The organism is Oxynema mangrovii CENA135 (genome assembly GCF_016632315.1).
In the GTDB taxonomy this organism is placed as follows: domain Bacteria; phylum Cyanobacteriota; class Cyanobacteriia; order Cyanobacteriales; family Laspinemataceae; genus Oxynema; species Oxynema aestuarii.
Window position 1 is genome coordinate 1,412,768 of the sequence record NZ_JAEOXH010000001.1, and the last position, 57,671, is coordinate 1,470,438.

Here is a 57,671-nt window from a genome sequence, read left to right on the forward strand (position 1 = left end):
ATTGTTTGTAAACCTGGTCATACTGTCAATTAGAAAAGATGTGTCAGGCAGTCAGTAAGGACAGTTCATGATGCTTCCCTCAACGCTTCATCATTCTCTATGATGCAACGCCCCTATTTTTCCATTCGAGTCGATCGCCCCTACCAGGGATTGCCAATCGTTGTAAACGCCGACCAATAATAAGGATGGGATAAAGTGCGATCGCCCCGGTTGGCAATTTCTTCCGGTAACGGTAACTGACCCGACTCCCCGGTCCCGACTAACCGACCGTTTTCGATGCGAACTTCGCCGCGAAGCATCGCCAACTGGGCGCGGCGCAACGCCTCCGCCTTAATCGGCGCCCGATCTAACTGACGGTAAAACTCGGTCATTAAACTTAACGTCCCTTCGTCGCTGACGTACCAGAGGGACGCTACGGCGGTTTTAACCCCCGCTTGGAACGCTAAGCCCGCAAAACCCAATTCTGCTTGTTCGTCGCCGAGAGCGGTGCGACAGGCGCTGAGGACGAGCAGTTCGACTGGGGGATCGTTCCATCCCAATTCGCGCAATTGGTCTAATCCCAATTTGGTATCCCACAGTTGAATGTAAGAATTCCCCGGTTCGCCGGAGAGGAACTGACCGTGAGTAGACAGGTGAATGGCGCCGTAGCGTCCTTGTTCCCGTTTTTTCTTGAGATTTTCTAAGGTAAACTGTTCGTTGAGATAATATTGGCCGGACCATAACTCGGTGGCGATCGCCCGAATCTCGGTCGGAACTGCCGGGAGGTCGCTAAGTTCCGAGAACTCCGACGCCCCCATCGCCAGCACTTGAGTCCCTTTCACGGTTCCGTAACGGGTATCGGTCAGACTCAAACTCGGCATCAGTCCGACGCTGTAGCGTTCGATGACAAATCCTTCGCCGTCGTGCAACGCCGCCATCGGCAGCGATCGCAACCCCGTATCCATAATAAACACTAAATTATCGATCTCGCGCGCTTCGAGATCGGTTTGCAACGGTGCGATAATCCAATCGTATAATTGGCGGGAAGCTTGTAAATAACTGTCGGTGTTGCGCTTGCGAGCATTAGTGATTTCCCCTTGAAATTGGCGCGCTTGTTCCATCACTTCCCCTCGGGTGACGCCGACGCGCGATCGCACCGCTTTCCCGTCCGTGGTCACTAAGACTAAATCTAACTCGTCGCTGTCCGCATCGGCGCCACTATAGGACGGGACGAAATTGACGTAAATCAAGGCAGGTTTGACCCCGGTCGCCTCCTCGACCCGATGCAAAATATTGCGCGCCTCACTCAAGCTGACCACCTCGCCAGAGGACGAACTCGTCTCCCCTTGTTGGCTGAAATATTGCGCCACTTCTTGGGTGTAGGCGCGATCGATCTCTTCCATTCCCGGATCGACTTCCACCCTCGAAACATCTTCGGTGACGTTGCGATACTCCATATCCTCCGCCGGAATCTCCTCTTCTTCTAAGGTTTCCCCTTGTAAGGCGGCGCTGACTTCTCCCTCTTGAGGGAAAGAATTCGAGGGTTCCGAACCTGTAGCACTCTCGGAAAGCGTGGGATTCTCTGTGTCGATGTCTACCGAGTCGATCGCCTCGGCAGATTCTACCTCGGCGGGATCGATCGCGATCGGAGGGGCGATCGCCTCATTCACACTATCGGTCACATTATCTGTCGCCGCTTCCGTATCTGTCGCCGTTTCCTCGACAACCGCATCCTCCGGCGCCGCTTGTGGCGCTTCCGTCTCGCTGACTCCCGGTTGTGGCGCTTCCGGACTCTGGGGTTCGGCGATCGTCGGTTCCCCGAATTGCGCCGCGACTTCCTCCACTGTAGGACTTTCCGGCGAGGTAATCTCCCCGGCGGGTTCGAGTTCTGTCGGTGTTCCCGGAGGAACGATCGGATCTTCTACGGGTTCGATAACAGGCGGTTCTGGCGCCGTCGTCCGAACCGTGATATTCCCTTGAGTAAAGGTTTGAGGCGGGAAGGGAATCGCAAATGTCGGTAAAATCGTGTCTTCGGGTCCAAATCCGGCGGTAATCGCCCCTGCAGTCCCGTTTAGGGTCGGATCGCCCACAGTAAATAACATATTTTCATCGCCGCCGTGTTGCAGGGCGATCGCCCCACTGCCCGCACCCCCTTGAGATGAAATACTCGAAACGGTGCCATCTTGCGCCGTAAAACTATCGGTAATTCGGATCGACTCCGACGCCACCACGTCGATCTCGCCACCGCGACCGGAGACACTTTCGGCGCGAATGGACGCAATATTAATCGTTTCCGGGTCAACTTTGACCGAACCCGCATCCCCATCGACCGAACTCGTATCGATATTGCCCGTAGTAATATCAATGGGCGCCGTCAGCGACACCGGACCGCCATCGCCACTATTGGCGCTACTGAGTAAGTCTCCAGTCAGCAAGCTACCATTGTTTCCCGTACTGTTGAGGGTAATCGGTCCGCCATCGCCGATCGCCGATCGCGTATCGATATTGCCCGTGGTAATATTTCCCGACGCACTCAGGGAGACGCCCCCGCTACTGGCACTGTTCGCGGAGGTTAAAATATCTCCGGTGACGATCTCCGTCGCCGCTAAAACAGAAACTGCACCCCCCGGGGTTCCCGCCTCTGTCGTACGGGTATCGATTTCTCCGAGAACCGTCACTGCGTCGCGATTACTCGTCAACCCCACATCGCCGCCATTGCTGACGATCCGATCGATCGCGATCGCCCCATCTACATTCAGATCCACCGTTCCCGTCGTCGTCAGCGCGTTTAAAGTGGTCGTCGAGGTTCCTTGTTCTTGAATGAAACTGCTGGCGGCGATCGCTCCCAAGGCGTCTACATTATTCGCACTTTCAATCGTTAAAATTCCCAACGCTTCCGTCGCGCCAACCTCCCCGGCAAATAAAATATTCCCCAGTCCGGCATTGAGGGTTAAATCCGCATTTCCGTCGAGACGGTCTCCAAACTCAATATCGGCGCCATTACTTTCTAAGCGGGTCTCCCCAATTAAGCTGACCGGATCGTTGTAAACTTGTCCCTCACCTCCCGTAGTGGTCACCGTCCCCGAAAGTTCGGTAGTTCCGTCAGTATCCGTTAAAATCCCCAACGCTTGCAGGTTCCCGGCGAACTCGGTGACGCCGCTACTGTTGGCGCGTAAAATCCCCAAGGGACTGTTACCGAGAAACCCTAAGACGAAGATATTGCCGATCCCACTGTCTAGGGTCAGATCCCGCGCCCCCTGCAACTGACCGAGTAAGCGAATGTCTCCCAAACCCGTCCCGGTGGAAATGAGCAGATTGTTCCCCAGGGTAATCGCGCTATTCTCTCCTCCCAAAGTGATATTTTGATTGTTACTGAGCAGATCGGCGTTGAGGGCGATATTGGGCGCACTGAGGGTTAAGGTGGCGTCTCCTGTCCCTTGGAGGATCCCGTTGACGGCGATCGCCCCGAACGGGGATTGTAAGACCACCGGATCGGAGAAAGTCGCACCATTGGGGGCGATCGCGATCGCCCCACTGCCATCGCCGCGACCGATGACGATCTCACTAAATCCATCTTGCAACGCGACCAGATCGGTAGCGGTCAAGTCCAAACCACTGGTCTGTTGGGTTCCTCCGATCGCGATCGGTTGGCTACTGGTAAACGGTTGCAACTGCACTCGTCCCGTTCCCGAAACCAAGCCATCAAAGGTTAATTCATCTCCCGTTAAAACAATATTTCCCGAGAGAGAAACATTTCCCTCATACGTCTGTCCCGCGCTTCCGGTGGTGGTTACGTCGCCGTTGAGTTCGCTGCTTCCGGCGCCGGAAACGGTCAAACTGCTGGCGGTGACCGTACTCCCGAACCGTACCGTCCCCCCGGAATTGACCGTGAAGTTGCCGACGGGGATATTATTCCCGATCGCGCGATCGAAGTTGACGGCGGCGGTTCCAGAATCGACAGTTAACCCATTATTGCCATCGACTGTACCGCTAAATGTAATGACTTGGTTGTTACTGTTCAGGCTGGAATTACCCGTCAGCTCCACCCCATCGTTATAGGTTTGTCCTGTCGTCCCATTTGTAATGATATTGCCGGAAATTTCGGTGCTGCCTTCGGCATCGGTTTCGACGCTGGCGGCTTGGACGTTGCCGAGTTGAGTCACCCCACTGCTATTGACTTGTAGGTTGCCGAGGGGTTCGCCATTACCGAGGTCGCCGTTCAAGCTTACGTCACCCGTTCCGGCGCTGACGGTTAAATCTTGGCTGCCGTTGACTGTACTGTCAAACGTAATGTCGGCATCTTGACTGGTGAGGGCGATCGCCCCGAGTAATTGCACCGCATCGCCATAGTTTTGTCCCGTCGCTCCAGTTGTCGTGACATTCTGGCTCAGTTCCGTCGTCCCTCCGGCATCGGTTGACACGCCAGTAGCATTGACCGTGCCAGCGATCGCCGTCGTACCGCTACTGTTGATTTGGACTTGTCCCAGGGGAGTTGTATTACCGAGATTGCTGTTAAACGTAACATTCCCCGTTCCGGCGGTAACGGTTAAATTTTGGCTACCATCGACGCTATTGTTAAAAGTAATATCGGCATTATTACTGCTCAAAACCGCATTGTCCGTGAGTTGGACGGGTTCGTTATACGTCTGTCCCGTAACTCCACTTGTCGCCACAGTGGCGCCGAGTTCGATGCTGCCTGCGCCGTCAGTTTGCAAGCCTCCCGCATTGATATTGGCGTTGATGCGCGTGACGCCACTGCTGTTCGCGGTCAGGGTTTGTAGGGGAAAACCACTACCGATATCACTATTAAAAATAATATCGCCCGTTCCAGCCGTTAAGGTGAGATTTTGGTTGGTGTCGATAATTGTCGTATCGATGAAGCTGTTAAACGTAATGGTTCCGCCCGCGCCTTCGATCGCGATCGCGCTATCCGAGGCCAGTTGAATCGGCATATCGAAGGTCAGATCGCGATCGTTGGTGGCGATATTGCCCAAAATTAAGGTGTTGGCAGTGTCGAATACGATTTCGCCGCCGACTCCGTTCGTAGAACGAGTATCGATCGTGGCCGTACTAAAATCAATCGTACCCTCGGCACTCGATAGGCTGACTTCCCGTCCGGGATTGGCGATGTTTCCGGTCGTGAGATTATTATTGGCTTCGAGGGCGATCGTGGCGTCGTCTTCTCCCGTGAGGGTGACCCCGGAGATATCGATCGCCCCGGCTTGGATCGAGGTCGGATCGCTCAACGTGACATCGCTGACGGCGGTGAGGGTACCGTTACTGTCGTTACGTCCGATCGTCACGCTGCTGAATCCGTCGGCGATCGCCTCTAAATCCGTCGTCGTCAGGCTCAAACTGCCCGCCACATTCGCCGCCCCCCCGAGTTCGATATTGCGGTTCGGGTCGCGGGGTTGCAAGCTTAAGGTACCCCCCGTACTTCGTATAGTATCGAGGCCGCCGTCGAGGTCGATTTCGTCTCCAGTCAGGGCGATCGTGCTGTTATTGCTAGCATCCACCCCCCCAGCAATCGTCAACGTGGTGGCAGCGTCGAGGGCGATCGCCTCTCCCGTTCCCCCAGTCGAGGTTGTTTTGACCTCCAGCGTGGAAATCGCCCCGTTATCGCTGGTTACGCTCACCGAACCGCCACCCGTGGTTCCCGTCGTGTCGATGGTTTCATTGATGGTCACTCCGTTAGCAGCATCGATCGTGATGTCACCTCCGGGTCCGTTGTTGGAGAAGGTTGCGAAAAATACATCGGGGACCGCACCACCGACGGCGATCGCCCCTTCGTTACTGGTCAGCGTCACTGTAGCCCCCGGCCCGACTTCACTGCTGCCGAAGAGCTCCCCGATCGTCACGTCGCCCAATCCCGTCACCGTTATATTTCCGGCGGTTCCCGATTCGGAATCTGCATATACATCAGTAACGCTTACGCTGCCGTTGGTACTGATAATCTCGATAAAGCCACTGGCGGTTAAGTCGCCACTGCTAATGATGTCCCCCAATACGGAAATATTATTATTCGCCTGTAAGCTAACGTTACCTCCCGTATCTCCGTTAGCTACTCCAGCAAAAATACGTCCGTCGATCGCGATCGCGCCATTATTACTGGTAATTTCGACATTCCCATTGAGAGTCCCCGTGGTATTAATGGAAGTCCCTGCTACTTCGGCAATATTAATATCTCCATCGCCAATCACCGTTACCGAACCGCCATCCCCACCCAAAGCATTCGTTTGTACCGTACCTAAGTCGATCGCCCCATTCGGTGCATTAACAGCGATCGGACCGCCATCTCCTTCGTTGGAAGTGTCTAGACTTCCCTGGGTTCCATCGATATTGCCGTTATTACTCGTTATCTCAATCGTTCCACTGGGACTCCAGAGAGTGGCGATCGTGATATCCTGGTTAGCCAATAATTCGATCGAACGACCAAAGATCGTTCCCCCAGTCGTGGCGATCGTTCCCGTCCCGACAGGAACTTGCAGGGTTACTGGCGAGAAAAAAGAGGCATCGCCACCAAGGGTTAGGGTTCCACTCCCATCCGCCCGTCCGATCGTAATCGAGGCAAAATCTCCCCAAATATTGTCTACCTCAGTTTCGGTCAGATAGACAAGCGCCGAATCTCCAGCCCCTCCCACTTGGAAATTGAGGGCGGGTGTTTCCGGTTGAATGATTAAATTGCCCGTTCCCAACAATTCAGGGGTGCCAAAACCCGGATCTAAATTAATCTCATCCGCCGTCAGGGTTAGATTACCCGTTCCCGCATCCACCGTATCCGCAATGGAAAGATCTTCTGCAGTGGAACTCGTTGCGGACATATTGATATTTCCATTCTGAGATTGAATTAAACCCAAGGTGGATATGCCTGGAAAGGTATCACTCGTCCCTGTTAAGTTAATTTCGCCACCTTCGGAATCGATCGATCCAGTCGCTAATAGTCCGGGATTGGTAATTGCAATCCCCGTAAGGTTAATGCTTCCGCCGCCGGAAAGAATCGTCCCGTCGATCCGAAGTCCCTCAAAAGAGGTACTTGTTCCTACCATCGAAATCGCACCGCCTTGAGAATCGACGATCGCATCGATCCAAATTCCCTGACTCTGGATCGTTCCGCTTCCTTCTCCCAGAAAATCGATCGCTCCCCCACCGGAATCGAGATCGCCGTTAATTTGGATCCCTATTCCCGTCAAACTGTCCCCCTCAATCGTCAGGTCTCCGCCTCCAGTCGCAATGGTATTGTTCACGATTACTTGACCCTCACCATCGCCGTCGGTATCGCCAATTAAAAATAAGTTGAGTAAATCTCCCCCCGGGGTACTATCTTCGATCGCGCCATCAATGGTAATCGTATTCGCCGCTTCCAAGCGGAGGGTATTATTTCCCGTCCCGTCAAAATCCAGAATGGTTCCATTGACTAGAGTAATATTCCCGTCTTGGGTTCCCCCGGTTCCCGTAGAAACGATCACGGTCGCGCCATCGGTCAATGCAGCAATCAGATCGTTGACATCTAAGTTGGCATTGTCCCCGGTTGCAGTAAACGGGTCGATGACCGTATCTATATTGAATGTAGTGGTGGCGGCGATCGTGATATTGTACGGGTCGATCAGCCAGGTTCCCCCTTGTCCCGTCGGCGAACTCACATCCGGCGGATTGGCCACGTCGAGAAAACCCGCACTACTGGTTTCGACAAAGCCGCCATCCCCCGAGGTCGCGCCGCCACGGGCGCTGATGTTGCCGTAAATGCGCGTGGTGCGATCGGACCAAACGATCGCCTCTCCTCCGCTTCCCGAGGCGATCGCGTCGGCGCGAACCTGACTCCCTGCATCGATAAACGTGAGGTCGGCATTCGGTAAAGTTCCCAATCCTTTATACTCGCCGCCGATCCAAACCGTCCCGCCGCCGAAGCTTCCAGAAGCATCGATCTCACTGGCGATCGTCCCGATTTGGGTTCCTAAAATTGTGATTTGTCCCCCGGTCGTTCCGGAAGCGTCCACGGTTCCGGAAATCAGGGTCGTTCCCTCCCGAGTCGGCGCGTCTACCGTGGAACCGGAAAGGCGAATGCTGCCATTTTCATTGACCGTAATTTGGTTAGCATGGTGCAATCCGCCCCCAGTCAGCAGTTGGGGTAAATTGGTCGGGTCGGTACCCGGTAAGTCCGGGCGATCGAGTTCCAAACTGAGCAAGTGTCCCGGTTGTGAGAGGCGAACCCTACTCTGTCCGGGAACGGAGGCGATCGTAATTTCCCCACCCGGGGCGGATAAGGTACCCAGATTGAGGACGCTACCCCCGAGTAAGCCGAGTTGCTGTCCTTCGGGTACGCTTAAGATGCCAAAATTGGCGATCGCCCGGGGCAATCCTTCAAAGGAAAAGGCGTTAGGATTGCCGACTAAACTGCTGTAATTTGGGTCGCCAATTTGGTTAAACCAACCCTTTTCAAATCCGATTCCCGTGGCGGTGGTGGCGGTAAAGTCTCCCGGAACATTGAGGCGCGCGTCCGTTCCGAAAACGATTCCCGCCGGGTTCATTAAAAATAAGTTAGACGAACCCCCAGTAATTTGAATTAAGCCGTTAATTATGGAAGGATTGCCGCCATTAATCCGACCTAAAATGTTTAAAATCTCGGGATGGGATTGAAAGTTAGCAATTTGGTCGGTATCGAGTCCAAATTCGCTAAAACTGTGGAAGAGATTGCTCCCGTCTGGCGATCGCCGTCCGCCGTCAATGGTGAAGGTTTGACTGTCTCGATCGACCGTGGTTCCGGTTCCGTCATCATTTGGGGTAATTTGAGCGTTTCCGGCTTGTGGTAGGAGTAAAGCGAGGAATAACACCGAAAGTCCCATGGATTTAGAAGTATGAGGGGCTTTAACTTCTAAAGCTTTCAATATTTTTAAAGAAATTGAGCGATCGATGTTATTCATGATTGATACCCCTTCCTATCTTTTTCTCCAATTGAAGATAATTGCTCGATCGGAGTTCCCTAAGAATTGTCCGGTTGCTGTAGGCAAGCTACGCAGATTCTACTGCCATTATATAAACCCATTCCTCAAATGCACAGATTGGCAGGCGAGATCCCTGTCCCACAGGAATGAGAATTGCCTATTGAAGCTCTTTATCTCAATCCTGCTCCCCCCACTATAGTGCGGGCATCTTGCCCGACATCTCACTTTCTATCTCTTATAAAGACAACAAAATAACCAGAGAGATGTACATCCCTCTGGTTAAAAATCTGGAAGATCTCACGTAAAACTACATAAGTTACAATTTCGTGCCACACTCCGGACAGAAACTGTTCGTCGAGACATTTTTCGCCCCGCAATGGCTGCAGTAGACTAATTCCGTAGCTCGCTCGAGGTTCTGCCGTTCCGGCAATCCCAACATCTGGGAATTGCTCTTACCCGGCGCCACCATCGGATAGCAATTTTCGTTCCGAGTCACGCGCACGTCGAGAATCATCGGACCTTTGTGAGCGAGCAATTCGGCGATCGCCCCCGGCAGTTCCTCCCGTTGGGTCACGACCTTACCTTTCATCCCGTATGCCTGACAGAACAACGGAATATCCGGCATCCCCACTTCCATGTTGGACGCAGAATAGCGCTCGCCGTAGAACGTTTCCTGCCACTGGCGAACCATCCCCTGCCAACCGTTATTGAGGATCATCACCTTAATATCGATCCCGTATTGGGCGATCGTGCCGAGTTCTTGCAAGTTCATCTGGAAACTGGCATCGCCACTAATACAAATCACCTGCTCGTCCGGTAGCGCCACCTTGGCACCCATCGCCGCAGGTACTCCGAAGCCCATCGTTCCCAATCCCGCACTGGAAATCCAGCGACGGGGCTTATTCTTCAAGAACTGAGCCGCCCACATCTGGTGTTGGCCGACATCGGTGGTGTAATAGGCATCCGGCGCCTGCCGTCCGATTTCGACGATCGCCTCTTGCGGCGACAAACTATCCGCATGTTGCGGTACGCTCAACGGATAATCTTCACTCCAGCGCTTAATCCGCGCCAACCAATCCGCCGTGCGCGTGCGATCGACCGCATCGCCCAATTCGTGGCAGCGTCGCAACAAATCCACCAACACCTGGCGCACGTCGCCGACAATCGGCACGTCTGGCGCCCGGTTCTTGCCGACTTCTGCCGGGTCGATGTCGATATGGATCACTTTCGCCCGCGAAGCGAATTCGTCCAGTTTTCCGGTGACGCGATCGTCAAACCGCGCCCCCACCGCGATCAGCAAGTCGCACTCGCTCACCGCAAAGTTCGCATAGGCAGTGCCGTGCATTCCCAACATGCCCACGGAGAGGGGATGTTGTTCGTCAAACGCTCCCAACCCCATCAATGTCGTCGTTACGGGGATATTGAAATGCTCGGCCAGTTCTTGAATTTCCGCATGGGCGCCGGAAGAAATCGCCCCACCGCCGACGTACATGAGCGGGCGTTCGGCTTGGGTGAGGAGGTGAACTGCTTGGTTGATCTGGCGCGGGTTACCTTTCACCGTCGGGCGATATCCGGGCAACCGAATGCTTCCCGGTTCCACGGGAATGTAGTCGAACTCTTCCAAGCCCACATCTTTCGGCACGTCGATCAACACCGGACCCGGTCTTCCCGTACTGGCGATGTGGAACGCTTCCGCAACCACCCGCGCCATATCCCGAGGATCGCGCACCACGTAGGAATGTTTGACAATTGGCAGGGTAATCCCGAAAATATCCGTTTCTTGGAAGGCATCGGTTCCGATCGCGTCGCGCGGGACTTGCCCGGTAATCACGACTAACGGAATCGAATCCATATGCGCGGTGGCAATTCCCGTCACCAGGTTGGTCGCCCCCGGTCCGGACGTGCCGAAGCAAACTCCGACTTTCCCCGTGGCGCGGGCGTAACCGTCCGCCGCGTGGGCGGCACCTTGCTCGTGCCGCACGAGGATGTGTTGCATCTCCCCTGCGGCTTCAAAGCGATATAACTCGTCGTAAATCGGCAGGATCGCCCCACCGGGATAACCAAAGATATGTTTGACCCCGTGGCGCTTCAAGCTGTCAATCAATGCATACCCACCCGTGCGGCGAGTGGGTTGTAAGGATGTTGTTTGTGCTCTTTCGGCTGGGCTTTGCGAAATCACGTCAAACCTCTCGATCGATTCGTCAAGCGTCTTCTCTAATCATGCCGTAAGAACTAGGGGCTTTGTCGTTTTTGTTGGCTCGATTTTATATTTCCGGCGATCGCCGATCGGCGCGATCGCCGATCCCCATTCCCTCGAACTTGAGATTTCCTGGGTTTTAAGCAGATAATCATTCTTATTATCTAAATTACAAAAGATTACGAATGTCTCTCTCAACTCCGGCTCGGCTCGACATTGCCACGATTGGAGCCGGGACCGACGCCCTGGATTTAAACATTTCCCCCCTACGACCTGCCGGAAATCGCATGATTTCGAGAGTTTTGTCAAGCCCCGATCGCCTGCTGGGACATCGCGCCCGTCATCGTCGCCCGGGTTCGACGGATCCAACCGCTCCGAGTCAACAATCGATCGCACTTTCGCTTGCACGTCGAGGGGCGCGGAAGTGCCTTCCCGATCGGTCCGGCGGCTCCCAACCTGGCCGGAGCCAGAATAGCCTGAGATCGCATCGTTCCCGCCTTAGTCAATCCCGCTTTAGCGCTAACGTAAGGTTTAGATCTGTTGCCGACTTTTGACGCCCATGCTGCTCATTTTTCTCGCCCTGCTTGCCTTTTACGTCGCCTGGAACCTCGGGGCCAACGACGTCGCGAACTCGATGGGAACCTCCGTCGGCTCCAAAGCAATTACCTTGCGCCAAGCCCTGGCGATCGCCGGAATCTTAGAACTGAGCGGCGCGGTCTTATTCGGCGGGCGCGTCTCCGAAACCCTCGCCACCAGCATCGTCGAGGGCGATCGCTTCGCCGAAACGCCCTATCTCCTGCTCGCGGGCATGGTCTCGGTCATGCTCGCTTGCGGCATTTGGCTGCAAATCGCCACCAGTCGCGGCTGGCCCGTCGCTTCCTCTCATGCCGTCGTCGGAGCTCTAGCCGGATTTAGTGCGGTTGCCGCAGGCTGGGGCGCCGTAGACTGGACGACGATCGCCACGATCTCGATCGGCTGGATCCTCACCCCGGCCATCAGCGCCGCGATCGCCGCCTGCTTCTACACCCTCATCAAGCGCTGGATTTTAGACCATCCCCATCCCCTCCAACAACTGCAAGAATGGATTCCCTGGCTCAGTGCCGCCCTGTTGGGGATTTTCGGGGCGATCGTCTTGCCCGAGATCGTCGAACCCCTGCGCCAGTGGCTCCAAGTTCGTTTCGCCATTGCCATTCCAGCCCACAACTTGCCCGTCGTCGTCGGCAGCGTGGCCGCCGTCTCCCTGTGTTGGGTAAGCTGGCGACAACTCGATCGCCTGCCCGAGACCCCCGCCGACGTTGCCCCGGACGGCGAATCGCGCTTCGACTCCCGGATCGAACGACAACTCGCCCGGTTTCAAGTCCTCAGCGCCTGTTTTGTCGCCTTCGCCCACGGCTCCAACGACGTCGGTAACGCCGTAGCGCCCCTAGCGGCGATCGCCTATATCCGGCGCACCGGATTAGTTCCCCAAGGAGATTTTCACGTTCCGGTGTGGGTGTTACTCGTCGGCGGAATCGGCATCGTCGCGGGATTGGCCGTTTGGGGCAAAAAGGTGATCGGTACCGTCGGCGAGCGGATCGTCGCCTTACAGCCGAGTAGCGGCTTTTGTGCCGAACTCGCCACCGCCACCACCGTATCGATCGCCTCGCGCTTGGGCTTGCCCGTCTCCACCTCTCACGCCCTCGTCGGCGGCGTCATCGGTATCGGCTTGGCGTCCGACTGGCGATCGATTCAATGGGCGACCTTGCGAGGAATTTTCCTCGCGTGGCTGATTACGGTTCCCATTGCTGCTATTCTAGGAGCCAGCATTTTTTCAATCGTGCATCTTCTGTAAGTTGTCCGGGAGCCTTTCGCAACAGACTCTCCGGGAACTAGAGAAGACTTGAGGCTTTTCTCCGCGATTCAGGGTTAGTTATCTGCAAAAACCCTCACCTCGTCGCGATCGTCGCGACTGCCCGACCTGCAAATCGGGTGCGACGGCGATCGCCGTGTTCGTGGCGCCGTCCATTTGGGCAGTCTGAAAAACGAGGAACTCCCATCGGCGATCGCCGAATCCGGGATGGGAAACCCCCGAGAGGGGTCTCGAAACCTAGCCATCTGGGTCTAGCTTGGATAAAATGACCGCAAAATTCTCTCGAATTCAAGGGAGCCGAGCCAGACGATCGCCGTCGAGACCATTCACGGATTACCCGTTTCTCTAGAATAAGTTTCTCTAGAATTAGAGCCAAAATTCAAGTTAACGTAAGACCAATGCCGATCCAGCCTGAATTATGTTTTTTGACCACCGATAAGCAAGAGGTTAGACAATAATGGGGCAACTGGACAATCGACCGGAAAACTCAGAAACACCCGACCGTCAGGACATGGATCGTCTCGTGTCCGCGATGACCCAAGAGATTAGAGAAATCCAGCACAATCTGCTCGTTCAGTTGACTCAGGACATGGCTCGACTGGAGGCGGAGAAAAACCGTCTGCGCAGTGAAATCGACCAGTTACAAGGCCAACAGCAACGGTTGCGATCCCAGCAATATCAAGCTGTCGGTCGCCAGCAAATCGTCCAACAGCAGCAGTGGACTAAGCATCTGGCTCAAGTCATGGCTTCTCAACTGCAAGAGGAATTGAGCGATCGCCTCAAACACCTGGCCGCGAGTCCCACTCCCCAACCCTTGCCGGGGACTGCCGGCACCACGAGTACCCATGCGCCTTCGCCTCCCCCGAGCAGCTATAACGACAATGCTTATCGGTTGCTGGCTTCCCTGGATACCACCCTCAACACGACCTTTAAGACCTTACAGCAAGAACTCAGTAGCTATCAAAGCTCTCTGTCCCAACAGCTCAATCGGATGCACTCCTTGCAACAACAGGGAGAAGCGGTTTTAGAAACCCTGGTCGAGCGTTTGATCGCTCAACTGCAAGAAGATGCGGGTCAAGTCCATACCACGGCTGAGATTATTTCTCAGGGTCAACGTGCGATTCCCGGTGAGTCGGCCCCTTCAACGGGAGAGCGCCGCGAGGGCGATCGCCCCTCACCAGCTCAAACCGCCCAACGGGCCACGGACAGACCCGCCCCTCAACCTGCCCCGCCCCCAGCTCCATCCGCCGATGGCGGCAAGTTCTTAACCGGGATTATTTTGATTTCGATTTCTTCCCTGGTCATTTCGATTCAAAATATCATCACCCGGGTGATTTTGAGCGTGCAACCCGTGATCTTTTTCGGAGAAATGGGCGGGATTATCGGACCGGGTCCGGGGAATTCCCTGTTGATTTTGGCAATGCGGATGCTGTTGGTGGTGCCCGGAATGGCGATCGTCGGCTCGATCCTGTATCCGAATACGTTTCGCGACTTGCGTCAACTCTCCAATCCCGAAAAACGCGGCTCGGTCTGGATTCCGGTATTGAGTGGGGTTTGTCTGTTTTTATCCCAGTTTTTCATCTATTTTGCCCTCGGCAATATCGCAACTGGGGTGGCGATCGCCATTTTCTTCGTCTTTCCAACGGTCACGATTCTTTTGTCCTGGCTGATTTTCGGCTCGCGCCCGAGTTTTATTCTCGCCCTCGCCGCCGCCACCATTTATATCGGCTGTTTCTTGACCTTACCCCCCGCCGCCTTCCAGGGAGGCGGTAGCAACAACATCTTGCTCGGTGCTTCTACTGCCTTGGCCTCCGGGATCACCTTTGCCGGATACGTGATTTTGACGCAATTGAGTGCCAAGAAACTCAAATTGCACCCGGCTCCCTTTAGCGTCCTCAATTTTTCGGTCATTTTAGTCTTTTCTGTCGTCTTCTTGCGCTTGTTCCCCGCTCAAACTGATGGCGTCAACTGGTTTCATCTCTGGTTCGGCACCGTCCTGTTAGCCCTGACCACCTTGGTCGGTTACGCGCTCAATAATTTCGGCATTCCCATGATTGGTGCTGCCTTTGCTTCGGTGATTTCTGCCTCCGGTCCGGCTCTGACCAGTTTGCTTGCCGTCAGCATTATTAGCGAAAGCTTGGCCCTCAATCAATGGCTCGGCGTCATTATCGTCACCTTGTGGGTGATCGGGATTAGCGTCGATAACCTCACTCGCCAAAAACAAGCGCGGATGGCGGCAGCCAATCAAAATTCCCGCAACTGAATTTTGCCCTCTGTTGGCAGGCGATCGCCGGATTTCAAGGACGCGCGATCGCCTCATCTGCTAAATTTCCCTTTAAGAAAACCCGGCGATTATTCTATAAAATCGCCGGGTTTGATTTTTGCCTTTGATTGAAACGGAGAGGGAGGGATTCGAACCCTCGTTAGAGTTGCCCCTAAACAGCATTTCCAGTGCTGCGCCTTCAACCACTCGGCCACCTCTCCACGAGACAAGTTATTTGATTTTTGCTCACAGGTTCATCATTGTAGCAGACCGATCCGGTCGAAGCAAGGGAGTTGCCAATTTTTTCTGCAAAGTCTTTTGGCCAAAACTCCCCAATCCCTGGGGCAGACTACAGAAACGCCAGCCCGTCAGAAGTTAGGCAGCCAGAATTGAGTCCGCCAGCGTTCCCTGCTCAATCTAAAATCTAAACTCTAAAGTCTAAAATTTGTCGTACTCTAGGCGAAAGACTGTTTGCTTCTCTGAACTGAATCGATTGAACCCATGACTCGTTCTTACACCGTCACCGTGCGCGATCGCCACACCGGGGAAACCTACACCCGGCAAGTGCCAGAAGACCGCTACATTTTGCAAAATCTCGAAAATCAAGGGGTCGAACTGCCCTTTTCCTGCCGTAATGGCGCCTGTACGACCTGTGCGGTCCGCATTCTCTCCGGGGAAGTAGACCAACCGGAAGCGATGGGACTGTCGCCGGAACTGAGGGCGCGCGGTTACGCCCTCTTATGCGTGAGTTATCCGCGATCGGATTTGGAAGTCGAAACTCAAGACGAAGATGAGGTCTACGAACTGCAATTCGGGCGTTATTTCGGCAAGGGCAAAGTGCGGGTCGGGTTGCCCCTGGATGAAGATTAGCCCGATCGCGATCGCCGTCGGGGTGGGGTTGGCGCTGGCAAGCTGTCAAGCCAGCGAAACCCCCTCGGATCCTGTCGTCCAAGTCGATCGCGTCACGAGCGGACAGAGTGCTACCTTAGTCCAGACGATCGGCGATCGCGGCTTCAATCCGGACGTGCGCGCGATCGGGATCGAAGCACCGGATCTCGACCAAGAACCTTGGGGGCCAGCCGCCCAAGAACGACTCGCCGAACTGGTCGGCGATCGCCCGGTGGTGCTTGAATTCGATGTCGAACGGGAGTATTGTTACCGCGATCGCTGTCGCCAACTGGTTTATCTTTGGCAAGATGGCACCCTGATCAACGAACGACTGGTCAAAGAAGGTTACGTCTTAGCCAGCGCGCGATCGCCCAATACCAAATACGCCGATCGCCTCGAACGCGCCCAACAGTGGGCTCGCCTCATGGGTTTGGGCATTTGGAACCCCAAAAACCCCATGCGGCAAACCCCGAGAGAATTTCGCGCCAGCCAGCGCGAGGGGCGATCGCAATGGTAAGACTTGTAGGGGGGTAGCGTAAAGATGCTGTCCCCAGTCGCGATCGACTCGTAAGCATGAACCAAAAACAACTGCAAATCTTCCTCGACATCGCCACGGAAGCCGCCCTCGCCGGAGGCGCCGTCCTCCAATCCTATTGGGGCAATCTCGACAGCATCCAGGAAAAAGGACGACCCGGAGATCTCGTCACCGCCGCCGACAAGGAATCGGAACGGGTCGTCGTCGAGCTGTTGACCCGTCATTTCCCCGATTGTGCGATTCTCGCCGAAGAAAGCGGCGCGATCGGGGGTAGCGATACCCCCTACCTCTGGGCGATCGACCCCCTCGACGGCACCACCAACTTCGCCCATCAATATCCCGATTTTGCCGTTTCGATCGGCCTACTCGTCGAAGGAGTGCCGCACGTCGGCGTCATTTACGACCCCTTACACGACAAGCTGTTTCGCGCCGCGACCGGATTGGGCGCCACCTGCAACCGCCGCCCGATTCGAGTGTCTCAAACTGCCGAACTCGCTCATTCTCTCCTCGTCACCGGGTTCGCCTACGATCGCCGCGAAACCGCCGATAACAACTATGCGGAATTTTGCCATCTCACCCATTTAACCCAAGGGGTACGCCGTTCCGGATCCGCCTCGATCGATCTCTCCCGCGTCGCCTGCGGTCAACTGGACGGCTATTGGGAACGGGGGTTATCCCCGTGGGATCTGGCGGCGGGGATCGTCCTGGTGCGCGAAGCGGGCGGGCGCGTCACCGCTTACGACGGCAGTCCCTTCGCGATCGAGTCCGGGCGGATTTTAGCCACCAACGGTCACTTACACGAGCCGTTATCTCGGGAACTGCAACGGATACGCCCTCTGGAGGGCTGGGCGAATCCCGTGGCGGAGGCGATCGGTTAAGGGGGCGATCGCCCACCGTCTCTCGATTCCGCGTTTCTCGCGAGGACAGTGTTCTCGCCAGAACAGTACACTAGAAATCAAGTCAATGCCAGGGGATTGGGATGGCGAACTATGTCTTTTAAAATCGAACACGGTCTGTTTAAATTTGATTTTACCGACCACCACGCGATTTTGGGCGTTCCATTAGACGCCGAGTTTAACGACATCCGCAAGCGCTACATGAAAATCGCCCGGAGTTTGCATCCGGATAGTTTCCAGACGGATAACCCTTCGGACAAGCAAATGGCCAGTCAAATTTTTTCCAAACTGGTCAATCCGGCTTATGCCAAGTTGTCGAGCGATCGCAACCGCGCCGAACACGATGTCTTACTCGGGATGATGGGCAAACGCCTCGTTCAAGAACGGGATAAAATCCAGGTCAAAAGCCAAGCGGCGACGGAGTTAATGAAAAGCCGCAATCTCGATGAGGATTACAAAAAGGCGATCGCCCAAATTGCCAAAGACCTCTATCACTCCCTCTCGGGAAGTAAAAAGCAAATCGCCCAACTGAGCGAACTCAATCTCGTTTACTTGCTTCGCAAAGAAAGCGAAGGCGGCGGACTCGGGAAGAAAAAACGGGCGAAAGCACAACCCCAACCCAAACCCGACCAGCCCGATTCGCCGTCTTCCGGAGAAAGCGAAGAAGACACGAACACCTCGCAAACTTCTCCAAAATCCGCGAAAATCGCCGACTATTGCCGTCGGGCCGAGGAATTCATGGAAGCCGGGAATCTGACTCAAACGGTCGTCGAATTGAAAGAAGCCCTCAAACTCGACCCGAAAAACAGTCAAATTCATGGTTTATTAGGGATGGCTTATGTGAAGCAAAACCAGATCACGATGGCGAAGGTTCACATCAATCAAGCCCTGAAACTCAATCCTCAAGAGTCAATGGCCAACGAGGCTAAAAAAGAGTTGGTCAAGCAGTCGAAGAAATCGGCGAAAAAACAAGAAAAAGGCTCTGCTCTTGCCGGATTTTTGAATAATCTGTTTGGTGGGAAGAAAAAATAATGGTTCATCAACCCCCGGCAGGGGCGCGGGATCTTCTGCCCCTGGATGTCGCCCAAAAACGCTGGATTGAAAATCGTCTGCGCTCGGTGTTTCACGCCCACGGCTATCACCGGATCGTAACTTCGACCCTGGAACGGCTCGATACCCTGATGGCTGGGGGGGCGATCGATGCCTCTACCCTGATTCAGTTGCAGGAAACCGACGAAGAGATCCCCTTGGCCCTGCGCCCGGAAATTACGGCCTCGATCGCCCGCGCGGCGGTTACGCGCATGGCGGGGGTCACCTATCCCCAGCGCCTTTACTACAATGCCAATGTCTTTCGGCGCGAGTCTCAAGCCCCTCACGGCTCCCAACAGGAGTTTTATCAGGCGGGGGTCGAACTGCTCGGCGCGGGGGGCGTTCTCGCCGACGCGGAGGTGCTGTTCCTGTTGGCGAATTGCTTGCAAGCCCTCGGACTGACGGGCTGGCGCCTGGTGTTGGGCGAGGCGGGGTTGACCCGATCGCTGCTCTCGGAATTTCCCGAAACCCTGCGCCCCAAGGTGCGCTCGGCGATCGCCCATTTGGATCGGGTCGCCCTACACCACCTCCCCCTCTCTGAGGCCCAACGCGAACGCGCCCTGTTTTTATTCGATTTGCGCGGGCGCCCGGGGGATGTCCTGCAACGGGTGGCTCAATTGCCCCTCGACGCGCAGCAACAGCAAAGTCTCGAAAATCTAAAGTCTCTGGTCGATTTACTGGCAGAAGCCTCGACCGGGCAAAAGGGCGCCAGTCTCGGCCCGGACAACTTAATTTTAGATTTGAGTTTGATCCAACCCCTCGATTATTACACCGGGATCGTCTTTGAAGCGGTTGTCGCCAGGGACGGCTACGCCAAAGTCCTCGGTCAAGGGGGCCGTTACGATCGCTTGTTGGCGCTTTACCATCCGGAAGGGGAAATGACGCCCGGAATCGGTTTTGCCCTCAATCTCGAAGATCTCCATCGCGTTTTACTCCCCACGGGTCAACTCCCGGCGCAAACGCCTACGAGTGATTGGCTGGTCGTCCCGACGGGCGATCGCGCCGCCACTGCCGCGTTTGTTTACGCCCGCCAGTTGCGCGAGGGCGAATCCTCCACTCGCGTCGAACTCCAGTTGGATCCGGCGGAGGATGCCGAAACCGTGCGTCAATGGGCCGCCGATCGCGCGATCGCCCGCATCGCTTGGGTCGAGGCGGACGGTACGGCGCAAGTCGAAACCGTATCCCCCGCTTAACGGCGATCGCCCGTCAGACTCGTCCGGGATTCGTCCCGGACGGATAACCCCCCCGATCGCCGTCGCAAAACGTCGAGCAAGGTTTGGAAGGTTTCCGGTAAGGGGGCGATCGCGGCGATCGTCTCTCCCGTCACCGGATGTTCCAAGGTCAGCCGCCAAGCGTGCAAGGCTTGACCCGTCAGCCTCACTCCCGGCGATCGCCCCTTGCTGTAAATCGGATCGCCGACGATCGGATGTCCCAAATGGGCGCAGTGTACCCGTATTTGATGGGTGCGTCCGGTTTCGAGTTGAAAGTATATTAACGTATAATTTCCCAGTCGCTCACGCACTTGCCAGTGCGTGACCGCGCGGCGTCCGCCTTTTTCGACGGGGACGACCGCCATTTTTTTGCGATCGCCCGGATGCCGACCGACGGGCGCATCGACCGTACCGCTTTCGGTTTTCGGCGCGCCGTAGACGATGCCGAGGTATTCCCGGCGGGCGCTTTTGGCTTTGATTTGCCTTTGCAAGTGAGCCAAAGCGCGCTCGGTTTTGGCGATCGCGATCGCCCCGGTCGTGTCTTTGTCCAGGCGGTGGACGATCCCCGGACGCCGTTCGCCCCCAATCCCTTGCAAGTCCGGACAATGGGCGAGTAAGGCGTTGACGAGGGTATCGTTCGCATGTCCGGCGGCGGGATGGACGACGAGATCCGCCTGTTTGTCGATCACGAGCAGTTCGGCGTCTTCGTAAAGGATGCTCAGAGGGATATCCGGATCGGGGATTAAATCGACGGGTTCCGGGTCGGGAATTGTCAAGGTGACGCGATCGCCTGCCCGTACCGTCTCCCGTTTGGCGGTACACGGACTGTCGTTGAGGCGCACGCAGTTTTCGGCGATCAGTTGCTGGATGCGCGATCGCGACAAGTCCGCCAGGCGATCGGCCAAATAGCGATCCAGTCGTTCTTTCTTTCCTTCGACCTCTAACTGAATTTCTCTCACAATTGTAGAAATAAACCTAAAGTATAGGTAATAAATATATAAAATCAGCAGCCTTCAAGGGAAGGAAGTGAGTTCGGATTGCATTGACCCGGCGCGCGATCGCCCTCTTGCGATCCATTATCCGATAAATTCTGACGACCGACGGACTCTTCCGTCGTCGAAGATGCTTCCCCCTCGGGAGCTTCCCCCTCCGGATTTTCTGCTTCTTCGGCGTCCGCTTCTGGCGGCGATGGATCGTCGCCCGATCCAGACTCGCTCTCACTTTCCGTCGTTTCCGCCTCCGATTCCCCAGGATCCTCCGAGGTCGCGGGAGTCTGTTGTCCGTCCCCCGTCGTCGCTTCACCGTCCGCCTCGCCAGGTTGAGACGCCTCCGTTTCCGAGGGGTTGGCTCGATCGCCGCTCGCACTATTATCAACCGAGTTCGGCGCCGTCGTCCCCGTCGGTGCGGGAGAATGGTTCGATTCAGTTTCCGTCGCCGCGTCTCCATCCGACGCCGTGCGACACCGTTCGGCATTGTAGGTAAAACTAAACGGATAAACGTAAATGGTCGGGCGATTCGTCCCTTCAAAAGACTGTTGTTCGATCCAGTTACTCGCAAAGCCATCGAGAATGTCGTGTCCGGTCGCCGCTAGAACTCGCGGTCCGTCAATTACCGCTCCTTTATCATCGACAAATACGCCAATTGTCCCTTTTCCTTCTAATTTATTGGCACAAGCCTCGGCGGGGTAGCGATCGGCGATCGGGTCTATATTTTCAATGTTAATTTTCTCGGGATCGTCAACAATTTTCGTATGATTTTGAGCTAATGTTCCTCGCCAGCGTACTACTGCACTTAACGATTGAATATCGGTTTCTCTATCTTGCGAAACTGAACCCGTCACATTGCGATTGGCGGCTTCTTGACGTCGTTTTTCTCCGAGGAGGCGATCGAGGAGTTCGCGCCGTTCCTCCGGATTATTTTCATAGTATTCCTGACGTTGTTCGTTATATTCTTCTGCCGAAGCGATCTGGTTTTCGTTATTGTTATTCTGATTATTCTGGTTATTCCGATCGTTAGACGGCGGTTTTTCCTCCGTAGAACTTGGGCGATCGCCCCTTGGGGAACCGCCTAAATTGTAATTATTTCTCGCTCTGTCCAGATAATCTGACGCCACTGTATCTAAGCTTTCTCTAGATAGGGGATTTTCCGCCCCTACCGATTGTTGGCGCCCTAAATCGGCCAGTTTCTGTTCTCCATTCGCGTCGGGAGGATTTTTAAAGCCGGGATCGACCTGTTGGTTCATCCCATCGGTTCCCTGTCCCAATCTGGCATTGGGATCCACCTGTTCCGGCTGCACGTCGAGGGGGGATGGCGGTACGGGTAACGGGGCGCCACTATCGAGGTTATTTTGGTTTTGATTCGTTCTAAATGACCCGAAGGGAGGAGAATTGGGGCGATCGGAAAAGTTGCCAAAATCGGCGGGAGGCGGTGGAGGAGTATTGGTAATCGAACGGTCGTAGCTGTTATAAGCCGAGAGATCGTCCGGTATGTTCCATAAGCTCGGGAAATTCGTTGCGGAATCTGAAGGTAAAGTCGGCAAGCCGTCATCGCGACCGGGAGGCAAGGTCCACGACGGGCTGCGAGCGGGATCTTCGGGAATGGTATAGTCCGTGGGTTCCGGTGGGGGCAGGGGATTGCCCAAACTCGGCTGAGCCTGGGGAACGGCAACGGGTTCGTCAAAATTGGGCAGGCGGCTGATTTCTTCGGGATTGAGTTCGAGCAATCCTACAGGTTCCAAGGGATCGGCTTTTTTAGACCCGAGGGGAAACAAATCCCAACTCCACCCAATCAGCAAGTGGACGCCGATTGAGGCGAGAATCGCCAGTCCAGTCGGTTGACGCACGGAGTCAAAAAGCGTTTTGGCGGGAAACGAGTAAGACATAGGGTCTTGGGAGGGGGGATGGGATGGCGTTGGATGGGGGAGAGTTAGGGTTGAGTTTACCTCGATCTTGCCGATGGCAGGAGCGATATTCTGCCATCTGACGAACTCATCTGGAATTGGGTTTTATTTCACCGACCTGTCGGTAGCGGAAAAGGTGCCTGAATCGGTGGTGGGTACTTCGGCGGGGCGAACTTGAATGATGGTGAGGGAAAAATAGGGCAGTTGGAGATTGTCGCGATCGCGCAAACCCCGATAAACGGTGGCCTCGGGCCAGGTGGCGCGTTCGACGACGTAGGTGCGATCGAGCAATCCTCGCCGTTGCAACACTTGCCAGACTTGCGGATAGACCGAACTCATTTTCATCAGGACCACCGCATCGGCCCAGTCGAGGGCGCGTTCGAGTTCTTCGACGGCGTAGAGGGCGGGTAAAACCGCTAAGCGTTGTCCGGCGATCGTCAGGGGGATCCCCAATTCGGCGGCGGCGGCTAACGGCGAACAAATACCGGGAATCGTGCGAATTTCTAGGTGGGGGTGCTGGCGTTTGAGGGCTTCGCTCAGATAGGTAAAGGTGCTGTAAAAGCTGACATCGCCTTCGCTGACGAATGCCACGTCTCGACCGCTTTGCAGCACCTCCCCGACCTCCCGGGCCGCTTGTTGCCACGCTGCGGCGAGGATAGACTCGTTGCGCACGTAAGGAAAGGTCAGGGGAAGTTTGACTTGACGCTCTTGCAGCCAGTCGGCGACGATCCGTTCGGCCATTCCGATGCGATCGCCCACCCCGGCGGGAAAGGCAACGACGGGGACACTTTGGAGAATTTTCAGTCCTTTAACGGAGATCAGTTCGGGATCTCCCGGACCGACACCAATCCCGTAGAGGGTGCCTGCTGGCTTCATGGAGAAGATAGAGGGTGAAGGTGAACGAGGCTGGCAGGGGGCGGCGCGATCGCCGTCCGTTTCTAGAGCAACCGATCCCCGTTATGGTGGGGGAATCTAGTCGTAGACTCTCTTATTTTACCCGCTTCTTTTGGCGAGAGTCGGAAAGGTTCCTACGGTTTTGGGGACGATCGCCCCTGGAGGAGCGTTGCTGGGAGCCATTGGTTTACAGCAATTCTAATTCTTTCTCCGCTTGCTGTTGCTCCCCTTGGGTGGGGGGTTGGGTCGGGGCTTCGGACGGCTCGTGGGAGTTATCTTCTCGGGAGATGTTTTGGGCGATCGCCTCTTGCGAAACCGGGGTGGGAATCGGCACTTCCTCCACGGCGGGCAGTTTTTCCAAGGTCAAGCGCGACTGATTCGATCCCGAAAGCCGTTGCAATAACTTCGGTTTGGGGTCGTGCAGCAAGTAAATAATGCGATCGCCGCGCTGCCACGCGCCGTCCGACGCCGACGCCACCAACAACTGATCGCGACGTTCGACCAACAACGGCATCAACTCCCCCGATCGCATCAACGCTTGCAAATGCGCCTGTTGAAAGGCCAAACCCGGTTCTTTCAACACCGTTTCACCTAATTTCACCTGACCGTCACTCAAGTATTGATTCCACGCCTTTAACGGCAGATCTTGAATGAACGCCTGTTGAACTTTCGCCTTATTCGTCTTATTCGTCGTCTTCTGTCCTTGCGGATCTTGCGGAAAAATCGCCAGTACCCTCGGCGGGCCGAATTCCTCAACCACGCGCTGGGCCAAGACTAAATTGACTTCGCCATTGCTCGTCATCGCCAAAAATGTTCCCATGGATTCGAGTCCCGCTTCTTCAAGAACGTCGTGATCCAAAGCCGAACTCAAAAACACCCGTATGTTCTCTTGACGGGCCGCCTCGCACGCTTCCGGATTGGTATCGAGCAGGACCACAGATTCGCCGCGCTCTTGGAACAGGCGGGCTACCAAACGACTCAACGGGTTGGAGCCGACGATCGTGGCTCCTGTCGCTTTCGTAGACATGATCCCGAGCAACTGGGCGACCCCCCGCGCGGTCAAGCCCTGCAAGACCACGGTGACGATAATCGTCAGGAACACGAGGGCTTTAATCGAATCCCCCCCGTTGATGCCGCGATCGGTGAGCAAAATCGCGAATAAGGACGCCACCGAGGCAGAAATAATGCCTTTCGGGGCTACCCAACCGACAAATAGCTTTTGCCGCCAATTCAAATCGCTATTCCAGGTACACAGCCAGACGTTGAGCGGGCGCACCAGGAACATCAACGCTAAAACCGTCAACACGCTCCCCCATCCCAAGGCGACAATACTGGCGAGGGATAAGTCCGCCGCGAGCAAGATAAAGAGGACTGAGACCGCAAGAATCGTCAGTTGTCCTTTAAAACGGCGTAAAAGGCGCTCTTCCGGTACCGATGAAGCGCGCAGGACGATCCCGGCGACCACGGTAGCCATCAAGCCAGATTCGCTGCGAATGGCTTGGGCGAGGCCGAATAAGCCCCACACCCCCGCTAAAACCACCAAATTTTTGGAATCTTCGGAGAGAAAATCCGCTTTTTTGAGGAAATAGCCGATCGTCCACCCCCCCAGGGCGCCGATCGCGCTGCCAATGCCCAAACGAATCGTCAACCCCGCAATTAAGCGCAAGGGATCTGCATCGCCGTTGAGGATCACGTCGAGGACGAGTACCGCCAAAATGGCACCCACCGGGTCGATCAACACCCCTTCGCCTTCGAGCAAGGCGGCGACGGGACGCTGGATCTGTACCTGTTTGAGTAACGGGCCGATCACTGTCGGTCCGGTGACGACGACGAGCGCGGCATACAAAAAGGCGATCGGCCAGGGAAATTCGCTCAAGGTATGCGCGGCGATTCCCCCGCCGATCAAGGTGATTAAGGTGCCGACGGTGACTAAGTTTCGCAGACTGCCGGAAACTTTATCGAGATCGCGCAGTTCGAGGTTTAAACCGCCCTCAAACAGGATCAGAGCGACGGACAAGCCGACAATCACTTCCAGACCGTCTCCGAGCAAATGCGGGTTTAACAGTCCGAAGCCGTCGGGACCTAACAAAATGCCGAATAACAGCAAAAAGACGATCCCGGGAATTTTGAAGTAATCGGCCAGCACTTGAGCACCGATCCCTGCGATGACGGTCAACACCATCAGCAGCGTAATGTCAAAAGGCACTTCCATAGGCGTAATTGTCGAGCGGTGAGTTAGCTCAGGTCGAACGCCTCAATTTACAAGATCTCCCGTTTCTCTTGTCCTTCACTCGGTTGCTTGTAAAAAAGGACAACGAGGTCAATGAGACGCCTTACAGACAGGGTACAATTTACAACTTGATGTTAAAAATCTGCTTGCACTGGCACACCTTTGCACTCTCGCGCGGCCATGCGAGCGCGGCAATGCGATCGGGACGGAGCGCGGGTCGCTCTGGGGGTTTTGACGGTAGCGGCCCGAGGAACGCGGACGGTCTCGACGGCGGGGGCTAGGGTTGACTTTAGCATTCCATCAAGGATAGCACATGGGGCATTGGAGCCAAACATTTCGTGGGCGTCCGGTCAGGCTGGGGTAAGTTTGACCTTTGACCCCAGCTCGATTCGGGGGGTTCATTCGTCAGCCATCTGGTTTCGATCCAGATTGCTCGACAGGTAAACGGGTTCGACCCGAATCCCTAAAATGGCGGAGGGACGAATGACCATGTATTCTCCCTGGCTGGTTTTTAAGGGAACATTCACGAAGTCTCGGGAATCCGATTTGGGAACGAGTACGCCTTGATACCATTTTTGAAATTCTTGAATGGTGGTAAAGCGCACGTGTTCGCGATGACCGCCCTCGACGAGCAGGTGAACGGCGATTTCATCTGGGGTTCTCGGCATAAATCAATCACGATCCTCAACGCACCGAGTTTATTATGGTCCGCGATCGCCTTTTTTTGTTCATATTTCGCGAAAAAGCGGTTGAGCTTCCCTCACGAAAATAAATTAAAGCGCTGTAGCTGGGCTTCGAGAACTGATTCCAAGGGGCTTTCTAGGTCTGAGGGCTGTTTGAACCAAATTTGTTGGTGACGCGGGAGGTCGAAGGGTAATTCCTCGGGAAAGCCCTCCCGTTGACCGATGGCGAGGATCAGGTGTTCGCTACGTTTGCTTTGCAAGGCGTAACCGAGCTGGATGCAGACGTTGGCGCTGGGAAGGGAATGCGCGGGGTTTCCCGGGATTTTGGCGATCGCGGTGACGTCGGCGATCGCCAGTAGGCTTTTACGCAGTTTCCGCATCTGGCTATTGCTCAAGCGCATCGGCGCGCTCGGCGATCGCGCCGATTCTTCTAGGGTCAGGGACAGGCGCGATCGCCGATTGAGCTTTTCTAAGCTCTGTTGCAGGGCTTCGCGCAAGGCGTCGCTCGATTCGGGATACTCCTGTTGCGAGCAGAAAAACACGATCGGCTCTAATTGAGCCATGACGTCTTGTTTGGTGAAATAAATCTCGTGACTGATTAAATCGATGTTTGAAATCGCATAACCGCCGCTTCCTTCAATATAAAATTCGACGGTTTCTCCGTCTAAATAACGCTCGAACCAGGGGGAGTTTTTGACGGTTTCACTATCGTCTAAAAAGTCGGCACGCAATCCGGTTTTGAGCAAACTATTTTTACTCAATCGCAAATCGTGAGGCCGTTTTTCTAATTCTCGAATCGGTTCGTAATGTTGGATGTACCAGCCTCGTAGGGCAATAATCGCCATCAGATCTGTTTTCGGGATGCACGGATAATTGACAACGGCGAGGGTCGGTCACTGACACGGTAGATCGGTCTTGAGGGGTCGATGTCCCTCGGTTTGCGGCGATCTTTCCAACAAATTCGAGGCGATCGCCCGTTGCGCTCGAAGCGGCGATCGCCTCGCGACAGTGCTGGTTCCCTTCACGCACAACAACACCCAAGGCTCTACGTCTGAGTCATTTCCTCTTTCAACTGAAACTATCTGGAGTTGCACTCGCCGTCTCAAACTCTTCTTAGAACTCTCGACCGCTCGTTCCCTTGCTCCCTACTTGCTAGTTGAGGAAATATCGACGGAACACTTGGGTGTTGTCGGTAGCTGAATAGACAGATTGACTAGAAACAGCGCTTTGTACCTCTTAGCTTGGATTGAACGTTGGCTGTTCGATCTGCCGATGAAGTTTTCCAACTTCACCTATAACTATAAACAGGGTTTTGTTCGGGATCAATCCCTAGCAACAAAAGTTTACTTCGATCGCCAAAATTGATAAATCCTCTGGCACTTTTCCGGTTTCACTCGCCCTCAGCAGTAGCTTGCAAAAGTTTTAAAAAATGTTAACCAAAGGGGCGCAACCCCTTCCCCAGAACGGGAAGGGATTCTCCCGGAGGCCCTTCGTCGCTTCTCGACGGTGAAGGCGATGGTGGTGGAGCGATACGCCGGAGGCGTCCCTTTGCGAACGCACCTCCCCGGCCTCGAACCGTTATATTGTGAAAGACGCGAGTAGGAGCGATTTGTAAATCGCCCCTACAAAAAAGGCGGTTGCCGTTCTCCCGCGAGGTTTAAATGAACCGGATCGATCCACCGATCGCCCTGCTCGAATCCCCCGATTCGGGAGTGACTGAGGTGAGGGCGAAGCCAGCACCAACGCCACAGATAACGCCACCGATCTTGTTGTCCCAGCTTACGGCTGAAGATCTCCTCCAACGGGGCATGGGTAAGTTTTCCCAGGAAGACTATTCCGGGGCCGTCGAAGATTTCACTCGGGCGATCGAACTCAATCCCCAAATTGCGCGGCTTTACCTCAACCGAGGCAATGCACGCTTCAAACTCGGCGAGACCGAAGCCGCCTTAGAAGACTACAATCGGGCGATCGCCCTCGATCCCGACGACGTGCAAGCTTACCGCTTTCGCGGCTTTGCTCTCTCGGAAGTCGGCAACCACCCGGCGGCGATCTCCGATTACGACCGCGCCTTGACCCTCGACCCCACCCTCAGCGATGTCGTCCTCAATCGCGGTCTGTCTCGTTTTAAACTGGGAGAGTACGAAGCGGCGATCGCCGACTACTCCCAAGCGATCGAACTCGACCCTCAATTTGCCGACGCTTATCTCAATCGCGGCAATGCTTACCAGCAACTCGGCAATTCTACCGCCGCGATCGCCGATTATTCCCGGGCGATCGAACTCGATCCCGAGGAGGCTCAAGCTTATCTCAATCGCGCTTTAGTGCTGACGCGCTTGGGCGAAAAAGAAGCGGCCCAGCAGGATTTCGATCGCCTGCGCCAACTCCAGCCGGAATTAGCCCAGTCCGTTCGCCCAAGTACCCTTTTATTAGAGTGGCAGCAGGCGATCGCTCGCATCCCCCTCACTCCGGAAACAGCGGCGATCGGTAGTGCGGTTTTGGTGATGCTGGTCGGGGCGATCGGCTTGTTACTCTCCAAGCGACGGCGATCGCGCCCCCGCGCCGCCCGATCGACCAGCACCGATCCGTCCTCCACCGCCCCCGCGATCGAAGATCTCACCGCTTCGTCCGAGTCGCAAACGCCTCAAACTCTCAACGATCGCGGTTTGGAGTTGTACGACGCCCGCAACTACCACGGCGCGATCGCTCATTACGATGCCGCTTTAAAAGTCGATCCTAACTATACCCGCGCTTACAACAATCGCGCCGTTGCTTATCGCGCTTTGAAACAAGATCGGGCCGCCCTGGAAGATTGCGATCGCGCGATCGCGCTCAATCCCGGTTATGCTCATGCTATTTACAACCGCGCCCTCGCCAAACGCCAACTGGGCGACTTTTCAGGGGCGATCGCCGATTTTCGCCGCGCGGGCGACCTCTATTTAAATCGCGGACAACAAGCCGATTACGAGGACGTTCTCGCTAAAATTGAGGCGATCGTTGCCTCTCATCCCGATTTAGCCCCTCCCTCGCCTTCGGAAATTCCGCCGGAATCTCCCCCGGATACCACACTCAACGGGTCGTCCGATACTCGCTTACAAGATTCACAGGATTTTCCTGCTCCTGACTCGTAACTAATCTGCGATTTTCAAAAAATTTGCTCGTGCGGCTAAAAAAGAAGGGGAAAATTCCCCCGCGAGGGAATTCTTATGGTATATTTATTTTATAATAGGAATATTTGCATTTTCAAAAAATTTTAAAATATCCCCATTATAAAATAATACTACAGCAAAACAAGCCATAGCACAACCGCCCAGCCCCCTTTTTAGGGCGAATCCGGAAGATTGTTACAAAACTTAATCACTTTCCAAGTCGGAAGTCGGGGGGAAAGCTCGTAACCCCTGACGGCGTTCGTCGAGCCATTGCTGCAAAATCAAAGCGGCTGCCTTGCGATCGATCAGGCCCTTATGGCGGGAGGGAGAAATCCGTTGAGCGTGAAGCATTTGCTCGGCTTCCACGGAAGTCAGGCGCTCGTCTACATAGTCCACAGGCAGATCGAGAGTCCGAGACAGACGACGGGCAAACTTTTGGACTTGTCGGGCTTGAGGGCCGATGTCCCCATTCATCGAATAGGGGAGTCCGACAACGAGGACTTCGACCTCCCGTTCGGCGACGAGCGATCGCAACTCGGCGATCAGATCGGCGAAGACCTTAGCATCTAAGGTGGTCAGCCCCGTCGCGATCAACCCGGTGCGATCGCATCCGGCGACGCCAACGCGCCTGCGACCGATATCTAATCCCAAAGCGGAGATCGTGGTTTTCATCCGGCGTGAAAGCGGGTCTTAGCTACCCGAATCCTCCTCGCGAGGTTTGTCAAAGCGATCGCCGTTATTCGAGAATTGGCGCAACTCTTCAATGGAGGGATTGGAGTCCCCTTGAGGGTTGGGGCGATCGCCGCGTTGGCCCTCTTGCAACCAAGCAATGCGGCTGGGAATCGGCTTGCGAGCGGGTTGGAAACCTTGGAGAACTTCCGACAGTTGCAAGTCGAGAGCCGCAGGTTTGGACTCGCGCAACTTGTGCCAGACCGAGCGAGACATCAGCAAAGTATGCTCGATCCGTGCGGCGCCGATTTGTTCGAGATATTCCTCCCGTTCCGGCTGGTAGTCCGCCGAGGTCAAGTGCAGGGACTGGGGTACAAAATCCCGAGTAATGCGCGCCATTTGGGCGAGCAGTTCCGGATAGAGCCAAGTATAGGCCGGGTGAACGGTTAACTCGGCAGCATGAGGACGGGAGCCATCGCGGCAGAGTTTGAGTTGAAAATAACCGATCGCCGCCTTGCGTTGTGGCTCGAACACGTAAGCGCTGACAACTTCCGTGCGATCGATCCATTGCTGGACGGCTTCGATAGCGGAACGCAGCAAACTGGTTTGAAAATCCTTGACGTGGCGATCGAACACTTGGCGCACTAACGGAGGCATCGACGCCGTATCGAGCTGACACAGCAGTTGGGCGTCCGCATTGCTGACCGGGAGTAAGTTAGGCAAATCCGGTTCGCGCTGGGCGAGAGTTTCGAGCAAAGCGGCATTCATTTCCCAATAGGTAATCTGGGCCAAGCGCTGAAAACCGTTGTGACGGTAGAGAGCCAGTTCGCTCTTGGCGTCGATTCCGACTTCGATCAACCACATGCGCGCTTCCCAAATCGTTTCCAAACAATGGCGCAGCAGTTGAGAATCGATATCTTCAATACAGGCGCCCGGTTCGACGATCGCGCGATCGACGCGCCAGGTGCTGCGGGTTTGATTGAACGGAGAAATCTGGATGACCCCTCGGGTATACTCCTCTTCTTGCGCGACGTGAACGCAGAGCAAGTGTTGGAACGGATTGGGAAACAAACTGAGCAATTTGAGCAACCCGTACCAACGGCGAACCGAGGGGATGTGTCGAGTCAGGTCGAGGGCGCGAGTGGCCAAACTCAAATCCCTTTTGCCTGCCTCAACCCCGTGTTGCACGAGAGATTCAACCGCATCGAGGTCTCGGTATTGAAGCGGGCGGATGCAGAGATTGGAATTTTGGGGCAAGCGTGGATTCATAGTGGAGATAGCCAGCGTTGGATATGACAGTGACAGCACAGTAGGGGAGATTGGCACCCGTCCCGATCCGGGTCGTACCGAGGGCGGTCTTCCCCTACTTTATCGAATCTCAACACGAGGGAGGACGGGTAGAAGCGCACGGGGGCGTCAAGCCTCGCGCTGGAGAGGAGAGGTCCCGCAGCAGTTAGCTCCCGTGCCGTTGCCGCTTCAGAGCTCGATCGCGTCGGCTGTGATGGCGCTAATGTGAAGTTTCCAAGCTTTTCGCCTTTTCCCGTGGGCTTTTACAACTGACCTGAAGCGGTTTTTCCGGGGCGGATCAGCACGACGGGAGTTTGCTCGTCGGCGTTTCCGGCGGGATTGCTTCGCAAGGCCGTTTCTAGAAAAGCAGTGGAAAGATCCGGCGTTCCTGCCAATATTTTAACTGCTTTTAAGTCATTGACATCGACGATCGCGGCGGACAATCCTGTTTCTCGTTGGATATCGGCGACCACTTGCTCGGGACGGTTCGGACCGAGAACGATAAAACTGTCGTAAGGGGGTAAGGTTCCCGTTACGTCGTCGATCAGCCGGGCTTGTTCTCCGGCGAGTTGGTAAAAGCCGCCCCGGTAACCGAACGCGCGCGCGATCGCCCCGCCGACGAAGGCGAAGAACACGCGCCCCGGACCGACCAAATCGACTAAGGTTTGCAAACCGCAAGCGGTCGCCAAACTTGAAGTCGGCAGGAAGTAATAACACAGGCGTCTGGCGACCCAACCGGGACGCACGTCACTGGGGTGACGCCACCGATCTTGCATGATGGCGACGGGGGTTTCGCCGAGGGTGACGATATCGCCCGGTTGGGCGTGGGGCAAGACGTAGCGCTTGACGATTTCGACGGGATCGTCGAGGTGGGTGAGCAGGTGGGTTTTAATGGGGAACACTTCGGCGCCATTTTCCGGCACGGTGCGGGGGTTGGGGGCGACGGAGGGATCCGGATGTTGTAAGGGGATGACGACGTGGCGGACTTTGGGAATGCGACCTTCCGGACCGTAGGTGACGTAGTGAATTTTGACCCAAGCGGATTTGAGGCGATCGAGATCGTTCCCTTCGATGTCGATCGCAATTTTGGCGCGGGTACTTTTGCCAATTTTGACGATATAGCCGAACCAGTAGCCGTCTTCCCGGGCCGGGGCGTCGGGATGGAGGGGAACGACGCGGACGCGGGTGTGGATGTCGTCTACACTGGTTTCGGACAGCAAGCTGACTTGTGCCCGAACTTCCGGCAGCATGATTTCTAGGTTGGGGGTTCGGTTGCGAAATTCGACGATTCCCACGAGTTGGTGACGTTCGGGGGACAGGATTTCTCGATTCCACTCGCCGGGAGGAACGTCTAAATCGTTGCCGGGACGCCGACGGTATTGCCATTCTAGGGCGGCTCCTGCCGCGCCGACGACTAGGGCGGCGGCGGCTAGACTGATTCCGATGGTTGCTGCGATCGCCACAGTTGCCTCTCTGTTGTTTCTCTTGTTGACTGGATAGGGGGTGACGGTCTGGCTCGCGAGTGGAGCGCAGAGGGCGCGTCATCCCCAGATTTATATCATTTTGCCCGATTCCCCCTCGACGGGCGCCGATCGCGACGGCAGCCATTGAGGGAAGGGAACGCGCTTGACTCTGGCAATTTTCCTTCGCCGCCAACCGAGTCGATTCCGGACGGGGGCGAGTTCGGGGCGAGGTCGGTTCATTTTTGCATATTTTAACTTTGCTAAACTACTCCTTTGCCGTCTCGATTCCGGTGGTGACGGCGATCGCCCTTCCGCGAACACCCCCTGAAATTATAGTAATTTTAAAGATTTTCCCCCGAACTCCCCTCAAAAACTTGTAACCTGCCCTTCGCTCCCGACTCCTCCAAAATCTAAAATTCAAAATCTAAAATTCAAAATCTAAAATCCAAAATCCCCAACATTTGACTCGGCTGAAGTTGGATTTTCCATAAACATTTGTAAACTAATATGAAGCGCTTTCTCTGTGTGAGATTTTTTAGGATTCCAATGAAACAACTTGTAACTTTCGAGCGCATTTGCTTGGTCGGCCATATCGTGGCCACGGCATTTGGATTGGCGGGGTTGGTGTTAGTGCTGCCGCATCCAGAATTTATCCTGAATTTACCCGGATTCGGGCAAAAAGCCTTTCAATGGAGCATGGCAGGCGGTGGCGTCGTCTATATCATCCTCGGAGCCGTAGCGATCGCCATTTACGCCAGCCGCTTGTTCGGACTGCGACGAGCCCTGAGCTTTGCGATTCCGGCGATCGCCCTATCTGCGAGCAGCGAACTGATCGGCACCAGTACGGGCTTTCCCTTCGGACACTACCAATATTTAAGCGGTTTGGGCTATAAAATCGCCGGATTGGTGCCGTTTACCATTCCCCTGTCCTGGTTTTACATGGGATTTACCTGCTGGATCCTCGCCCGAGCCGGGTTGAGCGCGATCGCCGCCGCCCCGTGGCTACAGAAAATCGGCGGAATCGCCCTAGGAGCGCTATTACTGACCGCCTGGGATTTCGTCCTCGATCCGGCGATGAGCCAAACTCCGTTTCCGTTCTGGGAATTTCAAGAAGCGGGCGCCTTTTTCGGAATGCCCTATCGGAACTTGAGTGGCTGGCTGGGAACGGGCGCCTTATTTATGGGAGTAGCCACCGTATTGTGGCAAAAAACCGAGATTCCCCTGAAACGCTCTCAATTAAATTTGCCCTTAGCCGTTTATCTGGTAAACTTCGCCTTTGGTGCGGTCATCACCCTGACGATGTTGGATTCCCGCTTTTGGATTCCGACCGTTTTGAGTATAGCTTTAGGAGTGTTGCCTGCCTTCGGACTGTGGTGGATCGCTCGACATCACCACGCCAGCGAAACAGTAGCAAGCGAAGACGAAATCATGGAAACCAATTCGGCTAGTGCGACCACTGTAGCCCCCGTTGAAATGGTGGCCAAGTGAATCCAATTGTCGAGCTTGGCGTGATGATTGTAGGAGACTTGGGGGCGATCGCGCGGGCGCGGTCGTCCCCAGACTTCGCAATGTTGCAACTCGATGGGGTGCTGTCGATCTGGTTATGGCTGGGATTGGGTTTCCAACTCAGCACCGGGGCCGTCTTATTTTGGCGACTGGCCCAAGGCAAAAACCGCCCCCGACCGTTACAACCGGAATGGGCGCCGCCGGAATGGGCCGGAAAAGTCACGGTTTTGTTACCGACCCTCAATGAAGTCAAGCGACTGTCTCCTTGTTTGGCGGGATTGACCGTACAAACCGAAGAAGTGCGCGAAATTCTCGCCATCGACAGCTATTCCGAGGATGGAACCGTGGCCTCGATCGAGGCGGCGATCGCCCAAGATCCGCGCTTTCACTTGATTCTGTACGATCCCAACAGCGATCGCTGGGTCGGCCCGTCCGGCGCCTTGCAAACGGGTTTTTTACGCAGTTCCCCCGAAAGTGAATGGATCTTGCGCGTCGATGCCGATACTTATCCCCGTCCGGGGTTAGTAGCGAGTTTGCTCAAGGCGGCGATCGCCTCCAACTACGACCTCCTCTCGGTTTCCGCCCAATTTATCCTCAAATATCCCGGGGAAGTCTGGTTTCACCCGGCGATGCTGATTACCTTCGCCTATCGTTTCGGGGCGATCGGCAAACGGGCCAACTCTCCAGACCGGGTGATGGCGAACGGTCAATGTTTGCTCTGTCGTCGGCAGGTTCTCGAACAGTTGGGCGGTTTTGCGATCGCCCGCGATGCCTTTTGTGACGACATGAAACTCGCCCGCCACGCCGCCAAACAGGGATATCGCGTCGGCTTCCTCGATGGATCCAAAGTCGTGCGGGTTCGCATGTACGAAGGAGTGCGAGAAACCTGGCGGGAATGGGGACGCACCATCGGCGTGCGCGATGCCTCCCATCCGTGGCAATTATGGCAAGATGTCGTCTTTCTACTCGCCGTTCAAGGACTGCCCCCCCTTATTTTAGGGTTCTACGCGATCGCCGTCCCCCGTTCGCTGCTCTTCCAATGGCCTCATGTGGGCCTGTGGAGCTTCAATTTATTACTCATGCTGGCACGCATCGCCATGTTATGGGCGATCGCCCCCTATTTCGATCGCACCCAGGCTAAAGCCCCGTGGTTATTCTGGCTTTCTCCCCTCGCCGATCCCGTGGTCTGGTTGCGCGTGTTGATTTCCGCCTTACGTCCGCCGAAGCAATGGCGGGGGAGACGGTATTGAGGGGGAAACAAGAGGCCAAAGGTAGATAAGTAAAAGTATTCAATAGTGCCTTGAATTTTATTGTTGCCTTATTTATTTTTATCCTGTTACTCGTGCAAGTCGTCGCTACGGCGATTCTGTTGTCCCGCTTAATCAAAGGGGCGATTCGGCAGCCCGCGATCGCGCCGAGGGAGCCGACACCGGACGATTTGGGGCGCGTCAGCATCGTCATTCCGACCCTGAATGAAGCCGATCGCCTCTCCCCCTGTTTGGAGGGGGTGACCCGGCAAAGTTACGAACTGCGCGAGGCGATCGTCGTTGACAGTCGATCGCGCGACGGTACCCCAGAATTAGTGCAAGCGGCGGCCCACAGCGATCCGAGACTGCGACTGATAACCGACGATCCCTTACCTGCGGGGTGGGTCGGTCGTCCCTGGGCCTTGCATACCGGGTTTTTACAGAGTTCCCCGGAGAGTGAATGGATTTTAGGACTCGATGCCGACACTCGACCCCATCCCCAATTAGTCGCCTCGGCCCTACAGGCGGCCCTTCGCGGCGGTTACGATTTAATTTCCCTCTCGCCGCAATTTCTGCTCGAATCTCCCGGGGAAATCGTGCTGCAACCTGCGTTATTGATGACCCTGGTTTATCGTTTCGGGCCGACGAATACGGAGGCGGGATCTCCGGAACGAGTGATGGCGAACGGACAGTGTTTTCTCTGTCGGCGGGCGGTTCTCGAACGGGTTGGCGGCTATAGCAGTGCGCGCGATTCCTTTTGCGATGACGTGACTCTGGCCCGAGCGATCGCCCGCGCCGGATTTAAGGTGGGATTTCTCGACGGGGCGAACGTGTTACAAGTCCGGATGTATGAAGGGGCGTTAGAAACTTGGCGGGAATGGGGGCGATCGCTCGATCTCAAGGATGCTTGCTCGAAAGCGCAGTTATGGGGCGATTTAGGCTTTCTAGTGGCCGTTCAAGGCTTACCTTTACCGATCTTGGTGGCCGGGGCGATCGCCGCCGCGATCTGGGGAGTTGAGGGATCTTTATCGTGGAGTAAGATCGCCTTACTCGGCTTAAATGGCCTCTTGTTGGCGATCCGCTTTGCCTTGAGCGCGGCGATCGCCCCTTCTTACGATCTTCGGCGATCGTCGCCTCTGACGGCCCTATTATTTTGGTTCTCTCCCCTCGCCGACCCCTTAGCGGTCATTCGCATTTTTCTGTCGAGTTTGCACAGACCCAAGCGGTGGCGGGGCCGAGACTATGGGGAATTTTAGCGTTTAGATTTTAGAGTGTAGGGATCTCGCGGACGGATCGAACTCAAATCCCTAAAGACTCAATGGCGGGCAAGATGCCCGCCCCACCCAAGTACCAGACAAAATTTTCAAGCTGGATCGCGGATTGGAACCTAGCCTCCCCAAGGGATTGGGGAGGAAAGTAGAACCCTTCGGCAATTGACAAGTGTGTCTTCCAGTTCTCGAAACTGGATCCCTACTCGTCAACGCCTTCGGCATTGACCAAATCCACTCTTTCTAATTGCCAGAGAATTTGGTTGCCCTCACGTCTGACCCTGGAAACAATCCAGTTACGCCAAACCCAGTTGTCTCCGCGACTGGTGACCGCGCTGGCATTGATATCCATCAGGTCGGCCAGTTCGGAACTGGTAATGAGGTAGCCTTTGCTGGCAATTTCGTCAGCAATGGCGAGGGTTTCCATGAGGTTTTGAAGTTGAGTGACCCTCACCTCACGGGGTAGGTTGTCAAGTGAATCAGCATTGGAATAGGCAGTCATATCCATATCGGCCAAATCCGAGGTTTGAAGGTCAAAAGTTTTGCAACATTGTAGCGCTTTGACAGAAGTTGGGAAGCAGGGGAAGGAGCCAGTAACGGAGGAGTCCCCAGACAAGTCTGGTGGAGTTGAGGGGTTTGGTCGGGAGAGGTGATTTCTCTTTAGATTGCGGCTGAAGGCACGGCATCGAAGAGTAACCGCGCCTAGCATAGGCGATGTCTTTGAAGTCGTCAAGTTTTCTGCGGATCTACGGGCTTTTTCGTCGATGGCGTTGCGAAGTTATCCGATTTTGTGTTTTTACCCGGGCATTGCAAGGAGTGCGATCGCGATCTCCAACCTCAATGATTCTGCTTTTTAGATATCGGCGCGCGATTTGAAAAATGACTGCAACTGTAGTACAATTGTTATCGAGTCAAAATATTTCATTTTTTCCTAATTAACGGCTTTTCAAGACTTTCAAACTGAATTGAGTGTCAGTTGTTTTGTTCTTGTTTTGAATTGACCGATTTGAAGTGACCGAGGCGAAGCGCGATCGCCGCTCTGATGAGAATTCAGATTTTTGCGAGTTCTCAAGCCGTTTCCCCATTTCAGGGGTCGATATTTTTAGAGGATCGTTCCGTGTTCGCCGCTCGATCGCGGGAGATCGACGGTGAAGTTTCAGCAAGCAGATGACATCTACATTGTTTTTCGTCAATTTCGGCACGATCGCCCCTTCCGAGCTGTGATTTTATCAGGAATTTCTGACCCTGGAAAAGAACGATCTCCTGGGGTCGATTTAACTTTTGTAAATCGGCTTGCTTTTTCATGGGCGATCGCCTATCTATGAGCCATGATTAGGAGTTTCCTTACCCCTCTCGGACGGGGATTACCCCTACCCAATCGGGCAACTGTTGGGGAGATCGACGAAATTTTTTGTAGATTTGCCGTCATGCTCAGATCGTGACAACCTCAAAATCCGAACAACTCGAACATCTAAATCATTCAAAATGTAAACATTATCACAAATTTACCGATCGCCCGATCGCGCCAATGAAGAATAAGAACATCTAGAAACAGTCGCGATCGCGGATTGTGCAACAAACAAAAAGGAGAATTCAGGAAAATATATGTTTCTCAAACGCTCTCTACACGCCACTTTTATTGTAATCGCAATTTGGGCGTTTGTAGCGAGTCCAAAAACCGATCGAGAACTGTCCGAACCGACCCTATTGTTCGATCGCTACGAAGCGCGCGCCGACCTCGGAAGCGACGATCGCCCTCGGGGTAACATCGAAGGAGCCGATCTAAATGAGCCGAGTGCAAGCGCAGCACAAAACCTCAGTATTTATAAGGAATCGCGCGATCGCAGAATACGAATAGAAGCGGTATTTTTACCGGAAAATGAGGGGGTACAGCCCGCGATTGCCTTAGATCGAAACCGCGATCGAAACCTGGAAATCGCGATTGAGGGGAGCGATCGCGGCGTATGTCAGTTACCTGAAAAAAATTGGTCTTTGAATCAGTATAAATACGATTTTCGCACGGCGATCGCGACAGGCTATCCGAAGTTAATCGGAATCAATAGGAACTGATGGGATAGGGAAAGCTTGGGACAAGCCGAACCCCAAGCCGAACGACAAAAAAGACCGCCCCACCTCCCCGCTCAAATACGACGTCAAATCGGCGTTCGCATAGCATCTGCGTAGGAGAATCGCGATCGGGATTTTCGCTTGACGAACGGAGATCGAAAATGAGATAAAACCCCTCACGATCGCCGATTTTTAATCAGTTTTTCGCGGATCTGTGCTAAGTTCAAATCGAAACGAGCGGCGATCTCCTCGACGATCTGTCGTTCCGCTTCCGTCATCGCCGATGACGGCGCCGTGGTGCGATAACATTGGGCGACGAGAGGAACGGCAAAATCGCGGTCGAGTCGGTCGAGTAACTCGTCGAAATGAATCGGATCGTCTAACTGAGCTTCGATGACGGCGATCGATCGCGGCGTAAACTCCATCAACTCTAACTCGCGCAGGAGTTGCGATCGCGACGTTTCCGGATGTCTGGCGTCGAGAACTTCGGCAAAAATCCGATCCATAATTTCTTTCTGGGCGATCGCCTTTTCTAAATACGCTTCGCTGTCGCGGGCGATCGTTTGTGCGGTGACTTCCGAGGTGAGGGGATTGACTTTAGCTTCGTAAAAGCGACAGGCGGCGTAACCGAGGAGATAAAGCAGCACTGCATTCGTACTGGCGCCGATCGCCGCGCCTGCGATCGGAATATTGCGAAAAATCCCCAATCCTGCCTTAACTGCGCCAGAACCGCCTAAAGATAAGCCAAAAATCGCTAAAACTTCCGCTTTGCGCGCCGACTGGTTTAAATCCAGCCCGTAAGCGGCAGCAATTTGATAAATGGTTTCCGCTTGTAACACCGTCGTCGCCGCCAAATCGACGCCGAACAGGGCGATCGCGAAACCGGGCAACATACTGCTCGCCAGCCCGATTCCCGCCGCCTGCACCGCTTTGTCCCACATGACGCGATGGGCAATTTCGGGGGGCGTTTCGCTGGGATGGGCCTGCTGGAGTTCGCGAACGGCGCTATACGCCTTGTCAACATCGACTTGACCGATAAAGGCGAGCAACCAATCGGCGTGCAACCATCCGGCGACTTGTTTCAAAACCGGATTAGTGCCGATCGCGTCGAGGGTTTTTCCCGTTTCTTCCGTAGCGCGATCGACGAAGATATCCACCTCGCGGGCGGCGGAAACTCCCGCTTCCGTGGCGCTTTCGCCCAATTGGGTCACCATGGCGCCAATGGCTTGAATTAATTCGGAGAGGCGATCGATCGCGAGGCGATCGGCTTCGATCCCGGCGCGGTCTAATTCTTGCTGCAGATCGTCGATTGCTTGGGCGATCGGATCCTCCGACGCCTTCGACTCGAATTGAAAGTCGAAATCCAAGTTTTTCTGGTTATCCATATTGACCCTCCAATCACATCGGATATTTTGAGAAAAAATTTTTCCCTCGACCGAGGGCGATCGCCCCCGCCGTCCAAACAGTCCCAAAGACTATTCTCAAAAACTATTCTCAAAAACTATCCAGCCATCTCAAGACTTTGGCGCGATCTGCAAGTCCGACACCAAAATCTCAAATTAAAACAATCTCAAATCTAAACAATCTCAAATCTAAAATCGATCGCGCCTCCCGCAGAAGACGCGATCGATCTGAATCGATCCGAGATCTTATACCGCGACTCCCGTGGTCGGTTTCGCGGGTTCGGGCGATCGGATCCCGAGTCGCGCGTCGTACAATTCCACCACGCGATATTCGGCGTGAGCCAATTCATTCGCGATCGTCGCAAAAATCATCGTCGAAACGGGATCCGTATATTTAGACGCCAGATGGGCCGCATCGATCGCCCCCGTTTGTAAGTCGCCCAAAGCCCGACGTAAAATATCGAGGTCGTTACTCGACGGTAACCAACTCGTCAGCGTTGCCAGCGCTTCGCCGACAAACGACGGGATCGCGGGTTGTCCGCCCAAAGTGCGGATGCGTTGTTCGAGCAGTTCGAGGTGACGCCCTTTCGTTTCGGCAATTTCGCGTAACAGCAAACTGGTAGCCGCATCTTCGGTTTTGTCTGCATAGTGCCGAAACGCCTCTTGGGTGTAGCGTTCCCCAGCCAGGGCTTTATTCAACCCTTCGACAATCTCATTTTTACTCGATCCGCCCCAGGCTTCACCGAGTTGCCACCACTGGGCCTCGCTGTCGTTTTCGTCGGGAAGGACGCGATCGGGAATTTCCAGTTGCAGGCGAGAGAGAATCGCCGTGGTAAAAATCGGCAAGTCGCCGGGTTGACGGGAGGTAATCAACTGGGTATCGATCGCCAGAGGTTCGTCAATATAAGTCCCGCCCGCATTTTCGATGTCTTTGCGAATGGCGCGATATCCAGTGACGCGACAACCGCGCAGTAAGTCCGCTTCGATCAAAAGCTGCGGTCCGTGACAGATCGCCGCAATTAATTTACCCGAGGCGGCAGCTTCTTTGACAAATCTAAGCGTGTTGCGATTGGTACGCATTTTGTCGGGTGCGCCACCACCGGGAATGACCACGGCGTCAAACTCGCGCGGACGCGCTTCGGCGGTGGTGGCGTCGGGTTTAATGCTGACTTTACCCGACTTGCCGCGATATTCTTCGTTCATGCGCGCGCCGAGGACTTGTACCTGCGCCCCCGCTTCTTGCAGGGCTTGGTAAGGGACTTGAAATTCCGAATCTTCGACGTTTTGTTCGATTAAAATGGCAACTTTTTTGAGCTTTTTAGAATTATCGGCTGTCATAAAAGACCTCTAATGACTACAGGGGTGAAGGGGATTTTCAGTTCGTGGCAATCCCGTTCGTTGTTAGTTCAAGTTAGTTCAAGTAAACCCACCCGGATTCATCGACGCGCAAGGCGTTGCGGTCCATGTCTAAGGCAGTGGTTTCGTCGAAAGTAATTTCTAAAATTCCTTCTTGAGAAAACACTTTCGTTTCCGCTTGTAACAAGCCGTCATCTTGTCGTTGGAAGGTGACGGTTACCGGGTCTTCTAGTCCGGTGAGGGTGATTTCACGATCGCCCATTAAAAAGCGGTCTTCCGTATCGCCGACGACTTGATATTTAATGGGTGCGGCGGTGGTGTTGACTAAGCGGATGCTAAATTCGCCGTTGTCGTCGGGAACTGCGGCGACGGGGGTGTTACGCGATCGCGGTAGGGGTGTTCTTTGCGCTAACATTTCGGCGTTAGCCCTTTCGCCGTCTTTATCGCTGGCGCGGGTTTCGGCGATCGCCGCGCGCGGACTGGCACTCATAGTGAAGAGCAATCCGCCTAAAATAGCGGCAAAAATGCTTAAATTGCGTTCGAGACGGGAGTTTAGATTAAACATGTTGTTGAACATAGGTTTTATCCTCGTTTGTTTTACAGGAGAATTGAATTAAGGTTCTAAAACATCTAAAAAATTTGAAAATTTTGGCAAATCTAAGGGAGGGGCGATCGCGGGGTTCTCCATGATTGGAAACCCCAGGACGATTGACAATCCTCAGTTCGCCTCAGTCGGCGCGAGGCGGATCGCGCCTCGGAGACTGAGATTGAGAAAAAGTTCACTCCGCCAGCAAACTGCGAAGCATCCAAGCTGTTTTCTCGTGAACTTGCATTCGTTGAGTCAGCAAGTCGAGGGTGGGTTGGTCGTTCGCTTTTTCCGCGATCTCAAGCAGTTCTCTCGCCGTTCTGACCACGCTTTCTTGACCTTCCACCAAGCGGCGAACCATATCCTTCGCCCCTAAAACGCCGCGATCTTCTTCGATCGAACTGAGGCGCGCGAATTCGTCGTAAGTTCCCGGCGCGGGGAAGCCTAACGTGCGAATGCGTTCGGCGATTTCGTCCACGGCCAAGGCCAACTCATTATACTGCTCTTCAAACATTGTATGCAGCATGTGAAACATCGGTCCGGTGACGTTCCAGTGAAAATTATGGGTTTTTAGGTACAGAGTATAGGAATCGGCCAGTACCCGAGACAATCCGGCAGCAATTTCGCGACGGCTGTCTTCGTCGATCCCGATGTTAATTTCCGGTTGAGTAGCGGCGGGACGAGTACCTGTAGCGGTCGTCATGAATAAACCTCCTTAAATGTGTTTTAAAACTGTTTTAGATGCTCGATTGCTTTTGGAAGGACGCGGGGATTGAAGTGAGGGAAGAACCCCCGGTCTTCGAGGGGGCGGCGCACTTAGATGACGCCCGTTCCTTTGCCCCGGCGATCGCCTTCCATGGTCAACTTGCCTTCTTCGTCGTGATGCTTGACCTGTTCTTGCTCTTGCAAGCGGGCTTCCCGGTTCGCTTCTTCCCGTTCGCGCAGGTCGCCGGGTTCGTTGACGTACATTTCCGGCTCGATCGCGTAGTTGTTGGCGCGGCCTTCATTATCTACGGTATAACCGCCCGTCGTATCGATTCCAGAACGACCGTCTTCGGGTTTACTTTGGAAATTCTCGCCCTCGCGTTCTTGGCGGGCGGCGATTTCGGCGGGTTCGATGCCGCGATCGTAACCCGGTTCCATGCGGTCTTCTTTAACTTGTTTGTCGTTATGGCTGATGCGATCGACGCTCATATATAAACCTCCTTGCGGTTTAGTTCGATTACATTAATACCCTAACCAGTAGGAGGGGGCATCTCAAACTATCTCTGGTAAGAGCTTTGAATTACGTCTGTAGGTAGAGACCGCAAGGTTTCGAGGCGATCGCGCGATCGACTTAGGGGCGATCGTTACGAGGGGAGTCGCCGAGGGCGATCGCGTGGCGATTGGGGACGATCCGCGATCCGTAGCGATTGGCGTAGACTTGGGTAAATTCCGCCCCAAAAAACAGGATTTGCGCCGAATAGTTCACCCACAGCAGAATGACGACGAAGGATCCGGCAGCGCCGTAAGCCGAACCGACGCTACTATTACCGAGGTATAAACCGATCGCCCATTTACCCACGGCGAATAACAACGAAGTAATCGACGCCCCCATCCAAACGTCACTCCAGGCAACTTTGGCATCGGGCAGCACTTTATAGATGGTGGCAAATAAAACCGTAACGATCGCAAACGAAAGGGTTAAATTTAACACCTGCCACAATAAAATGACGTGGGGGAACAGGTGGTCGAAATATTTACCCATCGCCGCCAACCCCGCACTCACCGCGAGGGAGACCAACAGCAAAAAGGCGATCGCCAAGACCATCGCAAAGGATAAAAACCGCTTTTGTAACAAGCCTTTTATCCCCCGTCCCGGTTTCGGTTGGACGTTCCAAATCGTATTGAGGGCATCTTGCAGTTGGGTAAACAAACCCGTCGCGCCAAACAGCAAAATCGCGATTCCGGCGATCGTGGCGACGATTCCCGATTGAGGACGGCGCGCGTTTTCAATTAAATTTTGAATCACTTGCGCCCCTTCGCGTCCGACGAGACCCTGCAATTGGGCGACGATTTCTCCTTGGGCCGCGTCTTGTCCGAACACCAACCCGGCGACGGCGATGACGATGATTAACATCGGTGCGAGAGAAAAGGCGGTGTAATAAGCTAATGCAGCAGCCAGTCGCGAGGCTTTGTCCTTTTGCCAAGCGATGAAGGTCAGTTTAAGCAGTTTGAAAATCAATTTAAATTTCACGATCGAATCGAGGTTTGAATCGGCTACTCAACGAGCTTTATTGTAAAAGGCGATCGCGAAGTTCGAGGCTGCCGCATTCGATGTTATTTTTAATGGGGTGAATGTCGAGCTGCCATTGTCAAATTGCACTCGCCAACCTTGAGAGATTTTATCGAGTGACAGCAAGGGTGACTGATTCTTTATTACAAAACGTCAATCTGTATTTAGTCGGGATGATGGGGTCGGGAAAAACCACCGTCGGGCGCTTGTTGGCGCGAGAACTCGGCTATCAGTTTTTCGATACCGACGAACTGGTCGAAGAAATTGCCGGATGTTCGATCGCCCAAATTTTTGCCGACGCGGGAGAGGCGCAATTCCGCCAACTGGAAAGTCAAGTGCTCGAACAACTGTGCGCCTATCAAAAATTGCTAGTCGCCACGGGAGGGGGGATCGTTCTGTCTCCCAAAAATTGGAGTTACTTGCATCACGGACTCGTCGTCTGGTTAGACGTTTCCGCCGAACAGTTGTACCGACGCCTGCAAGGGGATAGCAGCCGACCTTTGTTACAAAATCCTGACCCGTTGGCGACCTTGCGATCGCTGTTGGCGTCGCGACAAGGGTTATACGCCCAAGCCGATTTGCGCTTGGTCGTCGGGGAAGGAGAAACCCCGGAAGCCATTGTGCGACGGGCGATCGCCGAAATTCCCAAATGCCTCAAAACGACAACGGTCGATCTCAATTGAAACCCACCATGGGTGGCGAACGGCGATCGCCCGGCGGCGCAAAAGCGTTGGGTACCGAGTTGTAGTTGGCGCGAACCTCTTCTAAACTTCCATAAAAGCCTTTTCTCGCGATTTAGCCATCCATGCTCACAGAAAACGAATCCATCGAGAAGAATGCAGACGCGATCCGCGTCAAAGTCCTCAGCGAGGCGCTGCCGTACATCCAAAAATTTGCCGGACGGACGATCGTCGTCAAGTACGGCGGGGCGGCGATGAAAGATAGTACCTTAAAAGACCAAGTGATGCGAGATTTGGTCTTTTTGTCTTGCGTGGGGGTTCGTCCGGTACTCGTCCACGGCGGCGGTCCGGAAATTAATAGTTGGTTGGGCAAACTGGGAATCGAACCCCAGTTTAAAAATGGCTTGCGGGTGACCGATGCGGCGACGATGGACGTGGTAGAAATGGTCTTAGTCGGTCGGGTCAATAAAGAAATTGTGTCCCTGATCAACCAGGCGGGGGGTTCGGCGATCGGTTTGTGCGGTAAAGACGGTAATTTAATCACGGCGCGACCCCAGGGACAGGAAGGGATCGGCTTTGTCGGCGAAGTCAGTACGGTCAATATCGACGCGATCGATACCTTGGTCAATGCGGGTTACATTCCCGTGGTGTCGAGTGTGGCGGCGGACGAATCGGGACAAGCTTACAATATCAACGCCGATACGGTGGCGGGAGAATTGGCAGCAGCCCTGGGGGCTGAGAAGTTAATCTTGATGACGGATACGGCGGGGATTTTACAAGATTACCGCGATCCGTCAACCTTGTTAACGAAAGTCGATATACAAGGGGCGCGAGAATTAATTAAGGACGGCACCGTAGCGGGGGGGATGATTCCGAAAGTGACCTGTTGCGTGCGATCGCTGGCTCAGGGAGTGCGCGCCGCTCATATTATTGACGGTCGGATTCCTCACTCCCTGTTATTGGAAGTGTTCACCGATTCCGGGATCGGCTCGATGATCGTCGCTTCGGAGTTTATGCCTTAGACCGAGGCAGAAACAAGGGGGGCGTGGGGCGGCGATCGCCCGGACGCGCCCCCAGGGAGGTTCACAGATCCCCGGGTAAAACCCCGCGTACCCGGCGCGAACGACGGGTGCGGTCGTAGCGGGGGGCGTAGGGATCGGTGGTTTCGATCAGTGTGGGGTTAATTAAGATCGAGCGATCGATCGTCGGGTTGACCAAGGTGGGATTGACGAGGGTGGAGTTACGAATTCTCACCGAATGGCGATCGGGATAGGACTGGCGGTAGCGATCGCGGTAAATGACTTGAGGCGATCGGTAAACGGGGGCGGGATGGTAAAGACGCGGGTTATAGGGATAAGACGGTTGTCCGATTTGTACGGACCAACCGCGATCGCCGACGGTGATGGAAAAGTCCGCACGGGCCGGAGTGGCGCCGATTCCGGCAAAGGCGATCGCCGCGCTCAAGGGGGTCAGAACGGCGAGCAGGGGGCGACGGAAACAAAATCGGTCAGATCGAAACATGATGTAAGAACCTCATCGATACGGATTGGAGAAAAGGAAATCGGGGTTAGGGGAGTTGACGGGAGTGCGGGGAAAAAGATTCGTAGGAATGGCGATCGCCGCGTTGCGAGAAGCACGGCGATCGCGCTAAGCTCGGAACGCATTCAAGGCTTACATTGCTAAAGTATCGTGAGTTCTCAAACCCCAGAGCGGTTTCGCAGCGAATATCAAGCAGGTCGATATGCCTTCGAACGGGGTCGCTATCGCGAGGCGATCGCCCATTTAGAAGCGGCTAGAGAAGAAGTAGCCCGCCAATCGCGCCTCGGGGGTGAGGTGCAAATGTGGTTGGTCAGCGCCTATCAAGCGGCGGGATTGCGTCAGGAGGCGATCGCCCTGTGTCGCGAACTGTCGCGCCATCCGTCCTTCGAGACGCGCAAACAAGGGCGGCGCTTGCTTTACATCCTCGAAGCCCCCGAACTGACGACGCGACCGGATTGGCTGGTCAAAATTCCCGACCTCAGCGAGATGGAACAGGGGGAATCGAAAGTCAGCCAACTGAGTGCGGAAGCGGTCGCGAAGCGGCGCCCGCCGAAGCAGCAGCAACGAGAGGAACCGCCGATCGATTGGTCTGAAGTGAATACCGAGGACAATCGGTTTATTTGGATTGCGATCGCGGCGATCGTCCTCCTGCTGGGCATTTGGGCGGGATGGAGTTAGGGTTCGCCCGGGGCCGACAACAGATCGGCGATCGCCCGAATTACAGTTTCCGGTTCCACGGGTTTGAGCAACTGGCCATCGAAGCCCTCCGCCAGCAGGCGTTCCGTGGCCGAAATGCCGTCCGTGAGGGCGATCGCCCGAATCGGCGACCCCGATCCCCCCTGACGATGTCTCGCCTCGTGGAGTAACTCGCATTCCGTCGGATCGAGTACCGCCAGGTCGCCGACCAAGACCTCCGGGCGATCGTCATTCCCGATCTCGATCGCCTCCGAGACCGACGCCACGCGATCGACGCGCATCCCGTATCGTTCCAAGATCGTACAGATGCCATCAAAACAGTCCGCAAAGCGATCGAGCCACACGACCCGCACCCCGTCCAAGGGATCCGGAACCGACGAGGGCGATCGCTCCCGATCCGACGGCGACCCCTCGAAACTGCCGCGCAAGGGCAACCGCACCGTAAAACAGGTACCGCGACCCACCCCCTCGCTGTACGCCTTCACGGTTCCGCCGTGCATTTCCACCAGATAGCGGACGATCGCCAAACCGAGACCCAACCCGCCGAACTTGCGCGTCGTGCTACTGTCCGCCTGACGGAAGCGGTCGAAAATAAACGGTAAAAACTCCGGATCGATCCCTTCTCCAGTATCGGCGATCTCGATTTGAGCATATTCGGGTTCGGGAAGGGGGATCTCCCTGGGGTTGACGGCGCCTTCGCCGTCCCGGGTCGGATCCTTCGTCGTTTCCAGGCGGATGGTAATTCGTCCGCCCGAGGGGGTAAACTTGACCGCATTCGAGAGTAAATTCCAGAAAATTTGCTGCAAGCGGTTGGCGTCTCCCATCACCGGGGGGATGTCGGCGTCGAGATCGGCGTCGAAGGCGATCGCCTTCGCTTGCGCCGCCAGACGCACCGACTCGATCGCCGCCCCTAAAAGGCGATCGAGGGGAACGGATTTGACCTGTAAATTTAACTTACCCTGCAAAATACTGGAAATATCGAGTAAATCCTCGATTAAACGGGATTGTAACTGGGCGTTACGCTCGATCGTCTCTAAAGCTTTATCCATCGTCGCCCCTTCAAAGTTGCGATTGCGCAATAACTTCACCCAGCCTAAAATCGGGTTGAGCGGGGTTCGTAATTCGTGGGACAAGATCGCCAAAAACTCGTCTTTGACGCGGTTGAGCGCCTCCGCTTCCGACCGAGCCGCCCGTTCCAACTTCAAGAGGCGATCGCGCTGCGCTTCGACGCGCTTGCGTTCGGTTTGGTCGAGAACGAAAGATAAAACCGTCTCTTCATATCCAGCTAACAAGGTACTGCTGACCAGGATCTGACGCCGATCGCCGTCCGGGCGTAAGTATTCCTGCTCGAAGGTCGGCGTTCCCTGACGTAAGCGTCGCGCGTCGAGATCGCGCAAGTCGGGGGTCACCATCGGCGACCAATGCAAGCCTCCGGCGTCGAGATCGCTGCGCTTGGCGCCGACAATTTCTAAAAAAGCATCGTTGGCGTAAGTCAACTCGCCATCGAACTTAGCGATCGCAATACCGATCGCGTTCGACTCGATCGCCCCTCGAAAGCGCGCCTCGCTGTCTCGCAACGCTTCTAACGTTTGTTCCACCTCCCGACGCGCCCGCCGTTGGGCCTCAAACAGCCGCGATCGTTCCAACGCCAACGCACATTGTTGGCTCAACGCCATCACGAAGGAGAGGTCGTCGCGACTCAAGGAGCGTTCTTCGGCAAACCCAAACGCCAAGGCGCCGATCGCGCGATCGTTTAAAATCATCGGGCTGACAATCAGAGAACGATGGTTCCCCAAGGCTTGCACCGCCGCCAGATGGGGATAGCGTTCGTCTCGTTGCGCCGCATTTTCCAAGACGATCGTCGTCTTCGTGCGGGTGGCGTCGGCAATGGGAACCGCCGCCGTGGCGCTAAATCGCTGCCACTGTTCCACCACCTGGGGAGGATAGCCGACCATGCGGATGTTGTGGAATTCCTCGGCGTCCTCGTCGAGGATCGAGACAATCCCCATCGTGGCGCCGAGGGTCGCCAGGGCCGTATTGACGATCGCGTCCGCCACGTCCGACGCCGTGAGGGCTTCCGAAAGTCCCGCCGTGACGTAGTGCAATCCCGCCAGACGTTCGTTCGTTTGTTCCGCCAGTTGGCGCAACTGCTGTTCTTTGACCAGTAGGGTCGCCCGTTCCGCCTGAATGCGCTGGCGTTCGGTGACGTCGTGCAAGGTACAGACCCCCGCGACGATTTCCCCGTCGCGGTTGCGAACGGGAGTGGAATGAGTGAGTAAGGTGCGGCAGATGCCATCCCGACGGCGGATTTCGACGGGTTCTTCGACGACGACTTCTCCGGTGGAGATCGTGCGCGCCAGGGCGATCGCCTCGACGGCGTCCGGATCGCGATCGCCGGGTTCGACGGGATGCACTTTCAAGTCTGCCGCCACGGGAGTGACCGGGGTGGGTTCGGTGTCGAACCACTCCCGGACGCGGTCGTTGGTCAGTAAAATGCGGCCACTGGGCGCCTCGGCGACCACGACCCCCGCAGGCATTTGTTGTAAGACCGCTTCTAACAGCCGTTGTTTGGTGGCGAGGCGATCGAGCAGTTGGTTGCGTTCCCGTTCCATCTGCTTGCGATCGCTGATATCGAGATTGATCCCGACCCAGGAGGCGATCGCGCCGTTCTCGTCGCGCAAGGGACGCCCTCGGGTCCAGATCGTATGTTCTCGACCGTTTTTACCGATAATTTTATATTCGCAGTCCCACACCTGTCCCGTCGCCAAACAGTGACGCCACGCGGCCAAAGTCGGGGCGACGTCGGGAGGGGTCAAGCGTCCGATCCAGCCGGAAGCACGACATTCTTCTAACGTCATGTCGAGCAGATGGAGGAACGAGGCGCTGACGTAGGTGACCTTGCCCTCGCGATCGCACATCCAGACCCCGAACGGCATGGCGTCGGCCATAATTTGATAGTGGGCTTCGGCGCGTTCGCGTTCGGCAATTTCCCGGGCTAAGGCGCGATCGAGTGCTTCTCGATCGGGTAAATTCAGGGCTTTGGGGAGAGAGGGGAGCGCGACGATCGCGGTTCCGAGGGCGATCGTCGCGGTGAGTGCTTTGACCCAACCCGAGAGCCACTCATCCGGGTGCCACCAGATCCACGCCGCCATTAAATGGGTCGTCCCCGAACTGAGGAGGACGGCGACGAATAAGAAAAATAGCCAGCGAAACGGCAAGTCCCGACGTTTTTGGAGCGCGTAAAGGACGACGAGGGAGATCGAATAATAGGCGATCGCGATGGCGAGATCGGAGATCGAATGCAGCCATACTAACCCCGGCTTCCACAGAAAATCTTGTCCGTGGGATAGGAAAGAACCGAAAACCGAAAGGTTCGAGAGGGCCAACATTTTTCAACACAGAACTATCAAAAATTTGCACGCGATCGAGCCAACTATTTTACGGGGTTCGACCTCTGTCGCGATCGTCAGTAGGCTTGATTTCGCTTCATTTCGATTGTAGGACTTGACGGCGATCGATGAAGGCGGGTTGCGGCACGTGAAAAACCCGATTGTTCGAGGGAACAATCGGGTTAGAATGAGTCCGCTTCAGCGATAGCTTCACAACGCCGGAGGCGGATCGCGATCGCGACGGCAAGGCCGGATCGTACCGGGGGTTAGGGGTAGCAACTATTACTCTTGGGAAACGACTTGGGGCAGACCCAAACTGTAATTCATCACCCGACTGTTGAGGTTGTAACTCAATTCGCCCTTTTGCAGGAGCGATCGCACGAAATGTTCCAAATCCGAGCCGATCCGACGCAAGTTGTACTCGGTCAACGGTTCGCCTCGATAAGCAGCGACCAATTCGTCAAATTGACGGTAGACCTTTTGTACGGCTTCGTCGCTCCAGTTGAGTTCGTTATCCGGATCGATGTCGAGGGTTAAAACATCATTGCTGGCGACGAGTTCTCCTTCTAGGACTTCGGCAGCAAAAATGTGGATGTGACGAGTTGTGGACTTGAGTAACATAACGAGAATTTGACGGGCAACAATAAGACTACAATCATTTTGACATGCTCGTTGAGATTGCGAGAGTTCGATCTCCCCGAACGGCGATCGCCGAGGTCGACGACGATGGCAACCGGGAGTTGGCCGAGGATTCGACAGTATTCGTGGCGGGGCTGCTCGCGAGAATTCGTGGGGGGTTGGAGGATGGCGATCGCGACGTTAACCCACTCGTTCGCAGGCGATCGTCCGTGACATTGGCATCGAGCGCGGCGACAATAAGCTAGTTTGAATGAGATAGTTTTTCAACCCATACGGCTCTACCGACAACAGCGTACAGGCGCGAGGAAACCCCATGCAAAACCCGGCGGCAAAGATTTACTGTCCCAATTACACCTGTCAAACGGCCAACCCCCATACCGCTAAATTTTGCAAGCAATGCCGCACTCCTTTACCGAAGCGTTACCTCTGGGGAGTGGGAAAGGGTGTTGACAACTATCAGCCGGGGGACATCCTCGCGGAGCGCTATCAGGTGATGACCCGGCGCGTTTTTCTGGATACGAAACCGGGTCAAGTCCCGCAAGTCTGGGTAGATCTGCCCGAATCGACCGTTCCCTATTTGAAGTTGTTTCCCTACCGCCTGCACGTCCCTCAAATTTACGGCGTGCTTTCGGAAAACGGCAATCCGACGGTGCAGCCGATTTGGTTGCTCGAACAAGGGGCGATCGCCGTCGTCCCCCAAGGGGAAGCCACGGCGTCGAATAACGGCAATCCTGCGGTGCGCGTCGAGTTGTTGCCGAGTTTGCGAGAAAGTTGGAAACAGGCGTCTCCCCTGCGCCAGCTCTATTGGTTGTGGCAGATCGCCCAATTGTGGCATCCCTTTGCTAAGGAGAAAGTGGTTTCGACCCTGGTACAACCGGAGTTATTGCGGGTGGAAGGGTCAATTTTAAAGATATTGGAACTGAAGTTCGATCGCGGACAAACTATCGAACTCGATCGCCTCGGTCGCTTGGGAAGGCAGTTGCTCCCTCATGCGGATCCCCTGGTGGCACCGTTTTTAGACCAACTGTTCGGGATGCTGGAACGATCGCAAATCCGCACTGCCACCCAACTGCTCGAACTGCTCGATCGCGCGATCGCCACGACGTCGCGACTGTATCGGCGCACTTACCAGCTCGCCACGGGAACCGATCGCGGCCCGACCCGCCGTCGCAACGAAGATGCCTGCTATCCCGCCAGCGAGACCGAGATCGCCATTCCCCCGGACGGGTCGGTGCTGGCGATCGTGTGCGATGGGATTGGCGGACACGAAGGGGGGAACGTCGCCTCTCAATTGGCGATCGAAGCGGTACGAGACAACCTCCAGCCCCTCTTGGAGCGTCCGGTCCCCTTAAACCCCCAAACTCTGAACAATACCCTGGAAGGGGCCGTCCGCGCCGCGAACCAACTGATTTCCGAGCGCAATGACGGTCAACAGCGACAGGGACGCCAACGCATGGGAACGACCCTGGTGATGGCGTTCGCCCGCGATCGCGAAATCTACCTCACTCACGTCGGCGACAGTCGCGCCTATTGGATCACCCGTTCCGGATGTCGGCAAGTCACTTTAGACGATGACGTGGCCTCCCGAGAAGTGCGCCTCGGCTACGCTCTTTACCGCGATGCCTTGCAACAAGGGGCTTCTGGCTCTTTAATTCAAGCCCTCGGCATGGGGGCATCGGCGATCTTGCATCCGACGGTGCAACGGACGATCCTGGATGAAGATAGTGTATTTCTCCTGTGTTCCGACGGCTTGAGCGATAACGATCGCGTGGAACAATATTGGGAAACGGAGATTTTGCCGATTTTAACGGGGGAATTGAACGTGCGCCGCGCGGTGACGAAGTTGATCGATATCGGCAACTACCATAACGGACACGATAACGTTACCGTCGCCGTGCTGTTTTGCCGGGTCGAACCCGATCCCGACGCTCGCCTCAGTCCGCATCTCTTACTCGAACACCTCGAATCGATCCCGACCACAAACACCGGGGAACGCGACCCCGCCGAGGCGAGTTCCCGCGAAGCCGATACCCAAATTCCGAAGAAAAAGGGGGGCGACACCCAGCTCGTCCCCCCACCCCAGACCAAGCCGAACTCGCTGCTGTCCTGGCCCGTGGCGTTGGCGGCGATCGCCCTGTTGGGGGTCGGCATCGTCGCGGTCTTAATGGCGACGGAACGCTGGCAAAATCCGATCGCCCAGTACAGTCCCTCTCCCGTCGTCGATTCCGGCAAGATCGCCCGCGACCGTCTCGATCTCAAAGCCTTCTACCGCTTGGAACTGACGACGAATGCCAACGACAATGGCAATAACGTGCGCCTTTTGCTCGCCGAACCCGTCGAGTCCGCCAGCGCTACCGAGGCGATCGTCGGCATGATTCCCGTGGGCAGTATCGTGCAGATTCAGCAAAAACAACAGCTTCAAGGGGAGTCGGAAATCTGGGTCAAACTGCAAGTTTGTGCGATCCCCAACGCGCCGGATCCGGGGAACGACCCCGCCACCTCCGGACGATCGCCCGATCTCCAACTCGAACACCAATCGTCGCCAATCCCTCCCTCGGATTCCGCGATCGCCCATTCCCCAGCCAACCATCTGACGACCCCTTCCCCGGTCAAAGCCGGGCAAATCGGCTGGATTCGGGAAACTCGCCTGCTCGGATCCGTGCGCGAACACCGCCATCTCCACGCCGACGACATCGAAAACTGTACCCCACTCCCCGCCGAAGGCGCCAATTCTCCCCCCACCGATCGCCCCCCGACGACAACCTCGACGCCGTAAGCCGCGATCGCGATCTCCAAACTTTCCCCCCTTTTTTGCCCCCTCATGGGCGCAAATCTGAATAAATCGCAAGGATCTCCCGTACCGGATCCGGTCTGCGCTACGATCCGACGTATCTTATGGGGGCGATTTGCCGATCGCCCCTACCTGACTATTTTTTCGGTTAAATCGATGATTATTAAAAAACAACGTACCTCCGCCACCATAATTTCCGTTGCCTTAACTTTGTTGTTGTTCGTCACGGCTTGCGGCGGTTCGTCGAAACAAGCCTCGCGCTGGGATTCGGCCCAACGTCAAAGCACCGAACAAGTCAATACCTCTCGTTCCTCCGGCAGCGCGCAAGTCCTTCCCGGAAGTGCTTTCAACCGCTTTTTTCCCCTTTCCGGCAACGGTTTCGAGCGGGTTTACACCCAGGAAAAACAAGGCTCGGCCTTAGCGAAATTGAAACAAGGGGGCAAGGAAATTGCGGTATTGTCCATTACCGATACGGCCAACAATCCGAAAGCGGCTGAAAAATTCCAAAACAGCACTAAACAAGTGGCCGGATATCCCGCGTATTCTTTAACCCCAAAGGATACGGCAATTTTGGTCGCCGATCGCTTCCAAGTCAAAATTCAATCGCGAGACGATTCGTTTACCCCAGGAGATCGGGAAGCCTGGTTACAAAAATTTAACTTAAATGGTTTAGCCGGATTGAAATAGCAAGTCACCAATCGGGAGGCTTAAACATGAGATCTAAAGATCTATAACCTCTGGCCTATAACTTTTGGCCTCTTAGCCCTTCCCTGTTGCCTATGACCGCGTAACTTTTGCCTTCTCAAATTACAAAATCTAGACATCACCAAAGGAGCCGAACGTGAGTAAACCAATCTATGAATTAGTTGACGAATTACCGACTAATAACATCACCATTTACGTTTTAAGATCCCTCGATTTTGTCGTTCCCGGGGAATGGGAAAACCTCGTAGGCTTTGAAAACACGATCCGTCGCGTTACCGAAGTCGAAGACGATGAAGTCATTCAAGCCATTGGCGAACGGGCGATCGAACTTTATAACGATAAATCTCAAGGATACCAACGAGCCTTGTGGATTTATCAAACTGTCGATAGTTTTGGTGGAACTCTCGGTGCAGCCGCCCTCGCCAATAAGGTGGGCGAAAAAGTCGGCTTCTTGGGCTTCTTAAATCGGCTCACCCCGAAACCGGACAAAGCCCAAACTATCGACCTGTCCCTCAAATTGGTGGCCGAACTGATTGCCTTTTGCCAAATTAACGGCATTCCCGGGGACAGTATCGGGGATTTCGTCGCGTCTTTGGGCGATTACGGCGGCGAATCGTTGATGCGGATGGCGGCGTTAGTCTGTCTGGACGGTTTGATTCCCCTCGGGCCGGACTTTATTCTCAAAACCCAAGAAATTATCGGCAACTTGAGCGCTTCGGACATCAAAGAAAATGGGATGTTCCAAAAACTCAGCAGCGTCATTCCCGGTGGCGATGCGGCGGGACAACTCGGGTTTATCGGGGAAAGTTTTGCCTCAACCTCTGGCTGGATGAGCAATTTCGTCGCTTCTCGGGGCTTGACTCCGGAGAAGGTGGTCAACAACATCCAAGAATTTATCGAAGTGTCTGACGATAAATTAGACTACCTCGGTGCTTTTCTGGACATGACAACGAATTACTATGAGCATACGGGGATTCAAACCCTAGCTCGTCGGTTAGTCGAACGAGCAGTTGCTGAGATTTAAAGGATACAGCGTCAATGGCACCAGAAGATAAAAAGCCCAAGGGAAAACCTCCGGCGAAAGCGGCGAAAAAGGAAAAACCTCCTGCGGTGGAAGATAAACCTTTTGCCGAGTTCGTCGAACAACACTACATCCCGGCTCTCAAAGAAGCGCTCGGCAAACAAGGTCTCGACGATCTGGAGCTGAGTTTTGCCAAGCAAAAGGTTGCGGCCAGTTTGGGAGAGAATGGGGATTGCGCTCAAGTGATTGGCCGTTGGATGAACGGACGGCGGCAGTTTAATATTTACTTCCCGGCGGAGGATATTAAAGGGCCGAGGGCTTTTTCTTGCTTTGAAGGGTCGAGTCAACCGAGTACGTTGGAACCGTTTTTGATTGACGAACGCAAGATCGATTTAGATTTGTTGGTCTTTTATGTGGTGCAGCGTTTGAACGGTCAAAAGTGGCTCGGCCCGAATTAGTGACTGGATGCTTTCCCGCGCAGAGGTTAAGGGTTCCCGATGGGGAAGCGTTACCCGGGGAGGGTGAAGGTCGGGTCAGAATTCATTAAAGCGATAGAGGACGACTCCAGTGATGGGGTCGTTTTCTATGCTGACGTAACCGGAGGAGACCATTTTGGTAAGGGTGGCTTCGACGTCGCTAAAACCGATTTCGGTATCCATGACGGCTTGGGTGACGGAGAGCTGGCCGCCGCGTGCTTGGGCGGCTTTGAGGAGTTTGATGGCGATTTGGTCGTGACGGTTGGGGGTGAGGGTTTGGGCGATCGCCGCTTGCTGGTTTAAGGGAATGCCGCGTTCGGAAATCCCGAGTTTCGCGCGAATTTTGGCTTGTTGTTCTTCGGCCATTCCCGGAATCAGGAAGACATCGACGATCTGACCGAGACCGAATAAGCCTCCGGTGCAGAACCACAAGGCGCCGGAGAAGATTTTGCCGTTATAAAGTCGGTGCAAGCCACTGATGCCGACCCAACCGACGACCCAGAGTAAGTAACTGGTGCCGATCCGTTTTTGGAGGTCTTCGTCGGCGGGGACGAGTTCGCCGCGAGGGGAAGGGGAGGGCGCGATGGGGGATACGGAGGGCGCCGGGTTGACGATCGCCCGGGCGGGAGAATGCTGTAGGTTTTGGAGAACCTCCCTCGCACTGTGATAGCGGCGCGATAGGGGATTTTCGAGCAGTTTGTCGAGGACGCGGGCGAGGCGATCGCTGACGGTGCGATCGACTAAATAATCGCGCCATACCCATTTCCCCTCGCGGGAGTCGAACAGGTCGAACGGTTCGATTTGAGTGAGCAAGTGAACGCAGGTGACGCCCAAGCTATACAAATCGCTGGCAAAGGTGGCTTTACCGATGGTTTGTTCCGGGGCGCAATAGCCCGCACTGCCGATGACG

At 55.1% G+C, this 57,671-nt stretch carries 42 protein-coding genes and 1 tRNA gene (1 of these 43 cut by a window edge); 19 read left to right on the plus strand and 24 right to left on the minus strand.

The window, feature by feature from the left end:
- Positions 1 to 140: 140 nt before the first annotated feature.
- Both JJD41_RS05490 and ilvB read right to left on the minus strand, forming a co-directional pair.
- Positions 141 to 8,897, minus strand: a complete 8,757-nt coding sequence (locus tag JJD41_RS05490) for a CHAT domain-containing protein (RefSeq protein WP_200665063.1) — start codon at positions 8,895 to 8,897, stop codon at positions 141 to 143.
- A 337-nt stretch (positions 8,898 to 9,234) separates the two neighbouring features.
- The gene (ilvB, locus tag JJD41_RS05495; RefSeq protein ID WP_200665064.1) at positions 9,235 to 11,097 is read right to left on the minus strand and encodes a biosynthetic-type acetolactate synthase large subunit; all 1,863 of its coding nucleotides are present in this window, start codon (positions 11,095 to 11,097) and stop codon (positions 9,235 to 9,237) included.
- Positions 11,098 to 11,674: 577 nt separating this feature from the next.
- Here ilvB and JJD41_RS05500 point away from each other — a divergent pair.
- A complete protein-coding gene (locus tag JJD41_RS05500; protein WP_200665065.1) occupies positions 11,675 to 12,946 on the plus strand; it encodes an inorganic phosphate transporter in 1,272 nt (423 codons plus the stop codon).
- A 74-nt stretch (positions 12,947 to 13,020) separates the two neighbouring features.
- On the opposite strand, the gene JJD41_RS05505 is transcribed toward JJD41_RS05500, so the two are convergent.
- Complete coding sequence (locus tag JJD41_RS05505) at positions 13,021 to 13,209, minus strand: hypothetical protein (protein ID WP_200665066.1); 189 nt, start codon at positions 13,207 to 13,209, stop codon at positions 13,021 to 13,023.
- A gap of 212 nt (positions 13,210 to 13,421) precedes the next feature.
- Between JJD41_RS05505 and JJD41_RS05510 the strand changes: the two genes are divergently transcribed.
- Positions 13,422 to 15,227: a DMT family transporter gene (locus tag JJD41_RS05510; RefSeq protein WP_200665067.1), complete on the plus strand. Its 1,806-nt coding sequence runs from the start codon at positions 13,422 to 13,424 to the stop codon at positions 15,225 to 15,227.
- A 134-nt stretch (positions 15,228 to 15,361) separates the two neighbouring features.
- Here JJD41_RS05510 and JJD41_RS05515 read toward each other — a convergent pair.
- Positions 15,362 to 15,448, minus strand: a tRNA-Ser gene (locus JJD41_RS05515).
- A 280-nt stretch (positions 15,449 to 15,728) separates the two neighbouring features.
- Between JJD41_RS05515 and JJD41_RS05520 the strand changes: the two genes are divergently transcribed.
- From JJD41_RS05520 to JJD41_RS05540, 5 genes are all read left to right on the plus strand, one after another.
- Entirely contained in the window at positions 15,729 to 16,097 is a 369-nt protein-coding gene (locus tag JJD41_RS05520) for a 2Fe-2S iron-sulfur cluster-binding protein (RefSeq protein WP_168569140.1), read from the plus strand.
- A complete protein-coding gene (locus tag JJD41_RS05525) occupies positions 16,087 to 16,632 on the plus strand; it encodes a thermonuclease family protein (protein WP_200665068.1) in 546 nt (181 codons plus the stop codon). The genes JJD41_RS05520 and JJD41_RS05525 overlap by 11 nt, the downstream gene beginning before the upstream one ends.
- A 56-nt stretch (positions 16,633 to 16,688) precedes the next feature.
- Positions 16,689 to 17,528, plus strand: a complete 840-nt coding sequence (locus JJD41_RS05530; RefSeq protein ID WP_200665069.1) for an inositol monophosphatase family protein — start codon at positions 16,689 to 16,691, stop codon at positions 17,526 to 17,528.
- A 111-nt stretch (positions 17,529 to 17,639) separates the two neighbouring features.
- The gene (locus JJD41_RS05535; protein ID WP_200665070.1) at positions 17,640 to 18,578 is read left to right on the plus strand and encodes a J domain-containing protein; all 939 of its coding nucleotides are present in this window, start codon (positions 17,640 to 17,642) and stop codon (positions 18,576 to 18,578) included.
- Positions 18,578 to 19,828 carry an ATP phosphoribosyltransferase regulatory subunit gene (locus tag JJD41_RS05540; protein WP_200665071.1) on the plus strand — a complete coding sequence of 417 codons (1,251 nt, stop codon included), beginning with the start codon at positions 18,578 to 18,580 and terminating at the stop codon, positions 19,826 to 19,828. Before JJD41_RS05535 ends, JJD41_RS05540 begins: the two co-directional genes overlap by 1 nt.
- Here the strand turns inward: JJD41_RS05540 and JJD41_RS05545 are convergent.
- From JJD41_RS05545 to JJD41_RS05570, 6 genes are all read right to left on the minus strand, one after another.
- Entirely contained in the window at positions 19,825 to 20,805 is a 981-nt protein-coding gene (locus JJD41_RS05545; protein ID WP_200665072.1) for an RluA family pseudouridine synthase, read from the minus strand. The genes JJD41_RS05540 and JJD41_RS05545 overlap by 4 nt on opposite strands.
- 44 nt (positions 20,806 to 20,849) lie before the next feature.
- Complete coding sequence (locus JJD41_RS05550; protein ID WP_200665073.1) at positions 20,850 to 22,727, minus strand: hypothetical protein; 1,878 nt, start codon at positions 22,725 to 22,727, stop codon at positions 20,850 to 20,852.
- Positions 22,728 to 22,850: 123 nt separating this feature from the next.
- Positions 22,851 to 23,621, minus strand: a complete 771-nt coding sequence (locus JJD41_RS05555; RefSeq protein WP_200665074.1) for a precorrin-2 C(20)-methyltransferase — start codon at positions 23,619 to 23,621, stop codon at positions 22,851 to 22,853.
- Positions 23,622 to 23,826: 205 nt separating this feature from the next.
- Positions 23,827 to 25,851 carry a cation:proton antiporter gene (locus JJD41_RS05560; RefSeq protein ID WP_200665075.1) on the minus strand — a complete coding sequence of 675 codons (2,025 nt, stop codon included), beginning with the start codon at positions 25,849 to 25,851 and terminating at the stop codon, positions 23,827 to 23,829.
- Between the two features lie 416 nt (positions 25,852 to 26,267).
- Positions 26,268 to 26,537, minus strand: coding sequence for a hypothetical protein (locus JJD41_RS05565; RefSeq protein WP_200665076.1), 270 nt, complete (start codon positions 26,535 to 26,537; stop codon positions 26,268 to 26,270).
- Positions 26,538 to 26,629: 92 nt separating this feature from the next.
- Complete coding sequence (locus JJD41_RS05570) at positions 26,630 to 27,397, minus strand: hypothetical protein (RefSeq protein ID WP_200665077.1); 768 nt, start codon at positions 27,395 to 27,397, stop codon at positions 26,630 to 26,632.
- A gap of 816 nt (positions 27,398 to 28,213) precedes the next feature.
- Between JJD41_RS05570 and JJD41_RS05575 the strand changes: the two genes are divergently transcribed.
- Positions 28,214 to 29,680: a tetratricopeptide repeat protein gene (locus tag JJD41_RS05575; RefSeq protein WP_200665078.1), complete on the plus strand. Its 1,467-nt coding sequence runs from the start codon at positions 28,214 to 28,216 to the stop codon at positions 29,678 to 29,680.
- A gap of 222 nt (positions 29,681 to 29,902) precedes the next feature.
- On the opposite strand, the gene ruvX is transcribed toward JJD41_RS05575, so the two are convergent.
- From ruvX to JJD41_RS05590, 3 genes are all read right to left on the minus strand, one after another.
- Positions 29,903 to 30,370, minus strand: coding sequence for a Holliday junction resolvase RuvX (gene ruvX / locus JJD41_RS05580; RefSeq protein WP_200665079.1), 468 nt, complete (start codon positions 30,368 to 30,370; stop codon positions 29,903 to 29,905).
- Between the two features lie 18 nt (positions 30,371 to 30,388).
- Positions 30,389 to 31,636: a GNAT family N-acetyltransferase gene (locus JJD41_RS05585; protein ID WP_200665080.1), complete on the minus strand. Its 1,248-nt coding sequence runs from the start codon at positions 31,634 to 31,636 to the stop codon at positions 30,389 to 30,391.
- 281 nt (positions 31,637 to 31,917) lie between these two features.
- Positions 31,918 to 33,117: a F420-0:Gamma-glutamyl ligase gene (locus tag JJD41_RS05590; protein ID WP_200665081.1), complete on the minus strand. Its 1,200-nt coding sequence runs from the start codon at positions 33,115 to 33,117 to the stop codon at positions 31,918 to 31,920.
- Between the two features lie 546 nt (positions 33,118 to 33,663).
- Between JJD41_RS05590 and cruF the strand changes: the two genes are divergently transcribed.
- From cruF to cruG, 3 genes are read left to right on the plus strand one after another with little or no spacing between them, the layout of a single operon-like run.
- Positions 33,664 to 34,605, plus strand: a complete 942-nt coding sequence (gene cruF, locus JJD41_RS05595) for a gamma-carotene 1'-hydroxylase CruF (protein ID WP_200665082.1) — start codon at positions 33,664 to 33,666, stop codon at positions 34,603 to 34,605.
- A complete protein-coding gene (locus JJD41_RS05600) occupies positions 34,602 to 35,873 on the plus strand; it encodes a glycosyltransferase family 2 protein (protein ID WP_370583736.1) in 1,272 nt (423 codons plus the stop codon). The genes cruF and JJD41_RS05600 overlap by 4 nt, the downstream gene beginning before the upstream one ends.
- A 50-nt stretch (positions 35,874 to 35,923) precedes the next feature.
- Positions 35,924 to 37,126 carry a 2'-O-glycosyltransferase CruG gene (gene cruG / locus JJD41_RS05605; protein WP_200665084.1) on the plus strand — a complete coding sequence of 401 codons (1,203 nt, stop codon included), beginning with the start codon at positions 35,924 to 35,926 and terminating at the stop codon, positions 37,124 to 37,126.
- Positions 37,127 to 37,340: 214 nt separating this feature from the next.
- Here the strand turns inward: cruG and JJD41_RS05610 are convergent, their stop codons facing one another.
- Positions 37,341 to 37,646 (minus strand): hypothetical protein, encoded by a 306-nt coding sequence (locus tag JJD41_RS05610; protein WP_168569158.1) that lies wholly within the window; start codon positions 37,644 to 37,646, stop codon positions 37,341 to 37,343.
- Between the two features lie 1,097 nt (positions 37,647 to 38,743).
- Here JJD41_RS05610 and JJD41_RS05615 point away from each other — a divergent pair.
- Positions 38,744 to 39,208, plus strand: coding sequence for a hypothetical protein (locus tag JJD41_RS05615; RefSeq protein WP_200665085.1), 465 nt, complete (start codon positions 38,744 to 38,746; stop codon positions 39,206 to 39,208).
- Positions 39,209 to 39,381: 173 nt separating this feature from the next.
- On the opposite strand, the gene JJD41_RS05620 is transcribed toward JJD41_RS05615, so the two are convergent.
- From JJD41_RS05620 to JJD41_RS05645, 6 genes are all read right to left on the minus strand, one after another.
- Positions 39,382 to 40,590, minus strand: a complete 1,209-nt coding sequence (locus tag JJD41_RS05620) for a hypothetical protein (protein ID WP_200665086.1) — start codon at positions 40,588 to 40,590, stop codon at positions 39,382 to 39,384.
- Between the two features lie 264 nt (positions 40,591 to 40,854).
- Positions 40,855 to 41,946: a DJ-1/PfpI/YhbO family deglycase/protease gene (locus JJD41_RS05625; protein WP_200665087.1), complete on the minus strand. Its 1,092-nt coding sequence runs from the start codon at positions 41,944 to 41,946 to the stop codon at positions 40,855 to 40,857.
- Between the two features lie 73 nt (positions 41,947 to 42,019).
- Positions 42,020 to 42,541, minus strand: a complete 522-nt coding sequence (locus JJD41_RS05630; RefSeq protein WP_200665088.1) for a hypothetical protein — start codon at positions 42,539 to 42,541, stop codon at positions 42,020 to 42,022.
- A gap of 202 nt (positions 42,542 to 42,743) precedes the next feature.
- Positions 42,744 to 43,253: a Dps family protein gene (locus JJD41_RS05635; RefSeq protein WP_200665089.1), complete on the minus strand. Its 510-nt coding sequence runs from the start codon at positions 43,251 to 43,253 to the stop codon at positions 42,744 to 42,746.
- Positions 43,254 to 43,366: 113 nt separating this feature from the next.
- Positions 43,367 to 43,744: a hypothetical protein gene (locus JJD41_RS05640; protein ID WP_234488522.1), complete on the minus strand. Its 378-nt coding sequence runs from the start codon at positions 43,742 to 43,744 to the stop codon at positions 43,367 to 43,369.
- 142 nt (positions 43,745 to 43,886) lie between these two features.
- A complete protein-coding gene (locus tag JJD41_RS05645; RefSeq protein WP_200665090.1) occupies positions 43,887 to 44,786 on the minus strand; it encodes a YihY/virulence factor BrkB family protein in 900 nt (299 codons plus the stop codon).
- 212 nt (positions 44,787 to 44,998) lie between these two features.
- On the opposite strand from JJD41_RS05645, the gene JJD41_RS05650 reads away from it, so the two are divergent.
- Together JJD41_RS05650 and argB are read left to right on the plus strand one after the other, a co-directional pair.
- Entirely contained in the window at positions 44,999 to 45,508 is a 510-nt protein-coding gene (locus JJD41_RS05650) for a shikimate kinase (protein WP_234488716.1), read from the plus strand.
- Positions 45,509 to 45,630: 122 nt separating this feature from the next.
- Positions 45,631 to 46,527 carry an acetylglutamate kinase gene (gene argB / locus JJD41_RS05655; RefSeq protein WP_200665092.1) on the plus strand — a complete coding sequence of 299 codons (897 nt, stop codon included), beginning with the start codon at positions 45,631 to 45,633 and terminating at the stop codon, positions 46,525 to 46,527.
- Positions 46,528 to 46,588: 61 nt separating this feature from the next.
- Here the strand turns inward: argB and JJD41_RS05660 are convergent, their stop codons facing one another.
- The gene (locus JJD41_RS05660; protein ID WP_200665093.1) at positions 46,589 to 47,026 is read right to left on the minus strand and encodes a hypothetical protein; all 438 of its coding nucleotides are present in this window, start codon (positions 47,024 to 47,026) and stop codon (positions 46,589 to 46,591) included.
- 168 nt (positions 47,027 to 47,194) lie between these two features.
- Between JJD41_RS05660 and JJD41_RS05665 the strand changes: the two genes are divergently transcribed.
- A complete protein-coding gene (locus JJD41_RS05665) occupies positions 47,195 to 47,722 on the plus strand; it encodes a tetratricopeptide repeat protein (protein WP_200665094.1) in 528 nt (175 codons plus the stop codon).
- Here the strand turns inward: JJD41_RS05665 and JJD41_RS05670 are convergent.
- A complete protein-coding gene (locus JJD41_RS05670; protein WP_200665095.1) occupies positions 47,719 to 51,129 on the minus strand; it encodes a PAS domain S-box protein in 3,411 nt (1,136 codons plus the stop codon). The genes JJD41_RS05665 and JJD41_RS05670 overlap by 4 nt on opposite strands.
- Before the next feature lie 282 nt (positions 51,130 to 51,411).
- Positions 51,412 to 51,750, minus strand: coding sequence for an NAD(P)H-quinone oxidoreductase subunit M (gene ndhM / locus JJD41_RS05675; protein WP_200665096.1), 339 nt, complete (start codon positions 51,748 to 51,750; stop codon positions 51,412 to 51,414).
- 331 nt (positions 51,751 to 52,081) lie between these two features.
- Here ndhM and JJD41_RS05680 point away from each other — a divergent pair, with 331 nt between their 5' ends.
- The 4 genes from JJD41_RS05680 to JJD41_RS05695 all read left to right on the plus strand — a co-directional run bounded on the left by JJD41_RS05680 (position 52,082) and on the right by JJD41_RS05695 (position 56,743).
- Positions 52,082 to 54,544: a PP2C family serine/threonine-protein phosphatase gene (locus JJD41_RS05680; RefSeq protein ID WP_200665097.1), complete on the plus strand. Its 2,463-nt coding sequence runs from the start codon at positions 52,082 to 52,084 to the stop codon at positions 54,542 to 54,544.
- A 171-nt stretch (positions 54,545 to 54,715) separates the two neighbouring features.
- Positions 54,716 to 55,246, plus strand: a complete 531-nt coding sequence (locus tag JJD41_RS05685) for a hypothetical protein (RefSeq protein WP_200665098.1) — start codon at positions 54,716 to 54,718, stop codon at positions 55,244 to 55,246.
- A gap of 154 nt (positions 55,247 to 55,400) precedes the next feature.
- Positions 55,401 to 56,288: a hypothetical protein gene (locus JJD41_RS05690; protein ID WP_168569173.1), complete on the plus strand. Its 888-nt coding sequence runs from the start codon at positions 55,401 to 55,403 to the stop codon at positions 56,286 to 56,288.
- 14 nt (positions 56,289 to 56,302) lie between these two features.
- Entirely contained in the window at positions 56,303 to 56,743 is a 441-nt protein-coding gene (locus tag JJD41_RS05695; RefSeq protein ID WP_168569174.1) for a DUF2996 domain-containing protein, read from the plus strand.
- 75 nt (positions 56,744 to 56,818) lie between these two features.
- On the opposite strand, the gene JJD41_RS25645 is transcribed toward JJD41_RS05695, so the two are convergent.
- Positions 56,819 to 57,671 carry the 3' portion of a protein kinase domain-containing protein gene (locus JJD41_RS25645; RefSeq protein ID WP_200665099.1) on the minus strand. It continues 599 nt past the right edge of the window, so only the last 853 of its 1,452 coding nucleotides appear in the window; its start codon lies off the right edge, out of view; it ends in the stop codon at positions 56,819 to 56,821.

Excerpts from the sequence above, each read along its gene's own strand:
- JJD41_RS05490 (WP_200665063.1), bottom strand. The coding sequence starts at position 8,897 with ATGAATAACATCGATCGCTCAATTTCTTTAAAAATATTGAAAGCTTTA.
- JJD41_RS05500 (WP_200665065.1), top strand. The coding sequence starts at position 11,675 with ATGCTGCTCATTTTTCTCGCCCTGCTTGCCTTTTACGTCGCCTGGAAC.
- JJD41_RS05505 (WP_200665066.1), bottom strand. The coding sequence starts at position 13,209 with ATGGCTAGGTTTCGAGACCCCTCTCGGGGGTTTCCCATCCCGGATTCG.
- JJD41_RS05510 (WP_200665067.1), top strand. The coding sequence starts at position 13,422 with ATGGGGCAACTGGACAATCGACCGGAAAACTCAGAAACACCCGACCGT.
- JJD41_RS05520 (WP_168569140.1), top strand. The coding sequence starts at position 15,729 with ATGACTCGTTCTTACACCGTCACCGTGCGCGATCGCCACACCGGGGAA.
- JJD41_RS05525 (WP_200665068.1), top strand. The coding sequence starts at position 16,087 with ATGAAGATTAGCCCGATCGCGATCGCCGTCGGGGTGGGGTTGGCGCTG.
- JJD41_RS05530 (WP_200665069.1), top strand. The coding sequence starts at position 16,689 with ATGAACCAAAAACAACTGCAAATCTTCCTCGACATCGCCACGGAAGCC.
- JJD41_RS05535 (WP_200665070.1), top strand. The coding sequence starts at position 17,640 with ATGTCTTTTAAAATCGAACACGGTCTGTTTAAATTTGATTTTACCGAC.
- JJD41_RS05540 (WP_200665071.1), top strand. The coding sequence starts at position 18,578 with ATGGTTCATCAACCCCCGGCAGGGGCGCGGGATCTTCTGCCCCTGGAT.
- JJD41_RS05550 (WP_200665073.1), bottom strand. The coding sequence starts at position 22,727 with ATGTCTTACTCGTTTCCCGCCAAAACGCTTTTTGACTCCGTGCGTCAA.
- JJD41_RS05555 (WP_200665074.1), bottom strand. The coding sequence starts at position 23,621 with ATGAAGCCAGCAGGCACCCTCTACGGGATTGGTGTCGGTCCGGGAGAT.
- JJD41_RS05560 (WP_200665075.1), bottom strand. The coding sequence starts at position 25,851 with ATGGAAGTGCCTTTTGACATTACGCTGCTGATGGTGTTGACCGTCATC.
- JJD41_RS05565 (WP_200665076.1), bottom strand. The coding sequence starts at position 26,537 with ATGCCGAGAACCCCAGATGAAATCGCCGTTCACCTGCTCGTCGAGGGC.
- JJD41_RS05570 (WP_200665077.1), bottom strand. The coding sequence starts at position 27,397 with ATGGCGATTATTGCCCTACGAGGCTGGTACATCCAACATTACGAACCG.
- JJD41_RS05575 (WP_200665078.1), top strand. The coding sequence starts at position 28,214 with ATGAACCGGATCGATCCACCGATCGCCCTGCTCGAATCCCCCGATTCG.
- ruvX (WP_200665079.1), bottom strand. The coding sequence starts at position 30,370 with ATGAAAACCACGATCTCCGCTTTGGGATTAGATATCGGTCGCAGGCGC.
- JJD41_RS05585 (WP_200665080.1), bottom strand. The coding sequence starts at position 31,636 with ATGAATCCACGCTTGCCCCAAAATTCCAATCTCTGCATCCGCCCGCTT.
- cruF (WP_200665082.1), top strand. The coding sequence starts at position 33,664 with ATGAAACAACTTGTAACTTTCGAGCGCATTTGCTTGGTCGGCCATATC.
- JJD41_RS05610 (WP_168569158.1), bottom strand. The coding sequence starts at position 37,646 with ATGGATATGACTGCCTATTCCAATGCTGATTCACTTGACAACCTACCC.
- JJD41_RS05615 (WP_200665085.1), top strand. The coding sequence starts at position 38,744 with ATGTTTCTCAAACGCTCTCTACACGCCACTTTTATTGTAATCGCAATT.
- JJD41_RS05620 (WP_200665086.1), bottom strand. The coding sequence starts at position 40,590 with ATGGATAACCAGAAAAACTTGGATTTCGACTTTCAATTCGAGTCGAAG.
- JJD41_RS05625 (WP_200665087.1), bottom strand. The coding sequence starts at position 41,946 with ATGACAGCCGATAATTCTAAAAAGCTCAAAAAAGTTGCCATTTTAATC.
- JJD41_RS05630 (WP_200665088.1), bottom strand. The coding sequence starts at position 42,541 with ATGTTCAACAACATGTTTAATCTAAACTCCCGTCTCGAACGCAATTTA.
- JJD41_RS05635 (WP_200665089.1), bottom strand. The coding sequence starts at position 43,253 with ATGACGACCGCTACAGGTACTCGTCCCGCCGCTACTCAACCGGAAATT.
- JJD41_RS05640 (WP_234488522.1), bottom strand. The coding sequence starts at position 43,744 with ATGAGCGTCGATCGCATCAGCCATAACGACAAACAAGTTAAAGAAGAC.
- JJD41_RS05650 (WP_234488716.1), top strand. The coding sequence starts at position 44,999 with ATGATGGGGTCGGGAAAAACCACCGTCGGGCGCTTGTTGGCGCGAGAA.
- argB (WP_200665092.1), top strand. The coding sequence starts at position 45,631 with ATGCTCACAGAAAACGAATCCATCGAGAAGAATGCAGACGCGATCCGC.
- JJD41_RS05660 (WP_200665093.1), bottom strand. The coding sequence starts at position 47,026 with ATGTTTCGATCTGACCGATTTTGTTTCCGTCGCCCCCTGCTCGCCGTT.
- JJD41_RS05670 (WP_200665095.1), bottom strand. The coding sequence starts at position 51,129 with ATGTTGGCCCTCTCGAACCTTTCGGTTTTCGGTTCTTTCCTATCCCAC.
- ndhM (WP_200665096.1), bottom strand. The coding sequence starts at position 51,750 with ATGTTACTCAAGTCCACAACTCGTCACATCCACATTTTTGCTGCCGAA.
- JJD41_RS05680 (WP_200665097.1), top strand. The coding sequence starts at position 52,082 with ATGCAAAACCCGGCGGCAAAGATTTACTGTCCCAATTACACCTGTCAA.
- JJD41_RS05685 (WP_200665098.1), top strand. The coding sequence starts at position 54,716 with ATGATTATTAAAAAACAACGTACCTCCGCCACCATAATTTCCGTTGCC.
- JJD41_RS05695 (WP_168569174.1), top strand. The coding sequence starts at position 56,303 with ATGGCACCAGAAGATAAAAAGCCCAAGGGAAAACCTCCGGCGAAAGCG.